This window comes from Salinisphaera orenii subsp. orenii MK-B5 (assembly GCF_003788635.1).
Classification (GTDB): domain Bacteria; phylum Pseudomonadota; class Gammaproteobacteria; order Nevskiales; family Salinisphaeraceae; genus Salinisphaera; species Salinisphaera orenii.
On the sequence record NZ_AYKH01000023.1, the window covers coordinates 1 to 56,775 of the forward strand.

At 68.5% G+C, this 56,775-nt stretch carries 49 protein-coding genes (1 of these 49 only partly in view); 22 read left to right on the forward strand and 27 right to left on the reverse strand.

Features of this window, described 5'->3' with window-relative positions:
* Positions 1-21: 21 nt before the first annotated feature.
* The 9 genes from pstC to SAOR_RS10640 all read left to right on the forward strand — a co-directional run bounded on the left by pstC (position 22) and on the right by SAOR_RS10640 (position 10,232).
* Positions 22-1,251 (forward strand): phosphate ABC transporter permease subunit PstC, encoded by a 1,230-nt coding sequence (gene pstC / locus SAOR_RS10600; protein WP_123631403.1) that lies wholly within the window; start codon positions 22-24, stop codon positions 1,249-1,251.
* A gap of 12 nt (positions 1,252-1,263) precedes the next feature.
* A complete protein-coding gene (gene pstA / locus SAOR_RS10605; protein WP_123631404.1) occupies positions 1,264-2,433 on the forward strand; it encodes a phosphate ABC transporter permease PstA in 1,170 nt (389 codons plus the stop codon).
* An 87-nt stretch (positions 2,434-2,520) separates the two neighbouring features.
* On the forward strand, positions 2,521-3,318 hold the full coding sequence (gene pstB / locus SAOR_RS10610; protein ID WP_123631556.1) for a phosphate ABC transporter ATP-binding protein PstB: 798 nt from the start codon (positions 2,521-2,523) through the stop codon (positions 3,316-3,318).
* Positions 3,319-3,343: 25 nt separating this feature from the next.
* On the forward strand, positions 3,344-4,093 hold the full coding sequence (phoU, locus tag SAOR_RS10615) for a phosphate signaling complex protein PhoU (RefSeq protein WP_123631405.1): 750 nt from the start codon (positions 3,344-3,346) through the stop codon (positions 4,091-4,093).
* A 61-nt stretch (positions 4,094-4,154) separates the two neighbouring features.
* Complete coding sequence (gene mrcB, locus SAOR_RS10620) at positions 4,155-6,536, forward strand: penicillin-binding protein 1B (protein WP_123631406.1); 2,382 nt, start codon at positions 4,155-4,157, stop codon at positions 6,534-6,536.
* Positions 6,533-7,102: a hypothetical protein gene (locus tag SAOR_RS10625; RefSeq protein ID WP_123631407.1), complete on the forward strand. Its 570-nt coding sequence runs from the start codon at positions 6,533-6,535 to the stop codon at positions 7,100-7,102. Before mrcB ends, SAOR_RS10625 begins: the two co-directional genes overlap by 4 nt.
* Complete coding sequence (gene yoaA / locus SAOR_RS10630; RefSeq protein ID WP_123592447.1) at positions 7,099-9,006, forward strand: DNA repair helicase YoaA; 1,908 nt, start codon at positions 7,099-7,101, stop codon at positions 9,004-9,006. The genes SAOR_RS10625 and yoaA overlap by 4 nt, the downstream gene beginning before the upstream one ends.
* The gene (gene tsaB / locus SAOR_RS10635; protein WP_123631408.1) at positions 9,003-9,698 is read left to right on the forward strand and encodes a tRNA (adenosine(37)-N6)-threonylcarbamoyltransferase complex dimerization subunit type 1 TsaB; all 696 of its coding nucleotides are present in this window, start codon (positions 9,003-9,005) and stop codon (positions 9,696-9,698) included. Before yoaA ends, tsaB begins: the two co-directional genes overlap by 4 nt.
* A gap of 9 nt (positions 9,699-9,707) precedes the next feature.
* Positions 9,708-10,232: a gamma carbonic anhydrase family protein gene (locus tag SAOR_RS10640; protein WP_123631409.1), complete on the forward strand. Its 525-nt coding sequence runs from the start codon at positions 9,708-9,710 to the stop codon at positions 10,230-10,232.
* On the opposite strand, the gene SAOR_RS10645 is transcribed toward SAOR_RS10640, so the two are convergent.
* The gene (locus SAOR_RS10645; protein ID WP_123631410.1) at positions 10,205-10,978 is read right to left on the reverse strand and encodes a class I SAM-dependent methyltransferase; all 774 of its coding nucleotides are present in this window, start codon (positions 10,976-10,978) and stop codon (positions 10,205-10,207) included. The two genes, SAOR_RS10640 and SAOR_RS10645, sit on opposite strands and share 28 nt — an antisense overlap.
* Before the next feature lie 358 nt (positions 10,979-11,336).
* Between SAOR_RS10645 and SAOR_RS10650 the strand changes: the two genes are divergently transcribed.
* Entirely contained in the window at positions 11,337-12,293 is a 957-nt protein-coding gene (locus SAOR_RS10650; RefSeq protein ID WP_123631411.1) for a transaldolase family protein, read from the forward strand.
* 21 nt (positions 12,294-12,314) lie between these two features.
* Here SAOR_RS10650 and SAOR_RS10655 read toward each other — a convergent pair whose 3' ends face one another.
* Entirely contained in the window at positions 12,315-12,575 is a 261-nt protein-coding gene (locus SAOR_RS10655; RefSeq protein WP_123631412.1) for a hypothetical protein, read from the reverse strand.
* A gap of 155 nt (positions 12,576-12,730) precedes the next feature.
* Here SAOR_RS10655 and SAOR_RS10660 point away from each other — a divergent pair, with 155 nt between their 5' ends.
* The gene (locus SAOR_RS10660) at positions 12,731-13,069 is read left to right on the forward strand and encodes a type 1 pili tip component (protein WP_123631413.1); all 339 of its coding nucleotides are present in this window, start codon (positions 12,731-12,733) and stop codon (positions 13,067-13,069) included.
* Positions 13,062-13,724: a CoA pyrophosphatase gene (locus SAOR_RS10665; protein ID WP_123631414.1), complete on the forward strand. Its 663-nt coding sequence runs from the start codon at positions 13,062-13,064 to the stop codon at positions 13,722-13,724. Before SAOR_RS10660 ends, SAOR_RS10665 begins: the two co-directional genes overlap by 8 nt.
* Positions 13,725-13,789: 65 nt before the next feature.
* Here the strand turns inward: SAOR_RS10665 and SAOR_RS10670 are convergent, their stop codons facing one another.
* The 6 genes from SAOR_RS10670 to typA form a co-directional block, all read right to left on the reverse strand.
* Positions 13,790-14,629, reverse strand: a complete 840-nt coding sequence (locus SAOR_RS10670; RefSeq protein WP_123631415.1) for a slipin family protein — start codon at positions 14,627-14,629, stop codon at positions 13,790-13,792.
* On the reverse strand, positions 14,626-16,119 hold the full coding sequence (locus SAOR_RS10675) for an NfeD family protein (RefSeq protein ID WP_245965444.1): 1,494 nt from the start codon (positions 16,117-16,119) through the stop codon (positions 14,626-14,628). Before SAOR_RS10675 ends, SAOR_RS10670 begins: the two co-directional genes overlap by 4 nt.
* Before the next feature lie 63 nt (positions 16,120-16,182).
* Complete coding sequence (locus SAOR_RS10680; RefSeq protein ID WP_123631416.1) at positions 16,183-16,947, reverse strand: ParA family protein; 765 nt, start codon at positions 16,945-16,947, stop codon at positions 16,183-16,185.
* Positions 16,948-17,018: 71 nt separating this feature from the next.
* A complete protein-coding gene (locus tag SAOR_RS10685) occupies positions 17,019-17,789 on the reverse strand; it encodes an SIR2 family NAD-dependent protein deacylase (protein ID WP_123631417.1) in 771 nt (256 codons plus the stop codon).
* A 42-nt stretch (positions 17,790-17,831) separates the two neighbouring features.
* Positions 17,832-19,412, reverse strand: a complete 1,581-nt coding sequence (locus tag SAOR_RS10690; RefSeq protein ID WP_123631418.1) for a bifunctional GNAT family N-acetyltransferase/carbon-nitrogen hydrolase family protein — start codon at positions 19,410-19,412, stop codon at positions 17,832-17,834.
* Positions 19,413-19,498: 86 nt separating this feature from the next.
* Positions 19,499-21,334, reverse strand: coding sequence for a translational GTPase TypA (gene typA / locus SAOR_RS10695; RefSeq protein ID WP_123592434.1), 1,836 nt, complete (start codon positions 21,332-21,334; stop codon positions 19,499-19,501).
* A gap of 141 nt (positions 21,335-21,475) precedes the next feature.
* On the opposite strand from typA, the gene SAOR_RS10700 reads away from it, so the two are divergent.
* Positions 21,476-22,687, forward strand: coding sequence for an MFS transporter (locus SAOR_RS10700; protein WP_123631419.1), 1,212 nt, complete (start codon positions 21,476-21,478; stop codon positions 22,685-22,687).
* Positions 22,688-22,698: 11 nt separating this feature from the next.
* On the opposite strand, the gene SAOR_RS10705 is transcribed toward SAOR_RS10700, so the two are convergent.
* A complete protein-coding gene (locus SAOR_RS10705; protein ID WP_221179959.1) occupies positions 22,699-24,009 on the reverse strand; it encodes an Nramp family divalent metal transporter in 1,311 nt (436 codons plus the stop codon).
* Positions 24,010-24,326: 317 nt separating this feature from the next.
* On the opposite strand from SAOR_RS10705, the gene SAOR_RS10710 reads away from it, so the two are divergent.
* Positions 24,327-26,174: a metallophosphoesterase family protein gene (locus SAOR_RS10710; RefSeq protein ID WP_245965445.1), complete on the forward strand. Its 1,848-nt coding sequence runs from the start codon at positions 24,327-24,329 to the stop codon at positions 26,172-26,174.
* Positions 26,175-26,329: 155 nt separating this feature from the next.
* Positions 26,330-26,791 (forward strand): EF-hand domain-containing protein, encoded by a 462-nt coding sequence (locus tag SAOR_RS10715; RefSeq protein ID WP_185015647.1) that lies wholly within the window; start codon positions 26,330-26,332, stop codon positions 26,789-26,791.
* A 168-nt stretch (positions 26,792-26,959) separates the two neighbouring features.
* Here SAOR_RS10715 and SAOR_RS10720 read toward each other — a convergent pair whose 3' ends face one another.
* The 3 genes from SAOR_RS10720 to SAOR_RS10730 form a co-directional block, all read right to left on the reverse strand.
* Complete coding sequence (locus SAOR_RS10720) at positions 26,960-27,427, reverse strand: nuclear transport factor 2 family protein (protein ID WP_123631422.1); 468 nt, start codon at positions 27,425-27,427, stop codon at positions 26,960-26,962.
* Positions 27,428-27,625: 198 nt separating this feature from the next.
* Entirely contained in the window at positions 27,626-28,669 is a 1,044-nt protein-coding gene (locus SAOR_RS10725; RefSeq protein WP_123631423.1) for an alpha/beta hydrolase, read from the reverse strand.
* 306 nt (positions 28,670-28,975) lie between these two features.
* A complete protein-coding gene (locus SAOR_RS10730) occupies positions 28,976-29,344 on the reverse strand; it encodes a putative quinol monooxygenase (protein ID WP_123631424.1) in 369 nt (122 codons plus the stop codon).
* Between the two features lie 181 nt (positions 29,345-29,525).
* On the opposite strand from SAOR_RS10730, the gene SAOR_RS10735 reads away from it, so the two are divergent.
* On the forward strand, positions 29,526-30,467 hold the full coding sequence (locus SAOR_RS10735) for a GGDEF domain-containing protein (protein WP_185015648.1): 942 nt from the start codon (positions 29,526-29,528) through the stop codon (positions 30,465-30,467).
* 146 nt (positions 30,468-30,613) lie between these two features.
* Here SAOR_RS10735 and pip read toward each other — a convergent pair whose 3' ends face one another.
* The 6 genes from pip to SAOR_RS10765 all read right to left on the reverse strand — a co-directional run bounded on the left by pip (position 30,614) and on the right by SAOR_RS10765 (position 37,521).
* Positions 30,614-31,579, reverse strand: coding sequence for a prolyl aminopeptidase (gene pip, locus SAOR_RS10740; protein WP_123631426.1), 966 nt, complete (start codon positions 31,577-31,579; stop codon positions 30,614-30,616).
* 55 nt (positions 31,580-31,634) lie between these two features.
* The gene (locus tag SAOR_RS10745) at positions 31,635-32,882 is read right to left on the reverse strand and encodes a hypothetical protein (RefSeq protein WP_221179960.1); all 1,248 of its coding nucleotides are present in this window, start codon (positions 32,880-32,882) and stop codon (positions 31,635-31,637) included.
* A gap of 71 nt (positions 32,883-32,953) precedes the next feature.
* Positions 32,954-33,598 (reverse strand): 3-oxoacid CoA-transferase subunit B, encoded by a 645-nt coding sequence (locus SAOR_RS10750; RefSeq protein ID WP_123631427.1) that lies wholly within the window; start codon positions 33,596-33,598, stop codon positions 32,954-32,956.
* Entirely contained in the window at positions 33,598-34,269 is a 672-nt protein-coding gene (locus SAOR_RS10755; protein WP_123592424.1) for a 3-oxoacid CoA-transferase subunit A, read from the reverse strand. The genes SAOR_RS10750 and SAOR_RS10755 overlap by 1 nt, the downstream gene beginning before the upstream one ends.
* Complete coding sequence (locus tag SAOR_RS10760) at positions 34,270-36,285, reverse strand: TRAP transporter permease (RefSeq protein WP_123631428.1); 2,016 nt, start codon at positions 36,283-36,285, stop codon at positions 34,270-34,272.
* A gap of 78 nt (positions 36,286-36,363) precedes the next feature.
* Positions 36,364-37,521, reverse strand: coding sequence for a TAXI family TRAP transporter solute-binding subunit (locus SAOR_RS10765; RefSeq protein ID WP_123631429.1), 1,158 nt, complete (start codon positions 37,519-37,521; stop codon positions 36,364-36,366).
* Between SAOR_RS10765 and SAOR_RS16825 the strand changes: the two genes are divergently transcribed.
* On the forward strand, positions 37,520-37,708 hold the full coding sequence (locus tag SAOR_RS16825; protein WP_185015649.1) for a hypothetical protein: 189 nt from the start codon (positions 37,520-37,522) through the stop codon (positions 37,706-37,708). The two genes, SAOR_RS10765 and SAOR_RS16825, sit on opposite strands and share 2 nt — an antisense overlap.
* 551 nt (positions 37,709-38,259) lie before the next feature.
* Here SAOR_RS16825 and SAOR_RS10770 read toward each other — a convergent pair.
* From SAOR_RS10770 to SAOR_RS10785, 4 genes are all read right to left on the reverse strand, one after another.
* Positions 38,260-39,078 (reverse strand): enoyl-CoA hydratase, encoded by an 819-nt coding sequence (locus SAOR_RS10770; protein ID WP_123631430.1) that lies wholly within the window; start codon positions 39,076-39,078, stop codon positions 38,260-38,262.
* A 62-nt stretch (positions 39,079-39,140) separates the two neighbouring features.
* A complete protein-coding gene (locus SAOR_RS10775; RefSeq protein WP_123592420.1) occupies positions 39,141-39,908 on the reverse strand; it encodes a 3-hydroxyacyl-CoA dehydrogenase in 768 nt (255 codons plus the stop codon).
* Between the two features lie 84 nt (positions 39,909-39,992).
* Positions 39,993-40,766, reverse strand: coding sequence for a hypothetical protein (locus tag SAOR_RS10780; protein WP_123631431.1), 774 nt, complete (start codon positions 40,764-40,766; stop codon positions 39,993-39,995).
* Positions 40,767-40,924: 158 nt separating this feature from the next.
* A complete protein-coding gene (locus SAOR_RS10785) occupies positions 40,925-41,245 on the reverse strand; it encodes an MGMT family protein (RefSeq protein WP_245965446.1) in 321 nt (106 codons plus the stop codon).
* Positions 41,246-41,330: 85 nt separating this feature from the next.
* On the opposite strand from SAOR_RS10785, the gene SAOR_RS10790 reads away from it, so the two are divergent.
* Genes SAOR_RS10790 through SAOR_RS10805 form a run of 4 tightly spaced genes read left to right on the forward strand, consistent with a single transcriptional unit; the run spans position 41,331 to position 44,526 of the window.
* Complete coding sequence (locus SAOR_RS10790) at positions 41,331-42,509, forward strand: acetyl-CoA C-acetyltransferase (RefSeq protein WP_123631432.1); 1,179 nt, start codon at positions 41,331-41,333, stop codon at positions 42,507-42,509.
* Positions 42,510-42,525: 16 nt separating this feature from the next.
* Positions 42,526-43,227, forward strand: a complete 702-nt coding sequence (locus SAOR_RS10795; protein WP_123631433.1) for an SDR family NAD(P)-dependent oxidoreductase — start codon at positions 42,526-42,528, stop codon at positions 43,225-43,227.
* 24 nt (positions 43,228-43,251) lie between these two features.
* Positions 43,252-44,085, forward strand: a complete 834-nt coding sequence (locus SAOR_RS10800; RefSeq protein ID WP_123631434.1) for an aldo/keto reductase — start codon at positions 43,252-43,254, stop codon at positions 44,083-44,085.
* Positions 44,086-44,109: 24 nt separating this feature from the next.
* On the forward strand, positions 44,110-44,526 hold the full coding sequence (locus tag SAOR_RS10805; protein ID WP_123631435.1) for a VOC family protein: 417 nt from the start codon (positions 44,110-44,112) through the stop codon (positions 44,524-44,526).
* Between the two features lie 904 nt (positions 44,527-45,430).
* Here SAOR_RS10805 and SAOR_RS10810 read toward each other — a convergent pair.
* The 3 genes from SAOR_RS10810 to imuA are packed head-to-tail and all read right to left on the reverse strand — an operon-like array spanning position 45,431 to position 50,722.
* Positions 45,431-48,544 (reverse strand): error-prone DNA polymerase, encoded by a 3,114-nt coding sequence (locus tag SAOR_RS10810; RefSeq protein ID WP_123631436.1) that lies wholly within the window; start codon positions 48,542-48,544, stop codon positions 45,431-45,433.
* Positions 48,541-49,992 carry a Y-family DNA polymerase gene (locus SAOR_RS10815; protein ID WP_123631437.1) on the reverse strand — a complete coding sequence of 484 codons (1,452 nt, stop codon included), beginning with the start codon at positions 49,990-49,992 and terminating at the stop codon, positions 48,541-48,543. The genes SAOR_RS10810 and SAOR_RS10815 overlap by 4 nt, the downstream gene beginning before the upstream one ends.
* Positions 49,940-50,722, reverse strand: coding sequence for a translesion DNA synthesis-associated protein ImuA (gene imuA / locus SAOR_RS10820; RefSeq protein ID WP_123631438.1), 783 nt, complete (start codon positions 50,720-50,722; stop codon positions 49,940-49,942). Before imuA ends, SAOR_RS10815 begins: the two co-directional genes overlap by 53 nt.
* A 416-nt stretch (positions 50,723-51,138) precedes the next feature.
* On the opposite strand from imuA, the gene SAOR_RS10825 reads away from it, so the two are divergent.
* The gene (locus tag SAOR_RS10825; RefSeq protein WP_123631439.1) at positions 51,139-51,567 is read left to right on the forward strand and encodes a hypothetical protein; all 429 of its coding nucleotides are present in this window, start codon (positions 51,139-51,141) and stop codon (positions 51,565-51,567) included.
* Positions 51,568-52,328: 761 nt separating this feature from the next.
* Here SAOR_RS10825 and cobN read toward each other — a convergent pair.
* Positions 52,329-56,132, reverse strand: coding sequence for a cobaltochelatase subunit CobN (gene cobN / locus SAOR_RS10830; protein ID WP_123631440.1), 3,804 nt, complete (start codon positions 56,130-56,132; stop codon positions 52,329-52,331).
* A 43-nt stretch (positions 56,133-56,175) separates the two neighbouring features.
* A protein-coding gene (gene cobW, locus SAOR_RS10835) for a cobalamin biosynthesis protein CobW (protein ID WP_123631441.1) crosses the window boundary here: on the reverse strand, positions 56,176-56,775 show its 3' portion. The gene runs 483 nt beyond the window's last position; 600 of the gene's 1,083 nt are visible here — the last part of the coding sequence; the start codon falls outside the window, past its right edge; its stop codon occupies positions 56,176-56,178.

Here is a 56,775-nt window from a genome sequence, read left to right on the forward strand (position 1 = left end):
TCCGCAGTCTAGGGACGCGCTTTGGATACCAGCCAGATCATGCTCGTTTTCTTCGGCGGACTGCTGCCACTGGCGGTCGTCGCCTACGCAATGGGTCGCCGCAAGGCGCTCATCGCCGATGCGCACGGCGACCGGCTGCATTCGCTGCCGGGCCAGTACGGGGTCTATGTCGCCACCTGGATGGCGCTGCCCGCGATCGCGATCGGAGCGGTCGCTGCGGGTGCGGCGTTGCTCGGCGTACAGGTCCCCTCCGCTCCGTTCGTGCTCATCTTCGCGTTGGTCGGAGCCGCGGTCGGCGCGGCGATGGCGCTCAAACGGGTGGAGCCCGGCCTGCGGGCGCGCAACGCGATCGAGAAATTCGTCTACTGGACGCTGTTCACCGCCTCGCTGGTCTCGATACTGACCACGCTCGGCATCATCCTGTCGATCGTCTTCGAGGCGCTAAAGTTCTTCAATCAGGTCAGTGTCTGGCATTTCATCACCGGCACCAACTGGAGCCCCATCGCCCAGTTCCGGCCGGGCCAGCAGACCGCCGAATCCCAGTTCGGTTCGGTGCCGCTGTTCGCCGGCACCTTCATGATCAGTGCGATCGCCATGCTCGTGGCGATCCCCATCGGCGTGCTCTCGGCCGTCTACATGTCGGAGTACGCGCCGTACCGTGTGCGCACCATCGCCAAGCCGCTGCTCGAGATCCTCGCCGGCATTCCGACGGTCGTCTACGGTTTCTTCGCCGCCATCACGGTCAGCCCGCTGGTGGTCGACGTGGCCGCCCTGTTCGGGCTGGACGCGTCCTATACCAATGCCCTGGCGCCGGGGCTGGTCATGGGCATCATGATCATCCCCTTCATCTCATCGCTGTCGGACGACGTCATCAACTCGATTCCGAACAGCCTGCGCGAGGGCGCCTATGCGCTCGGTTCGACCCGCTCGGAGACGATCAAGAAAATCGTGCTGCCGGCGGCCTTCCCCGGCATCATGGCCGCGTCGCTGCTCGGCGTCTCGCGGGCGCTGGGCGAGACCATGATCGTGGTCATGGCCGCCGGCCTGCGCCCGAACCTGACCTGGAACCCGCTGGAGGACATGACCACGGTGACCGTGCGCATCGTGGACGGTCTGACCGGCGACCAGGCCTTCGACAGCCCCGAGACCCTGGCGGCGTTCGCGCTCGGCCTGGTGCTGTTCGTGGTCACGCTCACGCTGAATCTGGTTTCGATCATCGTGATCCGCAAGTTCCGTCAGTCCTACGAATAACGCGAGCCGCTCATGACCGACCGCATTTCGCTAACGCCCTCGCGGCACCTGAAGAAGCGCTATCGCGCGGAGAAGCGATTCAAGGCCTATTGCGTGGGCGCGCTGGTGCTCGCGATGGCCTTTTTGGTGCTGTTCTTCACCGACATGATCCGGCAGGGCTATTCGGCGTTCTACGAAACACAGATCCGCGCCGAGGTGACTTACAACGAGGATACGTTGGAGTTCACCATGGACTCGGTCAGCGAGGAGGTCTTCCCGCTGGTCTCCCGGGCGTTCTTCCGCAGCATCCCGCGCCAGGTCGAGAACAACCCGGAGCTGATGGGCACGACGCAGACGCAGTGGCTGACCGCCAAAGCCGACGTCGATCAGTATCGCAAGGGTCACAGCGAGAGCCTCGATCCGGAGATGAAGGCCCCGCTCGAGCAGCTTCAGGCCGATGGCGATGTGGGCTACGGCTTCAACAAGGGGCTGTTCTTTTCGGGTGATTCCAAGATCCCGTCGAACGCCGGGCTATGGTCCGCGTTCGTGGGTACCTTCTATCTGATGCTCGTGGTGCTGGCGATCAGCTTCCCGATCGGCGTGGCCACGGCCATCTATCTGGAGGAGTTCGCCCCCGACAACCGCTTCACCCAGGCGGTCGAGATCAACATCAACAATCTCGCGGCCGTGCCGTCGATTCTGTTCGGTCTGCTCGGCCTGGCGATCTTCATCAACTTCTTCGGCGTGCCGCGATCGTCGGCGCTCGCCGGCGGCCTGACGCTGTCGCTGATGACGCTGCCGGTGATCATCATCAGCACCCGCGCCGCCCTCAAGGCGGTGCCGGATAACATCCGCCAGGGCGCGCAGGCGGTGGGGGCCTCGCGCTGGCAGACGGTGCGCGATCACGTCTTGCCGCTGGCGCTGCCGGGCATTCTCACCGGCACCATCATCGGCATCGCGCAGGCGATCGGCGAGACCGCGCCGCTGCTGCTGATCGGCATGATCGCCTACATCCCCGACGCACCGGGGAGCCTGACCGATGCCGCCACGGTGCTGCCGGCGCAGATCTTCACCTGGGCGGGCATGCCGGAGCGTTCGTACGTGAGCCTGACCGCGGCCGGTATTCTCGTGCTGCTGTCGCTGCTGATCGTGCTCAACGCCACCGCCGTCATTCTGCGCAACCGCTTCGAGCGGCGCTGGTAGGCCGCATGATCGATTCACCCCCGCTTTGTCTTAAGACACCGGAGATTTAGGATGCGCACTCGAGACTTGACTGGCGATACCGCGGAAATGGTGCGGACGCCGACAACGGAGCGGCCCCCGGTGAGACAGGCCACGAAAATGCAGGTGAACGACCTCGCGGTCTGGTACGGCGAGACGCAGGCACTGCACGGTGTCTCCATGGATGTGCTGGAGAACGAGGTCACGGCGCTGATCGGCCCCTCGGGCTGCGGCAAGTCGACGTTCCTGCGCTGTCTCAATCGCATGAACGACCTGATCCAGGGCGTGCGCATCGAGGGCGAGGTCACCTTCGACGGCGACAACATCTACGCCCCGCACGTGGATGTGGTGGAACTTCGTGCGCATATCGGCATGGTCTTCCAGAAACCGAACCCGTTTCCGAAGAGCATCTACGAGAACATCGCCTACGCGCCGAAGATCCTCGGCCAGGTGCGCAAGCGCACCGACATGGATGAGCTGGTGGAGCATTCGCTCAAGCGCGCGGGCCTCTGGGACGAGGTCAAGGACCGGCTGGAGATGCCCGGCCTGTCGTTGTCCGGCGGTCAGCAGCAGCGCCTGTGTATCGCGCGCGCGATCGCCGTCAGCCCGTCGGTCCTGTTGATGGACGAGCCGTGTTCGGCGCTCGACCCGGTGGCCACCGCGACCGTGGAACAGCTGATCGACGAGCTCAAGGACAACTACACGATCGTGATCGTGACCCACAATCTGCAACAGGCCGCGCGCGTGGCCGGCTACACGGCATTCTTCCACCTCGGCGACATCGTCGAGTTCTCCGATACCGACTCGCTGTTCACGCACCCGCGGGAGAAGAAGACCGAGGACTACATCACAGGCCGCTACGGTTGAGAGCGGGCCACAGGAGCGCACGACGATGGAAAAGGTAGGCCTGGAGAAGCACACATCGAAGCAGTTCGATGCGGACCTGGAGGACGTGCGCGAGCTGGTTCTGTCCATGGGTGGCCTGGTGGAGCAGCAGATCGCGGATGCGGTCCGTGCGCTGGTCGACGGCGACGGCGGCCTCGGCGAGGACGTCGTGCGCGGCGACACCGAGGTCAACCGCATGGAGATCGAGATCGACGAGGAATGCACCCGCATCCTCGCGCGGCGCGCGCCCCAGGCCGGCGACCTGCGGCTGGTCATCGCCATCGCCAAGACCATCACCGACCTCGAGCGCATCGGCGACGAGGCCGAGAAGATCGGGCGCATGGCCACGCATCTGGCCAGCTACGAGCGGCCCAAGAGCGCTTTTCGCCAGATCGAGACGCTCGGCCGTCACGTGCGCGAGATGGTGCGCGACGTACTCGATGCCTTCGCGCGCCTGGACTCGGAGAGCGCGGTCCACGTGGCCCGCAACGACGAGGAGGTCGATCGCGAGTACGAGGGCATCGTGCGCCAGTGCATCACCTACATGATGGAGGATCCGCGCACGATCCGGCACATGCTGGACGTGCTCTGGGCGGTCAAGGCGCTCGAGCGCATCGGCGATCATTCGACTAACATCGGCGAATACGTGGTCTATTTCGTCGAAGGCAAGGATGTGCGCCATATCGGCCTGGAGGCCATGGAAAAAGAGATCGCGAAGAGCATGCGGCCGCGCGGTGATGCGTCGGCGTCCGACTGATCGCACCGGCTGACGCAGCCTTTGCTACTATTTGCGCCCTCGTTTGGCGCGGATAGCTGAATTGGCCGCAAGAAAGCGCACCCCCGGCCGTCGGTCCTCCGAAAAGAAGCCTGCCAAGCGGCGCGGTCTTCTGCGCCGTCTGCTGCCTTACGTCTTTCTGCTGTGCTGCGTCGGCGCGGCCGTGCTCGCGCTGTACACCGTCCAGCTCGACACCGCGGTGCGGGCCCAGTTCGAGGGCACGCGCTGGACGTTGCCCGCCAAGGTCTACGCGAGCCCGCTAGAGCTCTACGCGGGGCAGGATCTGTCCCGCGACGCGCTCGTGGCTCGTCTGCAGCGGCAGGGCTATCGCGCCAGCGGCGGTATCCCGGAGCCGGGCACCTACAGCGCCGGTGGCGGGCATCTGGACATCCATACTCGTGCCTTCACCTTCTGGGACGGTGAGCAGGCCGCGCGCGAGATCCGCCTGAATTTCAACGGTTCCGGCGTGGCCGGGCTGTCCGCGCTCGACGATGACGGCAGCCTGGCGCTGCTCCGGCTCGACCCGCTGCTGCTCGGCAGCATCTATCCGACCCAGGGCGAGGATCGCATCCTGGTCGAGCTGGGCGAGGTACCGCCGATGCTGCCGGCCGGCCTGATCACGGTCGAGGACCGCGACTTCATGAACCACTGGGGCGTCTCGCCCAAGTCGATCCTGCGTGCGGCCTGGGCGAACCTGCGCGCGGGTCGGGTCGTGCAGGGTGGCTCGACCATCACCCAGCAGCTGGTCAAGAACTTCTATCTCGACAACCAGCAGACGTTCGTGCGCAAGGCCAAGGAAGCGCTGATGGCGATTTTGCTGGATGCGCATTATTCCAAGCCCGAGATCCTCGAGGCCTATCTCAACGAGGTCTATCTGGGCCAGGACGGGGGCCGTGCCATCCACGGTTTCGGGCTCGCCAGCTATTTCTATTTCCAGAAGCCGATTCAGGAGCTCCAGCCGCAGGAGATCGCGCTGCTGGTGGCCATGGTGAAGGGGCCGAGCTACTACGACCCGCGTCGCCATCCCGAGCGCGCCCGGAGCCGGCGCGATCTGGTACTCGACATGTTCCACGACGCGGGTTTTCTCGAGGATGACGCCTGGCGGGCCGCCAAGGCGGCCGATCTCGGCGTGGCCGCGCGCAGCGTGCGCAGCACCACGCAGTATCCTGCGTTCATCGACCTGGTGCGGCGTCAGCTCCACGGCCAGTATGCCGACGAGGATCTGACCGAGGAGGGCTTGCGCATCTTCACCACGCTCGACCCGGCCATCCAGTCGACGACCGAGGCTCGGGTGGCCGATGGCCTCGATCGGGTCGAGGCCGCGCGGGGTATCGAGAGCGACAGCCTGCAGGCCGCGGCCGTGGTGACCAGCGTGGAAGGTGGCCGCGTGCTCGCGCTGGTGGGCGGTCGCGACGGCGGTATGGCCGGCTTCAACCGGGCGCTGGATGCCAAGCGACAGATCGGCTCGCTGATGAAGCCGGTGGTCTATCTCACCGCGCTGTCGCAGCCGAGCGAGTACAGCCTCGTCACGCCGCTGGACGACAGTCCGCTGGCGGTCGAGCTGCCCAACGGCGATACCTGGCGCCCCGACAACTACTCGCGCCGCAGTCACGGCGACAGCGTCCCGCTGCACTACGCGCTCACCCACAGCTACAACCTGTCCACGTCGCGGCTGGCGCTGGAACTCGGGATCCCGAACGTCATCGATACGCTCGGCAAGCTCGGATACACGGGTGATCCGCTGGCCGTGCCATCCCTGGCGCTTGGGGCCGTGAACATGGCGCCGTTCGAGGTCGCCCAGATTTACAATACGCTCGCCGCCGGCGGCTACTACACGCCCCTGCTGTCCATCCGGGCCGTGACCACCAGCGAGGGCGAGCCGCTGAACCGTTATCCGCTGCGGATCGAGCGGGCGGTCGACGAGGCACCGGTCTATCTCACCGATTGGATTCTCCAGCGCGTGGCGCGTTACGGCACGGGTGCCGGGGCCTACGACGTTCTCCCGAACGACCTGCAGGTGGCCGGCAAGACGGGAACGACGAACAACCTGCGCGACAGCTGGTTCGCCGGCTTCTCGGCCAACCGCCTGGCCGTGGTCTGGGTCGGTCGCGACGACAATCGCTCGGCCGAGCTCACCGGCGCTACGGGGGCGCTGCCGCTGTGGTCGCGGATCATGGCCGACCTCGAGCCGCGCGGCATCATCGAGACGCCGCCGGAAGACGTGGTCACCGTGCCGTTGCGCCTGAATTTCGATCCGAGCGGCAGTCGCGGCGCGCGCGGCTGCGGCGATACCGTGGCGGTGCCGTTCATCCGCGGTTACGTTCCCGACGGGCTTTCCGACTGTGATAGCGATATCATGCAGGACAACGCCGAACGCCGGCGCAACGAAGAAGAAGGCAACTGGCTGCAACGACTGTTCCGATGATCATCTTCAAGCGAATCGCCATACTCCTGGCGCTGCTGGCACTGGCCGGCTGCGCGAATCTGCAACGGACCGATTTTCCGCCGCCGGAGGGGCCGGCCGGGCCGGCACCGCCCGAGCCGCCGAACAAGCCGGACCGCGAACCGGAACCGGATCGCCAGCCGCCGAGTCCGCCCCAGCAGCCGCCGGCCGAGATGCCGCCGCGCAGCGCCCAGGAGGCCAGCAGCCCGGCCGTGCTTTCGCTGCTCGGCCGGGCGGAGACGCTGGCCCGGGGCGGCCACATGGAGATGGCGGCCGCCACGCTCGAGCGGGCGCTGGACCTGGAGCCGCGCAACCCATTCATCTACCAGCGTCTGGCCAGCGTGCGTCTGGCTCAGGATCAGGCCGGCCAGGCCGAGGCGATGGCGCGCAAGTCCAACAGCGTCGCCGGTAACAATCCGTTCGTGCGCGCCGACAACTGGCGCCTGATCGCCGAGGCCCGCCAGAGCACGGGCGATGGCGGCGGCGCGCGCGACGCACGCGCACGCGCCGACGAGTACCGCAGCGCCAGTCAGCAGTTGGGTCGATGACGGCGGCGGCCGGCGCCGCCCTGTTCGAGGACGACGCGAGCCTGCGCGAGAGCCTGCCGGGCTACGCCGCGCGTGCCGGGCAGGCCGAAATGGCCGCCGCGGTCGGCCAGGCGATCGACGAGGGCGGCCGGCTCGTGGTCGAGGCCGGCACCGGCACCGGCAAGACGCTGGCGTATCTGCTGCCGGCGCTGGCCTCGCGTCGCAAGGTGATCGTGTCCACCGCCACGCGCTACCTCCAGAGCCAGCTCGACGAGAAGGACGTGCCGCTGGCCGAGACGGTGCTGGGCCGGCGGGTGCGCTCCACGGTGCTCAAGGGCCGCGCGAACTATCTGTGCCTGCATCGTCTGAACCTGACCGAAGCCAGCGGCGACCTCTATCTGGCCCCCAAATTGCGGGCGGTGCGCGACTGGGCAGCGCGCACGAAGACCGGTGATCTGGGCGAGTTCGGCGACATCGGCGACGGCGACGCGCTCTGGCCGCGCATCACCTCGACCACCGACAACTGCCTGGGCCAAGAGTGCCCGCTCTACGATCAGTGCTGGGTCGTCGCGGCGCGCCGCGAAGCCCAGGCCGCGGATCTGGTCATCGTCAACCACTACCTGCTGTTCGCCGACCTGACGCTGCGTGAAAGCGGTTTCGGGGAAGTGCTGCCCGGCGCGGACGCCGTGGTTCTGGACGAGGCGCACAAGCTGCCCGACATCGCCGGGCGTTTCTTCGGGCAGGCGCTGTCCGGGCGCCAGCTGGCCGATCTGGTGCGCGACGGCGTTGCGGAGCTGGACACGCTCGGCGGCGACATGCCCTCGGCCCGGCAGGCGCTGGGCGACGTCGGCGACGCCGAGAGCGCGTTCGCGGCCGCGTTGGGCACGGACAGCGGCAGCCGCAGCTGGGAGGCGCTCGACACGCCGGCGATCCGCGAGGCCGTGGCCGCGTTGCAGACCGCGCTCGATACGCTGAAGGGGCTGCTCGAGCCGGCCGCCGACCGCAGTGATCGCCTCAAGGCACTGACGCGTCGCTGTGCGGATCTGGCCGCCCGTCTGACCGCCGTGAGCGCGCCCGAGACCGGGCAGGTCAGCTGGCTGGAGAAACGCGGCCGCGGCTGGATCTGGCACAGCACGCCGCTGGACGTGGCCACGCCGTTCGCACGCGCGATCGAGGCGTATCCGGGCGCCTGGGTGTTCACCTCGGCGACGCTGGCCGTCAACAACGACCTCGACTATTTCTGCCACCGGCTGGGTCTCGGCGAGATCGAGCGTCGTGTCCTGCCCAGTCCCTTCGACTACGAGAACAATGCGCTGCTCTACGCGCCGCCGCGGATGCCGGCGCCGGGCACCCCGGACTTCGACGCCGCTGCGATCGAGGAGATCCGCGCACTGGTCGCCGCAGCCGAGGGCGGGGCGTTCGTGCTCTGTACCAGCTACCGGGCGGTGGCCCACTACGGTGAGGCGCTCACGCGGGCCGGGTTCGAGCCGCTGATCCAGGGCAGTGCGCCGCGCGCGGCGCTGCTCGAGGATTTTCGCGCCGATGCCGGTGCCGTGCTGGTCGCGACCAGCAGCTTCTGGGAGGGCGTGGACGTGCGCGGCCACGCCCTGCGCCTGGTGATCATCGACCGCCTGCCGTTCGCCTCGCCCGCCGACCCGGTGCTGGCCGCACGCTTCACGGCGATGAAGGAGGCCGGCGAGAACCCGTTCATGGACTACCAGCTGCCGCAGGCGGTGATCGCGCTCAAGCAGGGCGTGGGCCGGCTGATCCGCGACGCCGACGACCGCGGCGTGCTGGCGATCTGCGATCCGCGCCTGTTCACTGCCCGCTACGGGCCGATCGTGCGCAAGAGCCTGCCGCCGATGCCGGTCACCCGCGATCGCAATGCGGCCTGCGCCTTTCTGGACGCCCTGAGTCCGGCATGAAGCTGCTGGCCCTCGATGCCTCGACCCAGGCGCTCTCGGTCGCGCTGTTCGACAGTAACGCGCCCGCAGACGTGCGCGAGCACTTCGAAGTCGCGCCGCAGGCCCACGCCCGGCGGCTGCTGCCGGCGGCCGAGCGTCTGCTCGCCGAGGCCGGCTGGCCGCTGGCCGCGCTCGACGGCCTGGCCTTCGGTCGCGGGCCCGGCGCCTTCACCGGGCTGCGGATCGCCGCCGGTCTGATCCAGGGCCTGGCGGCCGGACTCGACCGACCGGTGGTGCCGATCTCCACGCTCGCGGCGCTCGCCGCGCAGGCCTTTGCGGGCGATAGCGCCGACGCGGTGCGTGTGGTCCAGGACGCCCGCATGGGCGAGGTCTACGTCGGCGATTTCAGCCGCGGCGAATCCGTGCCGTCGGCCGTCGGTGACGAGCGCGTGATCGAACCCGCGCGTCTCGATGCGGATCCGTCCGCCATCGCGCGCGCCGGCAACGGCTGGCCGCTGGTGGCCGCGGCCCGCGGCCTGGCTGCGGATCACTACGCGGTGGTTGCGGAGGCGCCGCATGCCGCGGATATCGCGCGCCTGGCCGCGGTCGCGCTGGCTGCGGGCGACGGCGTGCCGGCGTTTCGGGCACTGCCGGTGTACGTCCGTGATGACGTCGCCCGAAAGCCGGCACGCGCGACGCATTCACAATCATAGGGAGAGGTCATGCTGTATCGACTCGACGATCGGGTGCCCGTCACGCCCGAAGCCGGCGCCTTCTTCGTCGCCGACAACGCCACCGTGCTCGGCCGTGTCCGGCTGGCGCACGAGGCCAGCGTCTGGTTCAACGCGGTCCTGCGCGGTGACAACGAGGAGATCGTCGTCGGCGAGGGCAGCAACGTGCAGGATGCCAGCGTGCTGCATACCGATCCCGGCTACCCGCTGCATATCGGCGCGGGGGTCACGGTGGGCCACCAGGCGATGCTCCACGGCTGCACGATCGGCGACAACAGCCTCGTCGGCATCAAGGCGGTGGTGCTCAACGGTGCGACCGTCGGTCGCAACTGCCTGATCGGCGCGGGTGCGCTGGTGCCGGAGGGTAAGACGATCCCCGATAACAGCATGGTCATCGGCGTACCCGGGCGCGTCAAACGCGAGCTCGAAGCCGCGGAGATCGACAGACTGCGCCAGGGGGCGGAACGTTACGTGGCAAACTTCAAGCGTTATCTGAAGTCGTTCGAGGCGCTGTAGTGATCTCGATTCGGTATGAGATAGACATCGTAACGCACGGATTTGGAACCGAATGAGAGATCCGCGGGCGCCAGTGGCTCGGCGCGGGCGTGCTGCTTGATCACGCAACGCCGCCCGGCCACGACTCGCGCCGCGGCAAGCAGGTGGGCGGCGTCGGTGTCGGCGCCGAGCAAGCGGTGGAGCCAGTCCAGCGCCTTCTGGGGCCGCGCCTTGCGCCGCGGCGCCTCGAACATGGGATCGATGTAGACGACGTCGAACGCGCCCGGATCGACGCGGGCGAGCCAGGCCGTGGCGTCGGCGTGCACGAGCGTCGGCCAGTGTGCCAGCCAGGCCGGCGGGTCGATCGCGGCACGGCGACGTGCGTCCTCGAGTAGCGCGTAGAGCAGGGGGCTGCGCTCCAGCGCGCTCACGCGACAGCCGATCGCGGCCAGCGTGGCGCTGTCGCGGCCCAGGCCGCAGGTGGCGTCGAGCACCCGCTGTCCGGGGCGGCGCTGGAGGCCGATGGCACGGGCGAGCGGCGAGCGGCGTCCGCCCGCGGCGCGTCTTTCGACCTCGCCGTCGCACAGGTCCAGCCGCAGGCCGCGGTCGCGGCGCGCGGCATCGGCGTTGCAGAGCGTGAGCCCCGCATCGCGCGACTGCAGATAGAAACCGGTGTCCGGCACGGTCTCGACCGTCGGAATGGCCAGTGTCCGTGCGCGCGCGCGATCATCGTCGGATTCGGCGAACCACACGACGGCCGCGTTCATTTGGTTCGCGTGGTGGCTGTGGTGCTGCCGACGCAGGGCCGAGCACGGTCCAGGGGCGCATGACGAGCGCACGAAGCGTGAAATACCGACCTGCCGAGATGGAGCGCGCCGACCCGCGCATCCGACGGCGTGAGCCGACTCGTGCGATCGCCGTCCGGCGCCGAGACGGTGGGCGCGTTCAGGCCCACGACGGTCGGCCGCATCGTCGCGGGCGTCAGGCGAGGCTCGCTCATGTCCGATTCAGGCGTTGACTGGGAGAATCGGCGGCATATTGAGCGACCGTACGCCGTTTGGCCAATGGCCATTGGCGGGCACAATGGCGTTGAATGCACGTTTGAACCGCAGCACAGGGCACCCCATGGCCGATACCGCAGCAACCACCGCCGCCGCCGAGACCGCACTGGATGCATTGCGCGCGCGCACCACGATCGTCGCCGACAGCGGCGACTTCGAGACCATTCACGCGTTCGAACCGACGGATGCGACCACCAATCCCAGCCTGGTGCTGCAGGCTTCGCGCGACCCGCGCTATCGCCATGTGGTGGACGAGGCGCTGGCCGGCCCGCCGGTCGCCGGCGTCACCCGGGCGGAGCGGGTGATGACGCTGTTCGGGCGCGAGCTGACGCGGGTCGTGCCGCGCTATGTCTCGACGGAGGTCGACGCCCGGCTGTCGTTCGACACGGACGCCACCGTGGCCAAGGCGCGGGCGCTAATCGCCGACTACGCGGCGCTCGGCGTGCCGGCGGATCGCATTCTCATCAAGATCGCCAGCACCTGGCCCGGCATCGAGGCCGCGCGGGTGCTCGAGGCGGAGGGCATCGCCTGCAACATGACGCTGATCTTCTCGCTGGCCCAGGCCCAGGTCTGCTTCGACGCGGGGGTGACGCTGATCTCGCCGTTCGTCGGGCGCATCACCGACTGGTACAAGAAGACCGAGGGCGTCGAGAGCTACGCTCCGGCGGACGATCCGGGCGTGGCCAGCGTGCGCGCGATCGACGCCTACGCCAGAAGCTATGGCTATCCCACACAGGTCATGGCAGCGAGCTTTCGCAACCGCGATCAAATCCTGGCGCTGGCGGGAGCCGACCTGATGACCATCTCGCCGGCACTGCTCGAAGAGCTCGCCGGGCTGGAGAGCGCGGCGGCCGACGGCCTGATCCGGCGGCCGACCGACGTGCCGCTGACGCGGCTCAATCGCGCGGGTTTCGAGTGGGCGATGGCCGCGGATGCCATGGCTGGCGAGAAACTCGCCGAGGGAATCCGGCGCTTCGCCGACGACCAGGGCGCGCTCGAGGAGGGCATCGCGGCCGTCTAGCGAAGGCGCCGGTGCGCAGGCTCAGCCGTCCAGATAGTCGAGCACGGAGCTGTAGCCGGCTTCGGTGAGCAGAACAGCGTTGACCGTGGTCTCGTAGATGCGACCGTCGCGGCGCAGCTGCTCGATCTCGCGGGCGTCCTGATCGGAACTCAGATAATAGAAGTCCCGGCCTTCGTCGAAACTGTCCTTGAGCTGCTTGAAGGCGCGGAACGCGGTGCCCTTGGTGTCGCCGCGGGCCGTGTCAATTTCCTTGAGACTCCAGGTCTTTTCGCGCTTGGCCATGGGTCGCTCGGGGTGAACGGTGGCGTCAAGCTAGCAGGCACCCCCGGGCGGGTCAACGCGCGCCGAAAAGGGCGTGAAGATGCTGTTCGTGCGCATGAAGATTGCGTAACGTAATACCGGAAATCACCGTCGATCGACACACAACGGGTGGTGTAATGAAAGTCAATGAACTCGTGGCACAGTGGCAGTCCAATGCCAGTGAGATGCGGACCGACGAGACCTACGAGATTCGTCTGCCTCTCTACGATGCGGCCAAGGTCGCCGCGCTCTGCGACCTGTTCCCCGGCCTCACGCGGGAACGGATTCTCACGGACCTGCTGGCCGCGGCGCTGGACGAGCTGACCAGCTCGTTTTCCTATCAGCCCGGCGACGAGATCGCAGCCTACGACGAGGAGGGCGACCCGATGTATGCCGATGCCGGCCTGACGCCGCGTTTTCAGGCGCTGGCCAAGGCCTATGCCGAGCAGCTCAAGCAGCAGCACGCGGATGGATGACCCCGCCATCCCCGAGCGCGAGCACGACACCGCATGGCGGTCGCGTCTGCGCCGGGCGCTGGTGGGCGTGCCCCCGGCGGTCGTAGGCGGCGACCACCCCGGCCTGACCGGCGAGCGCAGCGCGGCCCACGCGGCGGCCGTGTTGATCCCGGTGGTGGCCGCGCCCGAACCGTTCATCTGGTTCACCCAGCGCAGCGCGGCGCTGCGCCACCACCCCGGCCAGATCAGTTTCCCCGGCGGCCGGGTCGAGGCCTTCGACGCCGACGCCCGGGCCGCCGCGCTGCGCGAAGCGCAGGAAGAGATCGGACTGGCGCCGCACCACGTCGAGATTCTCGGCGAACTGCCGGAGTACCGCACCGTGACCTCGTTCGCGATCCGCCCGTACGTCGGCTGGGTCGACCCGGTGGCGGCGGCCGAAGTGGCGCCCGACGAGATGGAGGTGGCACGCCTGTTCGGCGTTCCGCTCGAATACGCGCTCGATCACCGGCATTTCCGGCGCGAGCCGATCGAGCGCGGCGGTCGGCGCTACCGCGTGTATTCCATCGACTACGACGACAACCATATCTGGGGGGCGACCGCCGGCATGCTCTACGGTCTGCTCGATCGGCTCGCGTCGCTCGAGGCCGACGACGACGGGCGCCGCGCCGGCGGCTAGAGCACGAGCCGCCCCGGTGACCGGCGGCGGCCGGGACGGGCGTGGCCCGACGTCCGGCGTCGGCGCTACCCGCCCGGCTCGCGATCGGCGTCGGTTTCGGTTCCATTCGTCGGGGTCGTGCGGTTCGCTTCGTCCGGGCCGCCGGCCGCGTTGAACGCATCACCCAGATCCATGAGCGGCCGGATCAGGTCCATCGGCAGGGGGAAGACGATGGTGGAGTTGTTCTCGCCGGCGATGTCGACCAGCGTCTGCAGGTAGCGCAGCTGCAGCGCCTGCGGTTCGCGCGCGAGCTGCTCGGCCGCGCCCCGCAGGTTCTCGGCGGCCTGCATCTCGCCCTCGGCGTTGATGACCTTGGCCCGGCGGGCGCGCTCGGCCTCGGCCTGCCGGGCGATCGCGCGGGTCATGCTCTCGTCGAGATCGACCTGTTTGATCTCGACGTTGGCGACCTTCAGGCCCCAGGCGTCGGTGTGCCGGTCGAGAATCTCCTGGATGTCGGCGTTGAGCTTGTCGCGTTCGGCGAGCATCTCGTCGAGCTCGTGCTTGCCGAGCACGCTGCGCAGCGTGGTCTGGGCGAGCTGGCTGACGGCGTCATAGAAATGCTCGACCTCCACGATCGCCTTGTCGGCCTCGATGACGCGGAAATAGACCACGGCGTTGACGCGCACCGAGACGTTGTCGCGCGAGATCACGTCCTGTGGCGGCACGTCGAGCACCACCACGCGCATGTCCACCTTGATCATCTTCTGGATGAACGGGATGACCAGGAAAAGGCCCGGCCCCTTGACGCCCGTCATGCGCCCGAGCGTGAACATCACGCCGCGCTCGTACTCGGGTAGTATCTTGATGGCCGCGAACAGGAAGATGGCGATCAGAACGAGGATCGCTGCACCGAAGTTGAGCATCATGGGTCGACTCCGTGCCGGTTCTCGACCGGCGACTGGTTTGCAAAAGTGCGGTCGGTCGCGGGTTCCACGGTAACCGTTAGTCCGTCGACCGCGGTCACGACGAGTGTCTGCTCGCGGGCGACGGGGGTGGCGCAGACGGCGAGCCAGGATTCGCCCTGGAGCCGAACGCGGCCCTCGCCGTCGAAATCCTCGAGCGCCACGCAGCGGGTGCCGATCAGGCCCTCGCGACCGGTGTGCACCCGCTGCCGGCGCGAGCGCATGAACATGACCACGATCAGCAGCAGGAGCAGCGCGCTCGCGGTGGCCAGGCCCCCGATCAGGCCGAGCGGAATCTCGTAGCCGGGCACGTCCGTGTCCATGAGCATGATTGATCCGAACACGAAAGCGGCCATGCCGCCCAGCCCCAGCATGCCGAAACTCGGCGCGAAGGCTTCCGCCACGATCAGACCGATGCCGAGCACGATCAGCGCCAACCCGGCGTAGTTGACGGGCAGGATTTGAAAGGCGAACAGCGCGCAGAGCAGACTGATGCCGCCGACCACGCCCGGCACCGTCGCACCCGGGTTGAGCGCCTCCAGAATCAGACCGTAAATGCCGATCATGAACAGCAGGTAGGCCACGGTCGGCTGGGTGATGATCGACAGGAAGCGGGTACGCCAGCCGGGCTCCCGGACCTCGATCGCGCGATCGGCGACCGCGAGGCGGCGTGTGCCGCTGCGGGTTTCGACCGATGTGCCGTCGATGGCGGCCAGCAGCGCGCGGCTGTCGGGCACGACGTGCTCCACCACGCCGGCTTCCAGCGCGGCCTGGGCGGACAGGCTCACGCCTTCGCGGACCGCGCGTTCGGCCCAGTCGGCGTTGCGGTCGCGGCGCTCGGCCAGACTGCGGATGTAAGCCACCGCATCGTTGACCACCTTGCGGCGCTTGGCGGTGGCGTTCTCGGCCGTGTCGGGCTCCCGGGTCGCCTCCTCGCCGGCGTCGTTCTGATCGGCCTCGCTGTCGCCATCACCGGTCTCGCCGTCCGGGTCGCCCTCGGGCGCGGCCGGGCTGTCGCCGCCCATGCTGACCGGCGTGGCCGCGCCTAGATTGGTGGCGGGCGCCATGGCCGCCACGTGGCTGGCATAGAGGATGTAGGTGCCGGCGCTGGCGGCCCGCGCGCCGGCGGGGCCGACGTAGGCCGCCACCGGCACCGGCGAGGCGAGAACCGCCTGCACGATCTCGCGCATGGCGCCGTCGAGCCCGCCCGGCGTATCCAGCCGCAGGATGACCAGCGGCGCCTCACTCTCGGCCGCGTCGGCCAGCGCGCCGCGGATATAGTTGCTGGTCGCCGGGCCGATGGCACCGTCGATTGCGATCTCCTGTACGGCGGTGGTCTCGTCCGTGGCCGCGTCGTCGGCGCCGTCGTTCTGTGCGAGCACGCCGCCCGCGGCGAGCAGGCCGAGAGCCAGCAGGCACAGCGCCATTCCGATGTGAGAGGCCCGCAGTCGCATGATCAGACTACGCGCGCCGGACGGCCGGCGATGCCTGCCGGTGGCGGGCGGATCCGCTGCCGGCTAGTCGAGGCGCTCATAGAGGGCGACCAGCTGCTCGGTGACCTTGTGCTTCGGCGCGTAATGGATCAGCGGAACCGAGGCGTCGTGCGACTCGCGCACCTTCACCGAAGCGGTGATACGGGTGTCGATCAGCGGATGGCCCTCGGCGCGCAGCTCCTCGAGCATGCGGGCCGGCAGCCGCGCCCGGGGCTGGAACTGATTGACGACGATGCCGTCGATGACGAGGTCGGGGTTGTGGTCGTCCTGGATCTCGTGGATGTTGTCGAACAGCGAATAGAGCGCCTGACGCGCGAAATCGTCGCAGTCGAAGGGCACGAGGCAGCGATCGGCGGCGATCAGCGCCGACTGGGAATAGAAATTCAGCGCCGGCGGGGTATCGATGAAGATCGCGTCGAAGTCCTCGAGCTGCTCCAGCGATTGCCGCAGCTTGTAGATCTTGTGCTTGGCCTCGAGCTTGACCCGCAGCGCCTCCAGATCGGGATGCGCGGCCATCACCGAGAGATTGTCGAACGGGGTGGGCGTGACGTAGTCGCCGAGACCGCCGCTGCGACGGCCGCGGGTCAGCGTGGCCTCGAAGAAGTCCGCGCTGCCGGCCTCGGCCTGGCGCCCGTCGGAGGACAGCAGGTACTGGCTGGCGTTGCACTGGGCGTCGAGATCGATCACCAGCGTGCGCCGGCCGCGGGCGGCCGCAATGGCCGCGAGATTGCACAGCAGCGTGGTCTTGCCCACGCCGCCTTTCTGATTGAACACGACCCGACGCGTCATTCCCGGCTCCTTTGGCGATCGTCGCCCGTATCCACTATGGCGAAACGACGTGTTTTCCGACTCCGCTCAGACTATCGGCGCGCGGGCGCGGCGTCGAGCGCGGCGACCAGCGCGGGTAGGGCGTGGCTTGCGGAGGCGCGCAGGGCGACATCGACGGCGGTCGACACCGGCGTGGCCTCGGGGTTGACCTCGATCACCGTCGCCGGCCCGGCGATCGCCGTCTCGACCAGCGCGGCGGCCGGATAGACGCGATTGGAGGTGCCCACGACGAGCACGCAGTCGGCCTCGTTGAGCCCCTGCTCGGCCCGGGCCAGGGCATCGGCCGGGAGCATTTCGCCGAACCAGACGATATCCGGCCGTGTCGGCGCGCCGCAGCGCGAGCAGACGGGCAGCGGCGCGTCCTCGTCGGCCGGCGCCACGGCCATGGTGGCGGTCGTGGCACAGGCGCTGCAGCGCTCGCGCCAGATGTTGCCGTGCAGTTCGGCGATGTCGGAACTGCCGGCGGCGGCGTGCAGGCCGTCGACGTTCTGGGTCGCGATCCGGACGGGCCGGTGATGCTCGAGCGCGGCGAGCGCCTCGTGGCCGGCGTTGACGCCGCCGCGGGCGATCAGCGTCCGCCGCCAGCGATACCAGCCCCAGACCCGTTCCGGCTCGCGGGCGAAGGCCTCCGGCGTGGCCAGGTCCTCAGGCGAGAACCGCGCCCACAGGCCCGTCTGCGCCTCGCGGAAGGTCGGAATGCCGGACTCCGCGGAGATGCCGGCGCCGGTGAGCGCGAGTATGCGCCGCGCATCGGCCAGCGCCCGCACGGCGGCGTCACGCGCGTGGGTGTCGAGTTCGGTCATACGGCTGCCTCGTGTGCCGGAAGCGGGTAAGGGCCGCCCGCCTCAGCGGGCCTTGGCGCCCTTGACCGCCCGCCGGCGCGGCTTCCACTGCACGTGGTAGAGGTCGTGCCGGCGATCGAGCATGTTCTGCACCGACCCCGTGGTGCGGGCGTCGGCGAGCACGTCGAGGCGCACGTCGGCGATCGCGACCATCTCCACGTTCGGGGTGGTGTCGGCGGCGATGCCGTCGCGGGCGAAGGCGAAGTCGCAGGGGGTGACGATCGCGGACTGGGCGTAGTGCAGATCCATGGCGTGGACGCGCGGCAGGTTGCCGGTGTTGCCGGCGGTGGCGACGTAGATCTGGTTCTCCACCGCGCGGGCGTGGGCCGAATAGCGCACCCGCAGGTAGCCGTTGCGGTCCTCGGTGGAGAACGGCACGAACAGCATGTTGATGCCCTGATCGACCAGATGCCGCGACAGTTCGGGAAACTCGCTGTCATAGCAGACGAGCACGCCGATGGGGCCGCAGTCGGTCTCGATGGCGTTGAGCGAGTCGCCGCCCACGATGTTCCAGTAGTGGCGTTCGCCGGGCGTGGGGTGGATCTTGGGCTGCTGGTACTCGGAGCCGTCGCGCAGGTAGATGTAGCCGATGTTCTGCAGATCGTCGCCGACCCAGGTCGGGTGCGAGCCGGCGATGATGTTGATGTTGTACTTGACCGCCAGCGAGGCCATCAGCTCACGGAACTCGTCCACGAAATCCGCCAGCCGCTGGATCGCGGCGCGATGGCGCAGCTCCTCGTTCTTGATCGAGAGCAGCTGCACGGTGAACAACTCCGGAAACACCACGAAGTCGGCCCTGGCGTCTGCGGTCTCCTGAACGAAGTAGGTCACGATCTGAGCGAATTCGTCGAAGGAGTCGATCGCCCGCTGCATGTACTGCACGACCGCGATGCGCACGGTGGCCGGACGCTGCAGGTGCACGTGCGAGTCGCCGGCGACGTCCTCGCGATACTTGTATTCGGGATTGCGCCACAGCAGGTGCGCGCCGTAGCCCATGGAGGCCACGTCCGGCGGCAGGTAGTTGGGCATCACGCCGAGCAGCTCGTAGCCCTGGCCGAGCTGGAAGGACAGCACCGAGTCGCGGATCTGCTTGTCCTTGACCGCCTCGACGTAGGCCTCCGCGCTGCCGAACTGCTTGAAGCGCCGCCTGAGACCCGGCAGACGGCCGGAGAACACGATGCCCTTGAGGCCGAGCTTGACGCAGAGCGCCTCGCGCTCCCGATACATCCGCTGGCCGATGCGCAGGCCGCGATAGCCGGGGTCGACGCAGATCTCGTAGCCGTAGAGATAGTCGCCGTCGGTGTCGTGGGTCGAACCGTAGCCGTTGCCGGTGATCTTGGCCCAGGTGTGCGGGCGCATGACCTGCTCCTCGGGCAGGCACAGCGTGGCGCAGTAGCCGACCACCGTGTCCTCGTAGACCGCGACGAGCTGGCCTTCGGGGAAGTTGTTGATCTGGCCGCGCAGTTCGTCGTAGGTGTAATCGTCCAGATTCGGGTAGGTGCGCTGGACGACGCGGTTGATCGCCGGAATGTCGGCGAGCCGAGCAGTACGGACGATCAGACGGGAACGGCTGTTGCGGGACATGGGCAAACCCCTCGATCGATCGGAACGGAAACGGCCGGCGGCCGCCGACTCGTGGAGCCGGCGGCCGCCTCGCACGAGACGGCGAGTCAGCCGTTGGCGCGGCCGGCCTTCTTGCGCTCGTGCTCCTTGAGCCAGCGCTTGCGCACGCGGACGGCGCTGGGCGTAACCTCGACCAGCTCATCGTCGTTGATGAACTCCAGGGCCTGTTCGAGCGTCATTCGCGTGGCCGGCGTGAGCTGGATGTTCTCGTCGGTCCCGGCGGCGCGCACGTTGGTGAGCTGCTTGGCCTTCTGGACGTTGACGGTCAGGTCGTTCTCGCGCGAGTGGATGCCCACGACCATACCTTCGTAGATCTCGTCGTTGGGGGCGATCATCATCTCGCCGCGGCCCTGCAGATTGAAGATCGCGAACGCCACCGCTTTGCCGGGGGCATTGGCGATCAGCACGCCCTTGTTGCGCTGGCCGATCGCGGCGTTGCCGATCTTGCCGTAGTGATCGAACACATGCGTGACGATGCCGGTGCCCGAGGTCAGGCTCATGAACTCAGTCTGGAAACCGATCAGCCCGCGCGAGGGGATGATGAATTCGATGCGCGTGCGGCCCTTGCCGTCCGGGACCAGGTTTTGCATCTGGCCGCGGCGTTGCTGGATATTTTCGATCACCGGGCCCTGATGATCGTCCTCGACGTCACACATCAACAGCTCGTAGGGCTCCTGGAGTTCGCCATCGACTTCCCGGGTGACCACTTCCGGGCGCGACACGGACAGCTCATAGCCCTCGCGCCGCATCGTCTCGATCAGTACCGACAGATGCAACAGGCCGCGCCCGGACACCTTGAAACGGTCCGCGTCGCCGCCTTCCTCCACGCGCAGCGCGACGTTGGACTTGAGCTCCCGCTCCAGACGCTCCCGGATCTGCCGGGAAGTCAGATAGTTGCCTTCCTTGCCGGCCATGGGCGACTTGTTGACCTCAAAGGTCATGCTCATGGTCGGCTCGTCCACCGTCAGGCGCGGCAGCGATTCCGGCTGCCGCGGATCGCAGAGCGTATCCGAGATGTCGAGGTCGTTCATGCCGGTGATGGCGACGATATCGCCGGCCCGGGCCTCGTCTACCTCGACGCGGTTCAGGCCGAGAAAGCCGAAAACGCTGGCCACGCGGGCGTTGCGAGTGCCGCCTTCGCGATCGACGATGGTGATGTTGGTGGCCGGCTTGATCATGCCGCGGGCGATCCGCCCGATGCCGATCTGGCCGACAAAGCTGTTGTAGTCCAGCGTGGTGATCTGCATCTGGAACGGCCCGTCCAGGTTTACCGGCGGTGCCGCCACGTTCTGGGTGATGGTCCGGAACAGCGGCAGCATGTCGCCGTCGCGCACGTCCTCGTCCATGCCGGCGTAGCCGCCGATCGCCGAGGTATAGACGACTGGGAAGTCGAGCTGATCCTCGGTTGCGCCGAGCGAATCGAACAGATCGAAGGTTTCGTTGAGCACCCAGTCGGGGCGTGCACCGTCGCGATCAATCTTGTTGATCACCACGATCGGGTTCAGACCGAGTTCGAAGGCCTTGCCGGTAACGAACCGGGTCTGGGGCATGGGACCGTCCACGGCATCGACCAGCAGCAGCACCGAGTCGACCATCGACAGCACGCGCTCGACTTCGCCGCCGAAGTCGGCGTGGCCGGGGGTGTCGACGATATTGATGTGATAGACATCGTCGGCATCCGGGTCGCGCCACTCGATCGCCGTATTCTTGGAGGTGATCGTGATGCCGCGCTCTTTTTCCAGATCGTTGGAGTCCATGATCCGGTCGGCGACGTCGTCGCGCGCCTCGAAGGTACCGGACTGGCGGAGCAGGCAGTCGACGAGCGTGGTCTTGCCGTGGTCGACGTGGGCGATGATCGCGATATTGCGAAGATTATCGATCATAAAGTGTGGGCCGCGGGGGTCGGAGGAAAACGCGCGCATTATCGGGCATAGATCGGCCCCCGGCCAGCCGTGTGCGGCACGGATTTTCAGAATCGGGTCGCGAACGGCCGCCTGCGAGCGGGTGCATGCGATAATTCGGCGATGAATGAGGCTTCACGCGACGGTACCGGTCTGGCCCGCGGCACACCGGGCGCGCGGCGTGCGCTGGTCGCGCTGTTCGCCGCCGGTTTCGCGACATTCTCGTCGCTGTACAGCGTGCAGGCGCTGATGCCGCTGTTTTCGCAGACTTTCGGCGTCTCGCCGGCCGAGAGCAGCCTGTCGCTGTCGCTGACCACGGGCGTGCTCGCCCTGACGCTGTTCGTGGCCGGGCTGATGTCCGAGGCGATCGATCGCAAACGGATGATGGCCGCCTCGCTGCTGATCTCCGCCGGCCTGTCGATCGCGGCCGCGTTCTCGCCCGGTTGGCATGCTCTGCTGGCCGCGCGCGCCCTCGAGGGGATCGCGCTCGGCGGCGTGCCGGCGCTGGCGATGGCCTATCTGTCGGAGGAAATGCGGGCCGGCGATCTCGGCTTCGCCATGGGCCTGTATATCGGCGGCAGCGCCTTCGGCGGGATGTCCGGGCGCGTGCTCGCCGGCGTGGTCGCCGATATCGGCGGCTGGCGCGCGTCGATGGCGGTGATCGGCGGGCTGGGGTTGTTCTGTGCCGCGGTGTTCATCCTGCTGCTGCCGCCGTCGCGGCATTTCCGGGCCCGGCGCGGGCTCGCGCTGTCGGAGCACTTCGAGCCGATCGCCCGCCATCTGCGCCACCCGGCACTGCCGTGGCTGTTCGCCTGCGGCTTCATTCTCATGGGCGCGTTCGTCACGGTCTACAACTACATCGGCTATCGGCTGGCGGCACCGCCGTTCGGGCTGAGCCAGAGCGCGATCGGCGCGATCTTCGTGGTCTATCTGCTGGGGATCGCGGCTTCGGCGCTGTTCGGGCGCCTGGCCGATCGCTACGGGCGTGCGCCCGTACTGGTGGCCGCGCTGTCGGTCATGAGCCTCGGCCTGCTGCTGATGCTGCCGGCGTCGCTGCCGTTCATCGTGGCGGGGATTGCCCTAGTCACCGTGGGCTTTTTCGCCGGCCACTCGGTGGCCAGCGGCTGGGTCGGTCCGCTCGCGGGAGCCGGCAAGGGCCAGGCCGCCGGACTGTACCTGCTGGCCTATTACCTGGGGTCGAGCATCGTCGGCGCGCTCGGCGGCGTGGTCTGGTCGCGCTACGGCTGGCCCGGCGTGGCGGCCATGGTCGGCACGCTCACGGCGCTGGGCATGCTGGCGACCATCCGCCTCGCGCTGTGGCAGGGACGCGGCTGAGGCTGGACGCTTCAGATGCCGAACAGCGTGCGGTAGAGCAGAAACACGTTCAGACCGATGATGAGGCCGGCCACGCCCCAGGCCGCGATCGAGGTCGCACGGCGATTGACGAGCGTGCCCATGAGTTCCCGGTTGGAGCAGAAGATCAGCAGCGGAATCAGTGCGAACGGGATGCCGAAGGACAGCACGACCTGGCTCATGACCAGTGCCGTGGTCGCATCCACGCCGAGCGCCAGAATCAGCAGGGCCGGGCCCATGGTGATCAGCCGTCGCAGGAATATCGGGATGCGGCGGTTGATGTAGCCCTGCATCACGATCTGCCCGCTCATCGTGCCCACCGACGAGCTCGAGAAACCGCTGGCCAGCAGGCCGATGCCGAACAGCGTGGCCGCCAGCGAGCCGGACACGGCCTCCAGATGCGCGAAGGCGCCCTCGAGCGTGGAGACCGGCTCGACCGCGCCGAAGAACAGGCCCGCGGCCATCACCAGCATGGCGCCGTTGATCAGCCCGGCCAGGCCCATGGCGATGAGGATGTCGATCAGCTCGAAGTGGAAGATGCGCCGGCGTTGCTCGGCGTCGCGGCCCACTACGCGGCGCTGAGTCAGCGCCGAATGCAGGTAGATGACGTGCGGCATGACCGTGGCGCCGAGAATGCCGGCGGCCAGCAGCAGGCTGTCGGTGCCCGCGAGCCGCGGCACGAACAATCCGGTCAGCAGGTCGCCGCCGTCCGGGCGTGCGATCCAGACCTCGTAGGCAAACGCCGCGACGACGACACCGAGCAGGGCGGAGATACCGGCCTCCAGCGGGCGAAAGCCGCGGCGCTGGAGTTCCAGCAGCCCGAAGGAGAACACCCCGGTGATCACCGCCGCCGGAAACAGCGGGATCCCAAACAGCAGATACAGGCCAAGCGCGCCGCCGATGAATTCGGCCAGATCGGTCGCGATCGCGATGATCTCGGCCTGAATCCACAGCCCGATCGTCACCGGCCTCGGAAAGCGTTCGCGCGAGAGTTCCGGCAAATTGCGGCCGGTGGCGATGCCGAGCTTGGCCGACATGGACTGTATGAGCACCGCCATGAGGTTCGACACGGCGACGACCCAGAGCAGCATGTAGCCATAGCTGGAACCGGCCTGGATATTGGTGGCGAAATTGCCGGGGTCGATATAGGCCACGGATGCGATGAAAGCCGGCCCGAGGAAAGGCAGGAATCGCCGCAGGCCGCGCTGTCGCCCGGCCAGGGCGGCTTCCGCGGCGCGCGCGGTGGCGTTCTCGCCGGGTAGGGGATCCACGGCGGCATCGGCGGCGGCACGTGACTGCGTCACGCCGGCACCACTCGCCGGCAAGAGCGATGGCGTGGTCGTTCGTTTTGCATCATGAGGTGTTTGTAGACGCCGGAACGCGGCGGGCTCGAACGGCAGTCTTCGGCTCGCGCATCAAAAATTAGCTAAGGCTTATTTTTGATCCATCGACACTCCGGGTCAAGCCGCATCGACGTCATGGGCATGCCGGCGGCCGGCCGCCGACGTACAATCGCGCGATGATTGCCCCTACCGATGGCCTGCCCGCGGTTCTGGCCGGCCCGATAGTGCGCCGCGCCGAACCGGAGCGCGTCGTGTTGTGGCTCGTCACGAGCCGCGACATGCCGCTTACGCTGATGCTGTATCCCGACGACGACGGTCGCGCCGAGGCGCCCGCCGCGCGCATACCGCTGGCCGCGGCCACCCGGAGCTTGCGCATCGGCAGCCACGCCTGGATTCAGCTCATCGATGTCGATCTGGCGGCACACGCGGTCTCGCCGCTGCCGGTCGATGGCCCGATCGGCTACGACCTCGAACTCGGCGCCGCGGGCACTTCGCTGGCCGCGGCCGAACCGGGGCTGTGCTATCCGGGCGAGCGGCGGCCGCGATTCGCCATCCGCCCCCGGCTGACGAACCTGCTGCACGGCTCCTGTCGGCGACCGCATCACGATTCCGGCGACGGCATGGCGCGCGCCGATCGCTGGCTGGGCGCGCAGCGCGACGACACCGCGGAGTGGCCCTCGGTGCTCCTGCTGACGGGCGACCAGATCTATGCCGACGACGTGGCGGGACCGATGCTCCGGGCGATCCATGCCCTGATCGCACGGCTCGGTCTCTGGTCGGAGACGCTCGCCGGCGCGACCCTGCCGGACAGCGACGCGCTGTACGCCTGCGAATACTGCTACTACCAGCGCGAGGAACTGCTGCCGATGGAAAAGACCACCCGTGACCTGCGGGACCGGTTCTTCGGCGGCACGCGCAAGCCCGTGTTCACCTCGGCCACGGCCGGCAATCACCTGATCACGCTGGCCGAGGTCCTGGCCATGTATCTGCTGTGCTGGTCGGACGCGCCGTGGCGGGGTCTGACCTTCACGCGTCCGGAACTCCAGGGCGACGAGAATGCGGCCTACGATTCGGAACGGCCGATCATCGAGCGCTTCGTGGCCGAGCTGCCGGCCGCGCGCCGGCTGATGGCGAACTTGCCGACCGCGATGATCTTCGACGATCACGACATCACCGACGACTGGAACCTCACCGGCGAGTGGATGGACAGCGCTTATGGCCACCCGTTCTCGCGCCGGATCATCGGCAACGCGCTGATCGCCTATCTGCTCTGCCAGGGCTGGGGCAATCGTCCAGAGGCCTTCGACGACGGGGTGCTCGACCAGGTCGAACACTTCATCGCACGGCGCGACGGCGCCAGCCAGGACGCCCTGATCGATCGGCTGCTGTCCTTTGACCAGTGGCACTTCACCCTCGATACCGAGCCCGCGGTCGTGGTACTCGACACGCGCACGCGGCGGTGGCGGCGCCAGCGCCAGCCCACCCGACCCTCGGGGTTGATGGACTGGGAGGCCCTCAGCGAGATGCAGGGCCGGCTGCTCGGCCGCGATGCGGTGGTTATGGTCTCGCCCGCACCCATTTTCGGCGTGAAGCTGATCGAGAACATCCAGCGCGTGTTCACCTTTTTCGGCAAGCCATTGATGGTGGATGCGGAGAACTGGATGGCCCACCGCGGCGCGGCGCATACGCTGCTCAACATCTTTCGCCATCGCGGCACGCCGCGCACGTTCACGATCCTGTCCGGCGACGTGCATTACTCCTTCGCTTACGACGTCACGCTGCGATTCTCGGCGATACGCCAGCGGATCTGGCAGATCACGAGTTCCGGCGTCAAGAACGAGTTTCCGCGCACGCTGCTGGACTGGTTCGATCGCCTCAACCGCTGGCTGTATGCGCCGTATTCGCCGCTGAACTGGTTCACCAAGCGTCGCCGCATGCGCATCGTGCCGAGACGGCCTTCACCTGCCGAGCGCGGCGAGCGGCTCGTCAACGGCTCGGGCATCGGGCACGTGCGCTTCGACGCCGCCGGCCGGCCGGTCGCGATTACGGAACTTCGCGCGGATTACTCCGATGTGGTCTTCGATTATCCCGAATCGGAGGACGAAAACAGTCACGACCGATTCTGAGGACGCTCCGGTGGGGTCGGATATTCGCCCGCCTGGTCGGCCGGCCCGGGCCGGATCGCGCGTTTTCGGCCACTCCAAGCGAACGCAGACGCATCGACGCTGCCCAAACTTCGAGTGCGGCTCCGGCCGCGATCATGCAGACACGGAATCAAGCAATGAACACGAATGCGTCTCCGACCGGATATGTCATCGGCGCGCTGCTCCTTGCCGGCCTGGCCGGGGTGGCTACAGCGCAGGGGCCGCGCGGCGGCATCGACGCGCTGGATGCCAACGACGACGGCGTCATCAGCCGCCAGGAGGCGATGGATGCCCAGGTGGCCTCGTTTCGCCGACTGGACTCCGACGGCGACGGCACGATCACGCGCGAGGAGCTCGAGCCCGCCCAGGCGGCCATCGAGGGCGACACGTCGAGTCCCGCGGTTCGGCGCGCCCGCGAGGCCGCGCGCGAGCGCTGGATCGACAACCTCGACCGAGACGACAGCGGGGGCATATCGCTGGAGGAGTATCAGGCGGCGATGACGCCGTACTTCGATCAGCTGGATGCCGACGACAACGGCGAGATCGATCCGGAGGAGCTCCGTCAGGGCTACGGGCTCGAGGAACAGGACGCCGGCTGAAGGCGTTCGGTCCGCCCCGATCGACGTAGCCCGGATCCGGTGGTCCCCGTGCGTCGGCGAGCCGCGTGAACACGACTGCGCTCCAGTCGATGCGCGCGGCGTCGAACGCAGGGGCCCGGCGTTCGGAGGCGCGTCGTAGGCAGCGGCCGGACAGCCGATCGTACTCGTTCAGAGCCCGAGCGCGCTCAGCGACGGGTGATCGTCGGGACGACGGCCCTGTGGCCAGAAAAACAGGCGGTCGCTGTCCCTGATGGGCAGGTCGTTGATGCTCGCCAACCGTGTGTGCATCAGACCCTGTGCGTCGAACGCCCAGTTCTCGTTGCCGTAGGCCCGGTACCACTGGCCGCTGTCGTCATGCCATTCGTAGGCGAACCGGACGGCCAGTCGGTCGTCCCGATGGGCCCAGAGCTCCTTGATCAGGCGATAGTCGAGCTCGCGGCGCCACTTGCGCTGCAGAAAGGCGATGACCTCCGCACGGCCCTGCGGGAATTCGATCCGATTGCGCCAGATGGTGTCCGGGGTGTACACGGCGGCGATCGCCTCGGGATCGCGCGTGTTCCAGGCATCCTCGGCCAGCCGCACCTTGCGCAGCGCGCTGGCCTCGTCGAAGGGTGGAATCGGGGGTTTGGTATCCATGATCGCTCCATCGGCATGCCTGCGCGTTCCGGCGCGCGCGATGTGCCGCGTGGCCATCCGAAGATCGTTGGCTCGGGCTTTTCCGGAGGCGGCGATCGGCCTGTCTGCGTGTCGCGCGGTACCCGTCAATATGCCATGCCGGCGCGATGCGGCGCTCGCAGCGAGGGGACGCCGTGGCGTGTCGATCCGCGTCGGCGGTCAGCGCAGAGCCTCGGCTAGGACCTGCGCTGCGCGCGTTATCGCGGCGTCGGCCCCGCGCACCGCGCCGGCGAAGTTGAGAAAACCGTGGATCATGCTCGGCAGCCGGCGATGGGTCGCTTTCGTGCCGGCCGCGGCGAGGGCGGCGGCATAGGCTTCGCCCTCGTCACGCAGCGGATCGAAGCCGCCGGTGATGATGTGGGCCGGGGCCAGACCGGCGAGCCGGCCATGAATCGGCGATACGCGCGGGTCGCGATTGTCCATCGACGCCGGTATGTAGTGTCCGTGGAACCAATCCATGGAGGCCTTCTCGAGCAGGAAGCCGCGCGCGAAGGTCCGCACCGACTCGCGGTCCTCGGCGAAGTCGACCGCCGGGTAGAACAGGAGCTGGAAGGCCGGGGCGATGTCGTCGTCGGCCGTCTGCTGGGCGACCACCGTCGCGAGATTGCCGCCGGCGCTGTCGCCGCCGACGGCCAGCCGTGTCGGATCGAGGCCGAGGCTGTCGGCGCGGTGGGCGATATCGCGGAACGCCGCCACCGCGTCCTCGACGGCGGCCGGTGCCGGATGTTCGGGGGCCAGGCGGTAGGCCGCCGAGACCACCACGCAGCCCGCGCGCGCCGCAAGCGCCCGGCAGATGCCGTCGTGCGAGTCGAGCGAGCCGATCACGAAACCGCCGCCGTGGCAGAAAACGAGCGCCGGCGCCCGGGCGGGGGCACCGTCCGGGCGGTAGAGGCGACCGTCGATCGGGCCCGCGCCGCCCGACAGGCGCACGGCGCGCGTCTGGATCGCCCCGACGGCCCTCGGCTCCAGCAGGCGGCACTGGGCGTCCATGACCCGGCGCTCGTGGGCCGGGTCGCGACCGCCGAGCGCCGCGTTGCCCTGCAGCCGCTGCAGGCGCAGCAGCAGCTGGGTCTGGACGTCGAGGGTCTGACCGTCGCGCACGATGGGCGTGCCGGCGAGCAGACGCAGGATCGGCGCCGGCAGATTGAGCAGGCCGCGGGCGGCGGCGGCCTCGAGGCGCGGCGGCAGGGCGGGTGTCGGCATGGCGGGTGTCTTGACGATGGGTTGTCTGCGCGGTCTCCGATCACGCATCTGACCAGAGGTATTGTCAGAAGTCTACCGCATCATCACGCCGATCGTCCGCGGCGCCCTGGGCCCGTACGGCGCCGGCCGCCGCGCGCCCGACGCCGTGTCACGAAGCCGAGCGCCGTTCCAGCGAGATTCCGCCGCCGATCGGCCCGACGGCCGTCGCCGATAGGCCGGCCGGAGGCGAGCCGGCGGGCCGTTCGATGGCGACAACCGGCTCCTGCCGCGCTGCGCCCCGCCGGGACGACCCACCGGGCGCCCGTGCTAGCTCGGCGGGTTACGAAAGCCTTCGGCCAGCTCGTAGAAGTTCACGTCGAGGCCGGACAAGGGCTCGCGCAGCCGATCCAGTTCGGCCTTGGGGCCGTGGACTTCCATGCGCACAAGGCGGGCGACGGTCTGGGCCTTGGCGAAGAGTTCGCCGACGTTGTCAAGATGCGCGAGCACGCCGTCGGCGCCGTCGTAGCCCTCGCGACAGGTTGCCGTGTTGCCGTCGAACAGAAAGCCGTAGTACAGGCACGCGGGTTCGTTGCGCGTCGCCTCGACGAACTGATCCACCAGGGTCTGGAACTCGTCCATGCGGTCCGCCGGCACTTCGAAATAGGGCGCGATGGAACAGCAGTTATCCTGTGACATGTCTCCTCCGGTCAGAATAGGGTGCGGGGCCGAGCTTATCCTGTCGCAGGCGACGGGTGCGATCCTGGCGCCGTCATCGCCGCAGCGACGGGTGACGCCGCGCGTCTCGGTAGTCGCCGGGATGGCGGCGAGCGGCACGACATGGTTTGATGAACAGCCGACGGGCAAGGAACGACACCGGATGATCAACCTCGAGCTGCTCAAGCAGGCCGTCATGGACTCGCGGGATGGCATCACCATCACCGACGCGCGCCGGAGCGACCTGCCGATCATCTTCGCCAATCCCGCTTTCGAGCGCATGACCGGCTACCCGCTGGACAGGCTGGTCGGCCATCCCTGCGGGATCATGCGGCCCGCCGAAGATGCGGCCGCGGATGCCGCACGCACGGTTCTCGACGACGGGGACGGCTGCGAAGCGACGTTTCACAGCCGCCGGCGCGACGGCAGCCGTTTCTGGAACGAGGTCAGCATCTCGCCGATCTACGAGGCCGACGGGACCCTGACCCATTACATCGGCATCCACAAGGACGTGACCCAGCGCGTGCTGCTGGAACGTGAACTGCGTTCCAAGACGCGCGACCTGGCCACCGCCAACGCCGAGCTGGAGAAGCTGGTGGCTCTCGATGCGCTGACGGGCATCTACAATCGGCGCCACTTCGACGAGCGGCTGGCCGTGCTCTGGGAGTTCGCCGCGCGCAACGCCGATCCGATCGCGCTCTTCTTCATCGACATCGACCACTTCAAGCACTACAACGACGCCTTCGGCCATCCCGCCGGTGATCGGGCGCTGGTGCAGGTGGCACAGCGCCTCGCGGAGATCTTCCAGCGCGGCTCCGACGTCCTGGCCCGCTACGGTGGCGAGGAATTCGTGGTGCTGGCCAGCGGCATGGCCCGCGAGCCGGCGGCGCGCTTCGCGCAGCGCCTGTGCGAGCGGATCGAGGCGCTCGAACTGCCGAATCCGGAAGCGCCCGGAGCGCGCCTGACCATCAGCGTCGGCCACATCGTGGTCACCCCCAAGGCGGGGATGCGGCCGGCGGAAGCCCTCGAACGCGCCGACCGGGCGTTGTTCGAGGCCAAGACCAGCGGTCGCGGGCGGGCGGTCGGCGCGGTCGAGGTGGCCTGAGCGCCCCGGGGCGTTCGCTCCCGGTGTCTATACCGGATCGGACCGCGAATACGCGTCGGCCGGGCCCGGGTCACTCGCGATCCTCGGCTTCCCCTTTCGCGCCGCCGCCCGAATCGGCCCCCTGACGGCGCGCTGGCAAACGAAACTCAGTCGCGGGCGGCGAACCGGTCGGTCGCCTCGAGCAATGCATGCCGATTGGCGGGCTCGAAGGCCGAATGGCCGGCGGCGGGGCTGATCCGCAGCGCCGCCTCCGGCCAGGCGCGGTGCAGATCCCAGGCGTTGGCCAGCGGGCAGACGACGTCGTAGCGGCCGTGCACGATGACGGTCGGGACGTGGCGGATACGCTCGATCTCCCGCAGCAGCTGATCGTCGTGTTCGAAGAAGCCGCCGTGCACGAAGTAGTGGCATTCGATGCGGGCGAAGGCCAGCGCGAAACGGCTGCCGGCGGTGGTCTCGAGATAGTCGCGGCTGGGCTGGAGATGGCTCGTCGCGCCTTCCCAGGTGGACCAGTGCCGGGCGGCTGCCATGCGCACGTCCGGATCGTCGCTGGTCAGGCGCCGATAGTAGGCGCCGATCATGTCGCCGCGCTCGGCCGCGGGGATGTGATCGCGATAGGCTTCGAAGGCATCCGGGAACAGCGCGTTGGCGCCCCGTTGATAGAACCAGAGCATCTCGGCGCGGCGCAGCATGAAGATGCCGCGCAGCACGAGCTCGGTCACCCGCTGCGGGTGCGCTTCGGCGTAGGCCAGGGCGAGCGTCGAGCCCCAGGAACCGCCGAAGACCTGCCAGCGGTCGACGGCCAGATGCTGTCGCAGGCGTTCGATGTCGGCAACCAGGTGCTGGGTCGTGTTGTCGACGAGGTCCGCATGTGGCGTCGAGCGTCCACAGCCGCGCTGGTCGAACAGCACGATGCGATAGCGCTCGGGATCGAAGAAGCGCCGACTTGCCGGGGCGCAACCGCCGCCCGGGCCGCCGTGCAGGAACACCACCGGCTTGCCGTCGGGACGCCCGCACTGCTCGTAGTAGAGGGTGTGGCGGTCGGACACGGCGAGACGGCCGCTGTCGAAGGGCTCGATCTCCGGGTAGAGGGCGCGAAACGTGTGATCGGTCATCAGGACGAGGCCATGGGATATCCGCTCAGGCTATCACCGCGGCCGGTACGGGCCGCTAACCGAACAGCGCGGTCACGGTCACGGCGGCGGCGAGCATCGAGGCGAGCGTCAGGGCGCAGAGCGACAGCCGCCCGCTCCAGGTCACCGACACCCGCCAGTTGTCGTAGCCGGTCAGGCGCTGGACGAGCAGGGCGTTCGCGGAATAGGGCGTGCCGGCGATGGTCAGCCCCCAGCCGGAGACCAGTGCGATGCCGAGACCGAGACCGGCCGCCGGCGGCCACAGTCGGCCGGCGAGTCCACCAAGCAGCGTGACCAGCACCAGAGGATTGAGGCCGCAGAGCCCGCCGCCGAACAGCAGCCAGGGCGTGCCCAGCGCGACCAGCGGGAACGACCACAGGGGCAGCGCAAAGTCGGCGCCGAGCCGGGTGGCGACGAACGCGCTCAGGGTCGCGCCCAGAAATGCCGAACCGCCGATGATCGCCAGCTCGTTGCCGATGCCGCCCATGGCCGGCACGCGCTCGCCTCGGGGGGCGCCGAGCAGCCCGAGCGCGACCACTGCGAGGCAGCTGCAGGTGACCGCGCGGGCGTAGTCGAAGCCGGCGAGCTGGCGCAGCAGGCCCGTGCCCACACAGATCAGTCCGATGCAGCCGGCAAAGAACAGCCAGGATGCGGCCACCCGGCCGGCGGACCGGTCCGGCACCCGGCCCGCGTCGGATTCGGGCTCGCGAAACCAGGCGCCGAGGCACAGATAGGTTGCCGCCAGCGGAAAGGTGAGTGCGATCAGCGACGTGCCATCGATGCCGGGAACCAGGGTCAGGGTGAGCACGACCGCGATCGACAGCGGCGAGCACAGCGACGCCGAACCGAAGCCCCTGAGCACGCCGCGGGCCGCGTTGCGGGTGCCGGCGGAGTCGCCGTGGCGCTCGATCTCGCGGCCGATGAGCGTGCCCACGACGCTGACCGCGCCGAAGTTCAGCGGCACCGCCAGGAACAGGCTGCCGAAGGTCACGCTGAGATAGCGCGTCAGCGCCCGTCCGGAGAACAGATGCTCCGAGATCACGCCCAGATGGCGCGAGCGGCCGAGCGTATGGGCGAGCAGCATGACGGCGATGATCAGCGCGGCCAGCCGGGTCAGCGTGCGACCGCCGTCCACCAGCAGCGCGGGCGCGGCGAGCAGGCAGACGCCAGTGGTCGCGGCGGCGACCGCGAGGATGAACCGGGGGACGCGGTTCAGCGACGGCCAGGCAAGGGCCACATAGGCCAGCACCGCCGGCGCGCCGACGACGGCCGCCCCGTGGCCCACGCCGGCGACACCGGCGGCCAGCGCGATGTAGGCGAGCGCGCTGCGCAGCCGGGCGCTGTCGAGGTTCGCGTTCAGGCCGCCGGCGGCAGCAGCCGGGTGCCGGTCGCCGCCTGGACGTCTTCGAAGCTGTTGCCGTCGTGCAGTTCCACGACCTGCAGCCCCGCGTCGGTGACCTCGATCACGGCGAGATCGGTGTAGATGCGACGGACCACCCCGGCGCCGGTCAGCGGATAGCTGCACTCGTCGAGGATCTTGGGCTGGCCGTCCTTGGTGGTGTGCCGCATGAGCACGTACACCGCCTTCGCGCCCACCGACAGATCCATGGCGCCGCCCACGGCCGGCGGGTATTTCTCGTTGTCGGTCGCCCAGTTGGCCAGATCGCCGGCGGCGGAGACCTGGAAGCCGCCGAGCACGGCGATGTCCAGATGGCCGCCGCGCATCATGGCGAAGGATTCGGCCGTATCGAAGAAGCAGCCGCCCTTGATCAGGGTGACGTACTGCTTGGCCGCATTGATCAGGTCCGGATCCTCGGTGCCCGGCGCCGGCGTCGGGCCGACGCCGAGAATGCCGTTCTCGCTGTGATAGATCACGTCCCGGCCCTCGGGCACGAAATTGGCGACCATCACCGGCATGCCGATGCCGAGATTCACGTAGCTGCCGTCGGGAATATCCTGGGCCAGCCGTTCGGCCATCTGTTCGGGTGTCAGGCGCTGCATCAGTTCATGCCCTCCTGGGCGACGACGCGGTTCACGAACACGCCGGGGGTGGCGACGCTTTCGGGGTTGAGATCGCCGAGCTCGACGAGATGCTCGACTTCGGCCACGGTGACCTCGGCGGCCATCGCCATCACCGGATTGAAGTTGCGGCCGGCGGTGTTGTAGGCGAGGTTGCCCCAGCGGTCGCCCTTGTGGGCGCGGACCAGGGCGAAATCCGCCGACAGCGGATGCTCGAGGACATAACCGCGACCGTCGATCTCGCGGGTCTCCTTGCCTTCGGCCATCTTGGTGCCGTATCCGGTCGGCGTGAAGAAGCCGCCCAGGCCCGCGCCGGCCGCACGCATGCGCTCGGCGAAGGTCCCCTGCGGAATAAGCTCCAGTTCGATCGCGCCTTCCTCGAACAGGCGCTCGAACCAGATCGAACCCTGGGAACGCGGGTAACTGCAGACCACCTTGCGCACCAGGCGATCGCGCAGCAGGGCGGCGATGCCTTCCTCGGCCACGCCCGCGTTGTTGGAGATGATGGTCAGATCGCCGGCCCCGTGCTGACGCAGGGCCTCGATCAGTTCGAACGGAATGCCCGAACTGCCGAAGCCGCCGATCATCACCGCGCTGCCCGGCGCGACGTCGGTCAGGGCCTCGCGCATGGAGGCGATACGCTTGTCTATCATTCAGATTCCCTCGTGGGTCGCGGGCTTGTCTTCGGCGGCCTGCTGTTCGGCCCGCTCGCGGGCATACCGCTGGGCCTCCTTCGAGCCCAGGCGGCCGCCCAGGGCGGCGTCGGCGATGTAGACGCCGACGATGATCGCAAGGCCGGCCAGGTCCGTCTGGCGCTCCGGATAGATGAGGGCCGCGGCCGCGACCAGCACGATCAGGCGCATGGCCGGGTTGATCGTGCCGACGCGGTAGAGATAGCCCTCGAGCGCGGAGGCCACCAGCCAGATCGCGGTGAGCGCGGTGGCCGCCGAGATGACGATATGGAGCAGGTCGCCCTGCAGGATCAGCGACGGATTGGTCACGAACAGGAACGGCAGCACGAACAGAATGCTGCCCAGACGCATGGCGTAGAGTCCCGTCCGCGAGGCCTTGGAGCCGGCCACGCCGGCCGCGGTGATCGCCGCCAGCGCCACCGGCGGGGTGATGTAGGACATCATGCCCCAGTACAGGATGAACAGATGGCTGGCCAGCGGATTCAGCCCGGCCTGCACCAGCGCCGGCGCCAGCAGGATCGACAGGAAGATGTAGCAGGCGCTGACCGTCATGCCCATGCCCAGCACGAAGCTGGTGATCGCGCCGGCGCCGAGCATCAGCGCGATGTTGCCGTCGGCATAGAGCAGCAGCTCGCGCGAGAACGCGCCGGCCACGCCGGTGTACGACAGCCCGCCGACAACCAGGCCGATACCCGCGAGAATGGAGACCAGGCTGCCGACGCTGCTGGTCAGCGTCATGATCAGGTACTGCAGCCGGGACCAGTTCATCCGGTACTGACGCTTGAACACCGAGATAACCAGCAGGACCACCGTGGCGTAGTAGGGCGCGTAGGCGTCCAGGCGCATGACCAGCAGCATGTAGATGAGCATCGCCAGGCTGAACAGATACGGCCAGCCCGTCTTCAGCGTGTCCAGCACCTTCGGAATCTGCGACTCCGGCATGCCGATGAGTCCGCGCCGGGCGGCGTAGGCGTCCACCTGGAACAGCAGCGCCATGTAGAACAGCAGCGCCGGCAGGAAGGCCGCGATCATCACGTCGGCGTAGGGCACGTTCAGAAACGAGGCCATGATGAAGGCCACCGCGCCCATCACCGGCGGCATGAGCGTGCCGCCGGTCGACGCACAAGCCTCGATCGCGCCGGCGTAGTGGGCCGGATATCCGGCCTTTTTCATCGTCGGGATGGTGATCGGGCCGGTGGTCAGGATGTTCGATATCACGCTGCCCGACAGGCTGCCCATGATTCCGCTGGAGACCACGGCCACCTTGGCCGGACCGCCGCGGCTGCGGCCCATGAGCGCAAGCGCGAAATCCATGAAGAAGTCGCCACCGCCGGTCACCGTGAGTGCGGCGCCGAAGACGACGAAGCCGATGATCAGGTTGGCCACCACCTGCATCGGAATGCCGATGACCGACTCCACACCCATGACGTGTGCGCGCAGCGTCTCGCCGAAGCCGTACTGCGTGCCCCACAGAAACCCGGGCATGTAATCCGCGAACAGCGGATAGCTGCCGAACAGAATCGCAACGAGCAGCAGCGGAATCCCGCCGCAGCGTCGCGTGCCCTCCAGGATCAGCGCCAGCAGGACGCCGGAGGCGATGGTGGCTTCGAGCGGCGCGCTGAAGTCCCAGCCCTCGCGGATGATCTCGAGCCCGTGATAGCCGAGATAGAGCGCGGGGATGATCGCCGCGATCGCCAGAACCCAGTCATACAGCGGGACGTGGTGCTTGGCGCCAACCCAGGCCGGATAGTAGAGAAAGGTGACGGCGAGAAAGATGCCGATCAGGTAGTAGAGAAACGAATTGCCCAGCGGCTGAAAGCCGAATGGGCCGATATTGAACGTCTGATTGATGGTCAGCAGCAGGCCGACCGTGCCCAGCAGCAGCACGATCCAGTAGGACACACCGGAAAGTCGACTGCCGGCTTCGCGCTCGGCTTCCATGTTCAGCTCGGTCGCCGAAGGGGTTTGGGTGCTCATGAAACCGGTCTCCGTTGCAAACGGGATAAGCGTCGGGCGCAGGTCTCTGCCTGCGCCCGACGGGCCACGGCGCTCGGTCTAGAGGGAGTCGAGTGCGTCCTGACGATGTTTCTGCCAGATCTCGGCGAAAGCCTCCTCGCTCTTGCCCTCGCCCTCGGCGACGGCTTCCTTCCAGGCCGATTTCAGCGCGTTGAGCCGGGCCAGACGCTGGTCGTTCCAGGCCTGCATCTCATCGGTCCAGATGCCCTTTTCCTCGAGATACTTGATCGCGCCCGGGTGGAACGGGGCGTCGATCGGCGGGGTGCCGGCGCGCTCGAGGTTCCAGCGGTTCATCACCGACGTACCGTCCTTGTACATCGGATAGGTCTGGTCGAACGCCTTGAGGAAGTTGTATACGAAGTCCTCGTCCGTGTCGGCCTGGACCACCAGGACCGGATAGCGATAGGCGAAGATGTCGACCGGGTTGTCCTCGCTCAGGCCCGCGCCGACCGTTTCGCGATAGGGCTGGAGAAAGGGCGCGACCTTCTTGAGGCGCTCCCAGCCTTCGGTGTTGTCCGGGTCGACCTCGAGCCAGCGGATGCCGCGCGGCGACTCGGCAAGCTCATAGACCTGGCTCGGCGTGGTCGTGGTGCACGAGGCGTCGGCCTTGTCCTGGGCCAAAGAGCTCATGGCCGCGTTGTAGGTCGGGAACATGCGCGCATCGACGTCGTCTCGGCTCAGGCCGGCGAAGGCGAGCAGCGCATCGCATTTCTCGTTGATCGAGGGGTTGCCTGCCACATAGGCGAAACGCTCGCCCTCGAGTTCCTCCATGGACGTGATGTTCGCATCGCGCGCCGTGAAGATGCCGAACGAGGACGGCCGACCGGCCATCGTGCGCAGGTCCTGCGGGCCCCACTTGCGCTTGCCGAAATCGGCGACGCCTTCGGTGGCGAAGAAGGTCTCGGTCGCCAGGAACCCGACCTGAGCACGATCGTGCAGCAGCGGCTGGAGCCGGCCGATCGCCGAGCCCGAGGGCTGGATGCGGATCCGGGTGCCGAATTCGCGGCCGAAGGCATCGGCGATTGCGGAGGCCTCGGCGTAGCCGGCGGAACCGACGTCATAGGACGACCACGTCATGGTGCCGGGCAGGTCCGGCTTGCTGTCCTCGTCGGCGAGGGCCTGCGTCATCGGCGCGAGCGCGAGGGCGCCGAGCACGAGCGAGGCGGACAGTGGACGCAGAAAGGAATCGATGAGCATGGGCTGCTTGATCTCCGGTTTTATTGTAAAAGCGTCGTATTTGGCGGCCCGGGACGATTTCGATCCCGCGATGGGGAAACACGCTTTGGCCGGACCACCGGAAAGCGGCGTTCGCAAGCCTAAACGGCCGTCGTTCGAGCGTCAATATATTTATCGAGCACGATGGAATGCGGCTCTTGAAGGGTGAATTGTTTTTAAAAAACGGGAAAAATAACGAAGGACTGAACTTATTTCGTATTTGCCGTCGACGGCGGAATATTGAATCGACATGCGCCGCTGCGAGCGTACCCGAGACCGATGTTCGTATACAGAATACGAAGCCCTTGTCGCCGCGCCGAGTCCGGTGTACAAAAGGCTCGAGACATTGAGTTCGCTGTGAAAGTTGAGTAGCGTCGAGCCGCGAACAAAGAGGTGCTCAACTTCGCACAGATTCCACCGGGAGGTTCGCCGAAGCGGACTTGCCGGCCCGATAATGTCATTCGCACACTCGCCTGTGCCAATGGGCGAAAGATAGTATCGCTAAGCGGAATATATGTCGAGGTGTGCCATCCCTTGCCATGGAGTGGACGCTCCGATACGCGCCGCCGACGGCTCAGTGCGACACGCCTGCCGGCGCCGGCCGGGAATCGGCGCCGCTGCCACCGTGTCCCGTCGGGCTTCGGGCGTCTTAATCATGCGCCTCGAAGTGCGGGCTCATAGGGGGCGGGCAAGACGCTCACACCGAAGCGGACACCGCCCTCAGCGATCGCGCCAGTGCGGCGCGCGTTTCTCGAGGAAGGCGTCGATGCCTTCCCGTGCGTCGTGCGAGGACAGGTCGCAGGTGATGGCCTCGCTCGCATCGGCGTAGGCCTCGGCCAGGGGGCGCTCGATCTGGCGATGGAAGAGCGCCTTGCCGCGCCGAATGGCGTGACGGCTCTTGGCACAGATGCTGTCGGTGTAGCGGGCCACGCCCTCGTCGAGCGCGGCGTCGGTGACGACGGCGTTCACGAGGCCCCAGTCGCGTGCGGTCACGGCGTCGATGAAATCGCCGGTGACGAGCATCTCGAAGGCGCGCTTGGGCGCGATCGCACGGCTGAGCGCCACGGCCGGCGTCGAGCAGAACAGGCCGGCTCGGATACCGGAAACCGCGAACTGCGCCCGTTCGGCGGCGACCGCCAGATCGCAGCTGGCCACGAGCTGACAGCCGGCGGCGGTGGCCAGGCCCTGCACTCGTGCGATCACGGGCACGGGGTGAGCGACGATGCGCTGCATGAGCCCGCTGCAGCGGGCGAAGGTGGCCTCGTGGACGCGCCGGTCCTCGCTGGCGCGCAGTTCCCGGAGATCGTGGCCGGCACAGAACGCGGGCCCGTTCGCGGCGATCACCACGCAGCGGACCTCCGGGTTCTCGCCGCTGGCCAGGAGCGCGGCGTCGAGTTCGTCCAGCACCGCGTCGGACAGGGCGTTGTACTGCCGGGGTCGATTCAGTGTCAGGGTGCAGACACCGCGAGCGCCGACGCTCTGCAGCACCAAAGCGTCGGTGTCGTCGATTCGCGTGGGAGCGGTCTCGGATGGAGTCATCGGATTTAGCACCGAGCGATTTTCAGCCGATCATGCCACATACCGCCACGAGCCACGGCCTACTACTTAGGCTGCATCCGGATGGCGCCGTCGAGCCGGATGGTGCTGCCGTTGAGCATCGGATTCTCGATGATGTCGCGGGCCAGGCGGGCGTACTCGGCCGGCTGCCCCAGGCGCGACGGGAAGGGCACCATCGCCCCGAGCGAATCGCGGACATCCTCGGGCAGTTCGGCCATCATCGGCGTGTCGAACAGCCCCGGCGCGATGGTCATCACGCGAATGCCGTGGCGTGCCATCTCGCGGGCGATGGGCAGCGTCATGCCGACGACGCCGCCCTTGGAGGCGGCATAGGAGGCCTGGCCGATCTGGCCCTCGAAGGCCGCCACCGAAGCCGTGTTGATGATGACGCCGCGTTCGCCGTCGTCGTCGGGCGTCTCCGCGGCGATCGCCTCGCTGGCCAGCCGGATCATGTTGAAGCTGCCGATCAGATTGATCTGGATGACGCGACTGAACTGGGTCAGGTCGTGGGGGCCGTCCCGGCCGAGCACCTTGGCCGGGATGCCGATGCCCGCGCAGTTGATCAGCCCGTGCAGCCCGCCGCCGTGCTCGCGTGCCGCGGCTACGGCCGCGCGGCCGTCCTCCTCGCGCGTGACGTCGCAGTGGACGTAGTGGGCGGAGCTGCCGATGGCGTCGGCGGTCTCGCGTGCCTTGGTGTCGTCGATATCCGCCAGCACGACACGGGCGCCCGCCTCGACCAGCGCGCGAGCGCTGGCGGCGCCGAGCCCGGAGCCGCCCCCGGTGATCAGGAAACAGCGATCCTCGATGCGCATGATCTGTCCTTGTTATCTGCGTGAACGCCGGATCGCAGCCTAGCAGGCCCGGCCCGCAGGGCGCAGGCGCGGGCGTTTTGCGACTCAGCGTCGATGCGATCCGGGCGTGGGCGCGGACGTGGCGCCGGCCGACCAGGCGCCGATCCAGCGTCTGACGAACGGGGCCAGGTCGTGTGGCTGACAGGCGCGCGCGACCTTGAATCGACGCACGGAGCGGCATCGATAGGTGGCCGGCAGTCCAGACTCACGCACGGTGCGTGTCGAGGCGGGCCGGCTGCTGCCGCCGGCCGCGCCCGCCGACATGCGATGGCGGCCGGCCAGCAGCTGCAGCGGCTGTCGCGGGCGGGCGCAGTGAATGGCGTTGAAACGATGGACCAGCCCCGGCTCGTTCATCACCGCGAGTGGCGACAGGAACAGGTGGACGCCGCCGTCGGATTGCGGTTCCGCCCACAGGCTCACATCCTCGGGGCTGCCTGCGGCCCGATGGGCGTTTTCGAACGCTTGTTTCACACGCTCGCGTTCGCCGCGCGTCAGCGCATTGGCATCGAGGGCGATCCGGTACCAGCTCGCCGTCATGCGCATTCGTCGCGTTCGATGGCTCAGAAGCATGGCGATCTCCTCCTGTGTTATGGCGATCCTCATTTCGCCACGCGGCTGCGACGTGCGTCCATCCGGTAATTTACCCCCCTCGGGCCGCTGTTGCGCGCCGGCGCGCCCTGTGCTGGACGATAGCCCGCGGCGTGCGAAGCGCCTGGTCAGAAAATGACCGCCGGCCGCAATCCCTTGGTGCAGCGGAGCTGTCGCCGTTTGTTCACAGGCTTGTGCACGCCTGGTGTTGATTGTTGTTGGGGTGCGCACGGGCGGTTGTCTGCGCGGCAGCCTCGCACCGCGTCCACTTGGCGGGGCGGCCAGCGGCCCAAGCACGACGCGATCGCGGAAACCACGGCGTCCGGTCGCTCCGAGCCCCCTGTGCGCGAGGGCCGGCCGGGGCGCAGCTCGGGCGGCTGACTGCCGTATCAGTCGGGTTGCCAGCCGTGACGTTCGAGGTCGATACGTCCGCCGATGAAGACCACGCCCTCGGTCTCCAGCCGTCGCCGCTGGGTGAGCGCACCGGTGCTGCCCTCCGGCAGCGACAGCCGTCCGCGGGCGTTGATCACGCGATGCCACGGCAGTCCCGGCGGACATTGATGCATCGCATAGCCGACCTGGCGCGCGGCCCGGGGATGCCCGGCCAGCCGGGCGATCTGGCCGTAGGTGGCGACACGGCCCTCGGGGATCCTGCGCACCAGGGTGAAGATCGCGGCGTGGGTGAGCTTTGACTTGCGGCTTGCGGACATGGGCGCGGACATCGCGCTTTACAGGGTTCGGGCAGGCTGGCACAAACGTAGGCTCAGCGTTGCGGGCAGAGCAGGACATTGCGTCATGGGTGAAGCGTACATCGTATCGGCAATGCGCACGGCCGGCGGACGCCGGGGCGGACGCCTGTCGGGCTGGCACCCGGTGGATCTCGCCGGCACGCTGATCGACGGGCTCGTGGACTCCACCGGCGTCGCACCGGATGCGGTCGACGACGTCATTCTCGGCTGCGTCGGCCAGGTCGGCGAGCAGGCGGTCAACGTCGCCCGCAACGCGGTGCTGGCCTCGAGCCTGCCCGAAGCCGTGCCGGGTACCAGCGTCGACCGGCAGTGCGGTTCGTCGCAGCAGGCCCTGCACTTCGCCGCCCAGGCCGTGATGTCGGGCTGTCAGGACGTGGTCGTCGCCGGCGGGGTGGAGAGCATGACCCGCGTGCCCATGGGGGCGCCGCTCACGCTGGCGAAGCAGGCCGACATGGGTCTGTACATGAGCCCCGCGATCCGGACGCGCTATCCCGCGACGGAGCTGTTCAGCCAGTTCGAGGGCGCCGAAATGGTGGCCGAGAAATACGGCCTCGAACGTTACGCGCTGGACGAGTTCGCGCTCGACAGCCATCGCCGGGCCGCACAGGCGGCCGAAGCCGGCGCCTTCGAAGACGAGATCCTGCCGGTCTCCGTGCTCGATCCCGAGACCGGCGGCCAGTGCATGCACGCGGTCGACGAGGGCATTCGCTTCGACGCCACGCGGCAGGCCATCGCCGGCGTCTCGCCGCTGGCCGAGAACGGGCGCATCAGTGCCGCGACCGCGAGCCAGATCTGCGACGGTGCCAGCGGCGTGCTGGTGGTCAACGAGAACGGTCTGCGGCGGTTGGGCGTGACGCCGATGGCTCGGGTCCACCACATGAGCGTCATCGGCCACGACCCGGTGATCATGCTGGAGGCGCCGCTGCCGGCCACGGAGCGGGCACTGGCGCGCACCGATCTGTCGGTCGACGACATCGACCTGTTCGAGGTCAACGAGGCCTTCGCCCCGATCCCGCTGGCCTGGCTGGCGGCCACCGGCGCCGATCCGCAGCGGATGAACGTGCACGGCGGCGCGATCGCGCTCGGCCACCCGCTCGGCGCCACCGGCACCCGGCTCATGACGACGCTGGTGCACGGCCTGCATCGCCACGGCGGGCGTTACGGACTGCAGACGATGTGCGAAGGCGGCGGCATGGCCAACGTCACGATCGTGGAGCGGCTGTGAGACCGGGGTGTCTGGCATGAGTCCTCCGGTCTGTGCGATTCCCGGCGCCGGCCCGGGCAACGGCCGGGCGCTGGCCCGGCGCTTCGCGGCGGCGGGCTATCGCGTGGCCTTGATCGCGCGCCGCGACGAGACGGTCGCCGCGAGCGCCGAGGGGTTGGGCGCGGCGCACGGCTATGTCTGCGACGTGACCGACGGGGCGGCCGTCGAGGCGACGTTCAAGGCCATCGCGGCGGAGCTCGGCCCCGTCGAGACGCTGCTCTACAACGCGGGCAACGCCGTGTTCGGCAGCGTGGACGAGGTCGAAGCCGCGGATCTCGAAGCCGCCTGGCGCACGAATACGCTCGGCCTGTTCCACTGCACGCGCGCGGTCCTGCCCGGGATGCGTGCGGCCGGCGCCGGCCACATCGTGGTTTCCGGCGCCACCGCGAGCCGCAAGGGCGGGGCGCGTTTCGCCGGGTTCGCCCAGGCCAAGGCCGCGCAGTATAGCCTCGCGCAGTCGCTCGCTCGCCAGCTCGGACCCGAGGGCATCCACGTGGCGATCGCGATCATCGACGGCGTCGTCGCCACCCCGCGCACCCGTGAGATGATGCCGGACAGGCCCGATACCTTCTTTCTCGATGCCGATGCGATCGCGGAATCCGTCTATCAGATCACGCGTCAGCCGCCGTCGGCGTGGACGTTCGAGTTCGATCTGCGGCCGTTCGGCGAGCGCTGGTAACACCACCACAGCAGAGTCCAAGACATGAAGACGGTGACACTGCCCTGCGGCGAGTCGGTGCCCGCGCTCGGCCAGGGTACCTGGTTTCTGGGCGACGATCCGGCGACGCGCGACACCGAGGTGGCCGCGCTACGCGCCGGCATCGATCACGGCATGCGCCTGATCGATACCGCCGAGATGTACGGCAGCGGCCGCGCCGAACGGCTGGTCGGCGAGGCGATCGCCGGCCGCCGCGACGAGGTGTTCCTGGTCAGCAAGGTGCTGCCGTCGAACGCGGACACGTCCTCGGCCATCGCCGCCTGCGAAGCCAGCCTCGAACGGCTCGGTACCGATCATCTCGATCTGTATCTGCTGCACTGGCAGGGCGGCGTGCCCTTCGAGGCCACGCTCGAGGCGTTCCGGCGGCTGCAGGCGGACGGCCGCATCCGCCACTTCGGCGTGAGCAATCTCGATCTGGCGGCGAGCCGGCGCTTCGTCGACTGCGAGGGCGGGGCGGCGATCCAGGCCAACCAGCTGCTCTACAACCTGGCCCAGCGCGGCATCGAATGGGAGCTGCTGGGCTGGCTCCGGGAACGCGGGATCGCGACGATGGCGTATTCGCCCTTCGACCACGGCGGGCTGCTGCGGCACGCGGGTCTGGCCGCCTTCGCCCGGGCACGCGACCTGACGCCCGCCCAGGCCGCACTGGCCTGGCTGCTCGATCGGGGCGGGGTGATCCCCATCCCGAAATCCGGCGACCCGGATCGCGTGGCCGAGAACGCCGCAGCACTCGAGGTCACGCTCGGCGTCGACGATCGGGCCGAGCTCGACCGGCTGTTCGCGCCGCCCGCCGGACCTGAGCCGCTGCAGATCTACTGACCCGTCAATCTTCCGGAGACCGACATGCCGCGTTTGAACGGTGTCATCGAGACCATCCTCTACACGGCCGACATGGCGCGTGCGCGAGCTTTTTTCGAGCAGGTGATGGGGCTGACGGCGCACGTGGCCGATCATCGCTTCACCGCCTACCCCGTCGGCACGAGCATGCTGCTCCTGTTCGCCCAGGGCGAGACCCTGGAAACGGTCGAACTGCCCGACGGCATGGGCACGATTCCGCCGCACGACGGCGGCGGGCGCCAGCACATCGCGCTGGCGATCCCCGAGGACGAGCTCGCGGCATGGGAGGTACATCTCGCCGCGCACGAGGTCGCCATCGAAGGCCGCACCCACTGGCCGAAAGGGGCCGAGAGCCTCTATTTTCGGGACCCCGACGGCCATCTGCTGGAGATCGTCACCCCCGGCATCTGGCCGAACCACTAGCCTCCTGTTCCGCCTTGGGGCCGTCGTCGCAGCCCGGTAGGGGCGTCGTCAGGGCTGGGCACATCATCGTGGGTCGGCCGGCCAGCAAAGGCGGCGACGTCGCCTCGGCGCTCGGGTCGGTTAACGCTTCATGCGAGGACCCGCCGAGCGCCCTGGTGCGGCAAGGCGGGGCGTCATGCGCGCCGGGCAGTCATTGTGCCAACGTGCAACAACGCTGGATCGTCGCACCACAGTGATTGGCCTTCCGGGTTGGACCACACATCGCGCGCTGCGGCGTTGCCCGCCTGGATCGTGGCTCGCCACGATCGGCAATTCGCGCCTTGCCACGCGCGGTGTGCGGTCTCCAATGCGGCGTTCGCACGAGATGTTGATAGGCCTTGGCGCCCTCGGGCTACATCGGGAAGCGATCATCGGCGGCGCCGCGCTGCCGCGCTGTCTGGCTGTAGGGCGGCGACGGTGCGCGCGAGCCGCGGCCCTTCGGTCATCGCTCGTCCGGTGACTGCCATGATCATGAGCGAAACAGGAGCTCCGGCGACATGGCGAATTCGCACGGCCGATATGTGAACCGGCGCGGCGCATCCGGCATGCAGGTCCGCCAGCGCCCGCCACCGGACTTGCCGTGTCCACCGTCTCGGGCATCAATCCGATCGATCCCACCTGCGCTGGCGTTGCCGCGTTGTCGATGCGGCGCCGCAGCTTAGCCTGGCGGCGTTGTGGCCCGGAGCGTTGGCTGGCCGTCACGCGTGAACGAGTCGGCCGGCGTGTGCCGCGGCCGATCGGGGTCGGATTGGCCTGCCGGCATCTAACCTGGGCTCGCCAGCGCGAATGCGCACGTCTGCGATGCGATGCCGGCGGTGGTCGCAAGTGCGAATCCAGCCCGCCCCCTGACACGCGGCCGAGGCGGTCAGTGAAAATCCCGTGACCGCACGTCGAGCTGGCCCAGCAGCGGAGTGTCGTCGACGATATGCCGCGCCACGCAGTGGGTGACCGGCCCGTTGCGCTGCATGACGCCGAGCACCCGCAGCAGCCGGGCGCTGACGACCGCCACCCGATAGCGCGCCAGCAGACGGGCATGGATGACCAGATTCACCTGACCGGTCTCGTCCTCCAGCGTGACGAACGTGGTGCCCTTGGCGCTGCCCGGGCGCTGGCGCATGGTCACGATCCCGGCCACATGCACGCTGCAGCCGTCGGCCTGACGGTTGAAGTCGGCCGCGCAGAGCACGCCGGTGGCGCGCAGCCGTTCGCGCAGCAGGGCCATCGGATGGCGGCGCAGGGTCAGGCCGGTGCTGGCGTAGTCGGCGACGATGTCGGCGGCTTCGCGCGGTTCGGCCAGCGTCACCGACGGCTCGGGCGCATCCAGGCCGGCGAACAGATCGTCCTGGACGCCGGCGGCGGCGATCTGCCACTGGGCGCTGTGGCGGTGTCCGGCCAGCCCGCGCAGGGCATCGGCGCGGGCGAGGGCGTTGCGGGCGCGGCGGTCGAGCCGCGCCCGCTGGACCAGGTCGGCGACGCTCTGAAAGGGCGCCTCGGCGCGTGCGGCGGCAATGCGTTCGGCCGCGGCCGGGGCCAGGCCGCGCACCAGCCGCAGTCCGAGGCGCAGCGCCGGCCGATCGCCGGCGGCCGCGGCGACGCCGGGCTCGGCCTCCAGGCTGCAGTCGACGTGCGAATGGCGCACGTCGGTCGGGCGTACCGCGACGCCGTGGCGGCGGGCATCGGCCACGATCTGGGCCGGCGCATAGAAGCCCATCGGCTGGCTGTTGAGCAGGGCGGCCGCGAAGGCGGCCGGCTCGTGGCATTTCAGATACGACGAGACATAGACCAGCAGGGCGAAACTCACCGCGTGGGACTCGGGAAAGCCGTAGCTGCCGAAGCCCTTGATCTGTTCAAAGATGCGGTCGGCGAATTCGTCGGCATAGCCGTTGTCGCGCATGCCGCGCTTCAGGCGTTCGCGCCAGGGCTCCAGGCCCCCTTTCTTCTTCCAGGCCGCCATCGAACGGCGCAGGCCGTCGGCTTCCGCAGCGCTGAAGTCGGCCGCGACCATGGCGATCTTCATCACCTGCTCCTGGAAGATGGGCACGCCGTGGGTGCGTTCGAGCACGCCGCGCAGCGCCTCGCTGGGATATTCGATCTCGGCGGGATCTCGTGCCCGGTTGAGCAGATAGGGGTGGACCATGCCGCCCTGGATCGGGCCCGGCCGCACGATGGCGACCTCCACCACCAGGTCGAAGAAACGCCGGGGCCGGAGCCGCGGCAGCATGCTCATCTGGGCGCGGGACTCGATCTGGAACACCCCCACCGTATCGGCGGCGCTGATCATGTCGTAGGTGGCGGTATCGCCGCCGGGGATCTCCGCCATCGTCCAGCGCACGCCGCGGCTCGCTTCGACGAGGTCCAGACAGCGACGGATGCAGGTGAGCATGCCCAGCGCCAGCACGTCGATCTTGAGCAGGCCGACGGCCTCGAGATCGTCCTTGTCCCACTGGATGATGGTGCGTTCAGCCATCGCCGCGTTCTCCACCGGCACCAGTTCCTCGAGCGGCCGGTCGGAGAGCACGAAACCGCCCACGTGCTGGGACAGATGGCGCGGGAAGCCGATCAGGTCGTCCACCAACCAGAGGATGCGTTCGAGGCTGCGCTGGCCGATGTCGATCCCCCGTTCGGCCAGCTGCGCAGCCAGCGTGCCGTCGGCGCTGCGGCTGGACAGCGCCGAGGCCAGGGTGTCGATGCCGTCCGCGCTCAGACCCATGGCCCGGCCCACGTCGCGCATGGCGCTGCGCGGCCGGTAATGGATGACGGTGGCCGCGAGCGCGGCCCGGCCGCGGCCGTACTTGCGGTAGATGTACTGGATGACCTCCTCGCGGCGCTCGTGCTCGAAGTCCACGTCGATGTCCGGCGGTTCGCCGCGGTCGCGGGAGATGAAGCGCTCGAACAGCAGCTCGTGGCGGGCCGGGTCGACTTCGGTGATGCCCAGGCAGAAGCAGACCACCGAATTGGCCGACGAGCCGCGGCCCTGGCAGAGAATGCTCCGGCTGCGGGCATGGGCGACGATGTCGTGCACGGTGAGGAAATAGTGCGGATAGTTCATTTCGCCGATCAGCGCGAGTTCGTGCTCGATCTGCCGGCGCAGGCGCGGGCTCGGCCCCTGCGGCCAGCGTCGCGCGCTGCCGCGTTCGACCAGACGACGCAGATGCGACAGGGCGGTCTCGCCGGCCGGCACCAGTTCCGCCGGGTAGTCGTAATGGATCTCGCGCAGCGAGAAATCGCAGTCCGCGGCCACCCGGCGCGCGGCCGCCAGCGCTGCGGCCGGATAGAGCCGGTGCAGGGTGGCGACCGGGCGCAGGTAGCGTTCGCCGTTGCCGGCCAGCCGGGTGCCGGCCGCGGCGACCGTGGTGCCGTGGCGCAGGGCGGTGAATACATCCTGCAGGGCACGCCGCGCGCGGCTGTGCATGTGGACATCGCCCGTGGCGATCAGCGGCAGGCCGTACTGGGCGCGCAGGGCGGCCAGCGTATCCCTGTGGGCCGTATCGCGAACCCGTCGATGCAGCGCCAGGGCGATCCGGGCGGTACCCGGATAGCGCGTGGCCAGCCAGGCGAGGGTGGCGTGCAGCGCGGGCCCGGGCGGGGTGTCGTGCTCGGGCAGGACGATCAGCCAGCAGTCGTCGAGATCCATGGCCTCGAAGTCCGCCCGCTCGATGCGATAGACGCCCTTGTCCGCCCGTCGCCGGGCGGTGGTGATCAACTGGCAGAGACGAGTGTAGCCGTGGCGGTTGCGCACCAGGACCACCAGCGTGACGCCGTCGCTGCAGGTGAAGCGCGCCCCGAGAATGAGCTTGATGCCGGTCTTTTCGGCGGTCTGCAGGGCGCGTACGGCACCGGCCAGGCTGGCCTCGTCGGTCAGCGCGATGGCCTCGTAGCCGAGTGCCGCGGCCCGGGCGACGAGCTCCTCCGGGGTCGAGGCGCCGCGCTGGAAGGAAAACGCGGACAGGCAGCACAGCTCGGCGTGCGTTGCGCTCATCCGAACAGGCCGTGCAGATAGTAGGGCGACGGGCCGCCGCGGGCCGCGTCGAGATCGCGATAGATCCAGAGCAGGCGGCCGCGCCGGTCGCGAGCCCGATAATAGTCGCGGCGCACGGCCTGCGCGTCCCACCAGCCGCTTTCGATGCGCTCGGGGCCGGCGATGAAGGTCAGTGTCTCCGGTGCCGCGATCGGCCGGGGGTGCGCGTAGAGCCACAGCGGCCGCATGGCGTTGCCGGTCGGCGTCTCGATCGGCGGCCGATCGCCTGTGGCGCTGGCTTTTTCGGGGCGATGCGCGTCCGGCGCGTGCAGCCACCCGACGGCGTCGTGCCCGAGCCGGGCGCGCAGCCGGTCGAGCACGGCCGGCCATGCGCCCGGCTCGACGCCCGGCCGGGCGGCCTCCGACAAGAGCTGGCTCTGGGCCTGCTCGCGCCGTCGCAGGCGTTCGCTGGCCAGGCCGATCTCGACCACCGGGGCCGTCAGCTCGACCCGGGTCAGCCGATCGTTGACCACCCGTTCGAAGTGCGCGGCGTCGTGGGCCGGGCTGTTCAGGCGCAGATCCAGCCGGGTGCGGCTATCGTCCTCGTGGATGAGGATGAGCCGCAGATGCTGGATGGCGGCGTCGGCGCCGCGCAGGAACGCGGCCAGATCGGCGAGAACACGCCGCAGCACGAAGACCAGCCCCTGGGTCGTGACCACGGCGCCGGTGAGTTCGTGACGGGTGCGATAGCGGGCGGGCAGTCGATACAGGGGCAGGCCGTGCGGCCTGTGGCCCTGGAGCCGGTCCAGATCATCGAGCAGGGCGGCGCCGTAACGCCGCATCAGCGTGGCCGGGGGCAGCGCGAGCAGTTCGCCGAGCGTTCGGAAGCCGCTGGCCTGCAGCGAGGCGAGCGTGTCCGCGTCGAGGGCCAGACAGGACAGCGGCAGTGCCGCCCGCTCGGTCCGCGCCCGGGATCGGGGCGCGCGGGTTCGTGCCAGGGCGGCCTGTGGCGTGCTGTCGATACCGGCCGCATGGCGATGGCCGAAGCGCTTCAGATCCGCCGCGATCCGCCGGCGCAGCGCGCGCCGGCCGCCGAACAGACGCAGACTGGCCCCGATCTCGAACACGAGATGGCTGCCGCCGGCGGTGTCGTATGGCGGCTCGCCGGCGCAGGCGAGGTGCACGTGATCGCTGTATTGCCAGGCCCAGCCGGCCAGACGCGTCAAGGCGGCCCGCTCGCCGGCCGGACGACGCGACAGCACGCCGGCATCCGGCTGTCGCAGTCGTGCATCCGCAAGGTCCATGCCATGGCGCACACCGGCCGCCACCGCATCGGCCGTGGCCGCGACCACGAAGCAGCGGCTGCCGCGGGTCTCGACCACCAGCCACGAGCCGTCGGCCGTCTCCCCGGTGCGGCTATCGAGGGGCCAGTGGGGGAAACGCAGGGCGAGCCACAGTGCCGTCGTCATTGCAGGCCTCGGCATGGGTTTCGAATCCTCGGGTCGCGGGCGACGACTCAGGCATGAAGATCCAGGGCCGGTCACGACCCGGCTGCAGGCCGTCGAGGCGGGCGCCGGCCGGACCGCGACATTTGCGGACCTCGATCCGCTGGCCTCGGTCGCCCCGGGTGATCGCAAGCCGAAGGGCCGCCGGCGAGCGCTGCCCGACACAGGCCAGATCGCGATAGACGAAGATCGGGCAGGCGGCGTTCTCGGCGGCCAGTTGCAGCTTGCGCAGGGCCGTGTTCGTCAGGCCGTCAGACCAGAACACGAAGCCCGCGAAGCCGCCCGAGTGCGCCATCTGCTCGATGGCCCAGACACATTCACCGTCATCCCCGCCGGCGATCAGCGGCAGGCGCCGGATATCCAGCCCCTGGGCCGCCAGCGCCGGGGCATTGAGCGGGCGGGGCGGGGCGACTAGACCGATTCGGCTGTCGGGATGCGCACTCAGCCGTTGCCCAAGACACGTCAGGAGCAGACTGAATTCGCCCGTTCCAGCCGTCTCGACCAGAAACTCCGTCACGGCGTGGGCCGGATAGCCGCCACCCGGCAGCAGGCGATCGAGGGCACTCCAGCCGCTGCCCACGATGGACTGACGCGCCTGCTGACTGGCCCGGCGCAGCCCCAGCCGCTGCCACTGGCTCGCGTCGCCCGGCAGCGAATGGCGGCGCTGTGTCTTGATGGGGCGCGCGGATCGCATGACTGTATTTATATACAGTTATTGTCGCCGTGGCCAGCCTCCGATCATTCGTCCGACTCAAGTCCCTGTATGGGCGACCGTGCGTTGCGACATCGCCTGAAGCCAATGGCTGATCCGCGCGAATCTATCGACCCGGAATCGGAAACCGGGGAGGAGCGTGGTTGCGACCGTACGTTCAAAGCCGGTCGGCCCCTCGTTCTGCCGTCTTGCGGCGGTTCAGCGCCTGGGGGAATGTCGCTGCCCGGCACGATGGGCCGATTAGAGACACGGTGCGAGCGGGTCGTCTCAAGAGGGAACGCTTTCAGTGACGCGGGTGCCCTGAACTACGGCCACTTGGTCTGATCGCCAGCACCTGACGTCAGGTTTCCCGATCGCAGCCGATAACGCCGCTCGTGGGTTAGAGAGCGGGTTCGACTGTGCAACATCCGATCAGCTACTGGCGCATGTTCATCGCCGTGACGGCCGGCGTTGTCGTCGGCAACATTATTCTCACCATCTTATGGGGTGTCGTCGGCACCATGGCCGTCGGCGCATTCGTCAATGCGTTGGACTTCGATTTCGGTGGAACCCCCGGCTCGTCGGTCACGAGCGGCCGCGAGTATCGCCAGCAGCGCCAGGAAGAACGCAATCAATCGCCTGGTATCCCGCAATCAGCCGCGCGGCCGTCGATCGAGCAATCGCTACGCGATCAACGCCAGAACACCCCGACGGGCCGAAAGCTCTACGTTCAGTGCCGCACCTGGCGCATTCAGTACAACAGCTCGCCAAGCGATGCGCGCCGGGCCGGCCGCGATCGAGCGTGCAACGCGTATCGCGCCTATATCGAGTCCGGCCGGGCTCCGTGATGGCTCATGACAGACGCCCGTAGGGCGCTAGGTCAAAAGCAGACGGGTAACCACCGATCGGTAATTCGCGATTCGACAGACCCGGCGAATCGCCGACCAAGTCGCGTGAGCCTTGAGACCCCAGGCGCAGGTCAACTCAGGAGGCTGCCATTTCGTCGTTGTATGGCTGAATCATGTGGCATACAGCGATCGAGAGGATTAAAACCAATAAATACGCATAATGTATATTATGTTAAATATTGTGTCGGGCTGAGCAGATGTGAAGCACATCGCTGGTTCTTCGGCTGCCACTCCATTATTGCGACGCGCATTCATGTGAAGGTCATCACTTCTGGTATCCGCGTAGCAACGGCGCGTTTCGACGCCCACACTCAGGGCATCGGCCACGACCTCTTCGCTCTAGCTCGAACGAGCAAGCCTGTTGTCCAGTCAGGCCTGACGCTCGTTGATGTTATCGATTGCGTCACCGCGTGCGTGTCCGCGAGCGCATCGTGAAGACGCACTCCGATGGTTATCGCGTCGAATCACTGGGTGTTATCGGGCGCGACGAGCCCGCCGTCTGTGATGTCGAGGTTGAACAGCGAACGGGAGTTCGCGAACGGCGGCGAGTCTGCGACCAAGTCAGGCGCTTGCCGCTGACATGGACCGGATGACGTGGTCCGATGCGGTTGCTCAACACCCTGTTGGTCTGAGCTGGCCTGACGATCGGATGCGGACAATGTCTCTCCGCGTGGCCGGCAGCGCCTGTTCTCGTGGCGCACCTATTCGAGCGGTTGTTCGTAGCCTTCCTCGAGTTCCAGAATCGCGTTCTCGATGTGTTCGCGATAGGCGCCGGGTTCGTGCCAGAGGCCGCGCTGCATGGCTTCGAGCATGCGTTCGGACATGTTGCGCAGCGCATCCGGATTGTGGGCTTCCACGAACGCCCGGTTGTCCTCGTCGAGGATCAGCGCGTCCGAAACGGCGGCATACTGGTAGTCGGCGACCACCTGCGTGGTGGCGTCGTAGGCGAACAGGTAGTCGACCGTGGCGGCCATCTCGAAGGCGCCCTTGTAGCCGTGGCGCTGCATGGCGCCGATCCATTTCGGGTTGGTCACCCGGGTCCGGATCACGCGGTTGATCTCCTCGGTGAGCGTGCGGATGCGCGGCGCGCCCGGGTTGCTGTGGTCGCCGTGGTAGACGGTCGGCATACGGCCACTGCGGCGGCTGCGGGCGGCGTTGGCCATGCCGCCCTGGAACTGGTAATAGTCCGCGGAATCGAGGATGTCGTGCTCGCGGTTGTCCTGGTTCTGGATGACCGCCTCGAGCCCTTCGAGGCGGTCGTTGAACGCCTCGAAGGCCGCCTCGCCGTATTCGCGTTCGCCGTAGGCGTAGCCGCCGCGCTCGACGTAGGCGTCGGCCAGATCGTCGCCGTCACTCCAGTCGCCGGCGTCGATCCGCTCGCTCAGGCCTGAGCCGTAGGTGCCGGGCTGCGAGCCGAACACCCGGAAGCTGGCCTGGCGCATGGCGCTGTCGTGGTCGTGGCCCTGCGCCAGAAGTTCGGCCACCCGCTGCTCGACGTTGGCCCGGATGGTGTTGCCCTCGCCCGGGTCCTCGAACGTGGCCAGCCGGCGGACCGCGGCATCGAACAGCCGGATGATGCCGGCGAAGGCATCGCGAAAGAAGCCTGAGACGCGCAGGGTGACGTCCACCCGCGGCCGGCCGAGCTGAAAGGCGGGCACGATCTCGAAGTCCACCAGACGATTGGAGCCCGGGGCCCAGACCGGCTTGATGCCCATCAGCGCGAACGCCTGAGCGATGTCGTCGCCGCCGGTGCGCATCGTGGCCGTGCCCCAGACCGACAGCCCGATCCGGCGCGGATAGTCGCCCTGCTCCTGCAGATGCCGCGTGATCAGCGCCTCCGCTGATGTCCGACCCAACTCCCAGGCCGTCGTTGTCGGAATCGCGCGGCTGTCGACGGTGTAGAAGTTGCGGCCGGTGGGCAGCGTGTCCAGGCGTCCGCGGGTGGGCGCCCCGCTCGGCCCCGGCGGGACGAAACGCCCGTTCAGCCCGCCGAGTGTGTGCGCGATCTCGTCGGCGACGCCGCGCGTGAGCGCCGGCAGCAGCGTGTCGCGGACATAGTCCAGCAGCGCCGCGGTCTGCGTGAGGCCCCGCACGGCCGTCATATCGCCGTCGATCACCGCCCGGGCGACGAGATCGACCGCCAGCTGCTCGAGGCGTTCGCGGGTGTGATGATCCGTGCGCCAGCCCTGCGACGACAGCGAGGCGAGGATCGCCGGCTTCGGCCCGGCCCAGGCCTGGCCGTCCACCCGGAGCGGGTCGAAGTCGCCAAGCTCCAGATCGGCCGCGAGGGCGTGCAGCAGACCGCGGTCAGTCGCGCCCTCCCCGCGCGGCATGCGGGTCAGCGAGACCAGAGTCTCGGCCAGCTGCGCCCGATCCGGCAGCCGGCCGAGGCAATGCAGGCCGCCCCTGATCTGGGCTTCCTTGAGATCGCAGATATAGGTGTCGAGCCGGGCCAGGATCGCCTCGTCGTCGCTCGGGTCCTCGGCGATCTCGTCGGCGACGTGGCTGCGCCGGGCGATCTCCAGAATGCGATCGCGCAGATAGGTCTCGCGCCGGCGATCCAGGCCCGCGGCCTCGAAGTATTCGTCGACCAGGCCTTCCAGCTCGGCCAGCGCGCCGTGGCTTTCCGCGCGCACGATCGGCGGCGTCATGTGGTCGATGATCACGGCCTGGCTGCGGCGCTTGGCCTGGGCGCCCTCGCCCGGATCGTTGACGATGAACGGATAGAGTTGCGGCATCGGGCCGAGGGCGATGTCCGGCCAGCAGTGTCGTGACAGCGCCACGCTCTTGCCCGGCAGCCACTCGAGGTTGCCGTGCTTGCCGACGTGGATCACGGCATCCACCGCATAGACTTCGCGCAGCCAGGCGTAGAAGGCCAGATAGCCGTGGGGCGGCACCAGATCGGGGTCGTGGTAGTTGGCGGCCAGGTCGATCCCGAAGCCGCGCGCCGGCTGCGGCCCGACGAACACGTTGCCGAAGCGCAGCCCGGCGATCTGCAGACGCCCGTCCTGATGTTTCGGATCCGCCCGCGGTTCGCCCCAGCGCTCGAGGACCGCGGCCTGACTGGCGGCCGGCAGGGTCGCGAACCAGTCCTCGTAGACGGCGATGTCCAGACTCTGGTGACTCGGCTTGAACTCGTTGCGCGCGGCATCGTTGGAGACCGCCGCCCGCAGGTGCTCCATCAGCGCGGTCGGATCGTCGGGCAGCGCGCCGGTGTCGTAGCCGTCCGCGCGCAGCGCGGCCAGCAGCTCCAGCGTCGAGGCCGGCGTGTCCAGCCCCACGCCGTTGCCGATGCGCCCGTCGGTGCCGGGGTTGTTGGCGAGGATCAGGGCGATGCGCTTGTCGGCGTTCGGCCGCGTCTGCAGACGGGCCCAACGTCGGGCGAGATCGGCCACGAAAGCGGCACGTTCGGGCATCAGCTCGTGGCGAACGACATCGATCTCGCAGCGTCGGCTACGGTACGCCAGGGTCTTGAAGGCCACCGCGCGGGTGACGATGCGGCCGTCGAGCTCGGGCAGCACCACGTACATTGCCAGATCGCGCGACCGCAGGCCCGCGTTCTGCTCTGTCCAATCCGCTTCGGTGGTGCTGGCCGGGATCAGCTGCAGGACCGGGATGTCGCGGGCGAAGGTGGCGCGACCGGTGCCGGGGTCAGAGGCCGTGGCCGCGTTGGTCGCCGCCCGCAGCGCGAAGCCGGTGGTGTTGAGCACGACCGCGGCGTCGGCCGCCTCGATGAACTCGTCGATCGCGGCCAGACAGGCGGGCTCCTTGAGCGAGGCGACGGCCACCGGCAGCGGGTTCAGCCCCCGGGCCATGAGCACCTCATACAGGGCCTCGAACACCGCGGTGTTGCCGTTCTGCAGATGACTGCGATAGAGCACGACGACGGCTACCGGCCGGTCGTGGCCCGCCGGCCAGCGGGCACGCCAGTCCGCGAGCGTGGCCGGCAGCCGCTGGGGATGATGGATCAGTGCCCGCGCCAGCACTGTCGGCTCGCGCCAGTCGAAGTCCCGGTCGAGACAGGTGGCGGCGACGAAGCGCATCAGCGCCTCGGCGTTGTCCGCCCCGCCCTCGCGGGTGTAGCGCCACACGCGGTGGGCGGTGTCGTAGTCGACCGTCGAAAGCGCGAAGACCTCGTCGTCGTGGTAGTCCTCGCCGGGAACCACGATCAGCTGGCGGTCGGAAGCCGCAGTGGCCCAGTCGGTCAACTGCTCGACCCCGTACGGCCAGTAGGCGCGGCCGCCGATCAGCGATACGACCACCACCCGGGCCCGGTCCAGCGTGCGGTCGCGATACAGATCCAGCGCCGCGGGCTTGGACAGATTGCGCCAGTTCGCCAGACGCAGGCTCGGAAATTCCGCCGGCAGCCGTTCGGCGGCCTGGGCCAGCATCGCCAGCACGCCGTCGGCCGCGCTCAGGATCACCATGTCGGCCGGCGACTGGTCGAGGTCGATGATGCCCTCGCCGTCGGCGAAGCCGCCCGGTTGTGCCGCCAGTAGATGCATGTCGCTCTCGGGCCGGTACGCGCGTCGAACGCGCGGCGCCGTGTCAGTCGGCGTCGGCGGTGGCCACCTCGGCCTCGCCCAGCACCGCGCGGATGCGGTCCCGGTCAAGATCGTGGCCGATGAACACCAGCCGCGTCTCGCGGCGCTCCTCGGCCGCCCACAGGCGATCGAAGTAATGGGCGACGCGCTCGCCCACCGCCTGGACGACCTGGCGCATCGGCTTGTCGCCTACCGCCGCGAAGCCCTTGGCGCGGTAGATCGTCTGTTCCGCGATGAGCTGCTGCATGCCCGCTAGCAGGCGCTCGCTGTCGACCGGCCCGAGTGCGATCACGGTCGAATCGAAGTGGTCATGGGCGTGCTCGTGCGCCTCGCCGGCGGCGTGGTGGGCGTCGTGGTGGGTCTGGAGCGCCTCGATGCGATCCTCGGTCGCCGAGTCCAGCCCCGTCAGCAACTCCGGATCGGCGGCGCCGTTGTCCACGAACAGCGTCTTCACCCGCGCCGGCAGCCGCGACCGCAGCCACTCGTCGACCGCGTCGCGATCGGCCGCGCTCAGCCGGTCGGCCTTGCTCACGATCGCCAGATCCGCGGCGGCGAGCTGATCGTCGAGCAGTTCCTCCAGCGTGGGGTCGTGATCCAGGGCATC

Excerpts from the sequence above, each read along its gene's own strand:
- pstA (WP_123631404.1), top strand. The coding sequence starts at position 1,264 with ATGACCGACCGCATTTCGCTAACGCCCTCGCGGCACCTGAAGAAGCGC.
- pstB (WP_123631556.1), top strand. The coding sequence starts at position 2,521 with ATGGTGCGGACGCCGACAACGGAGCGGCCCCCGGTGAGACAGGCCACG.
- phoU (WP_123631405.1), top strand. The coding sequence starts at position 3,344 with ATGGAAAAGGTAGGCCTGGAGAAGCACACATCGAAGCAGTTCGATGCG.
- SAOR_RS10625 (WP_123631407.1), top strand. The coding sequence starts at position 6,533 with ATGATCATCTTCAAGCGAATCGCCATACTCCTGGCGCTGCTGGCACTG.
- yoaA (WP_123592447.1), top strand. The coding sequence starts at position 7,099 with ATGACGGCGGCGGCCGGCGCCGCCCTGTTCGAGGACGACGCGAGCCTG.
- tsaB (WP_123631408.1), top strand. The coding sequence starts at position 9,003 with ATGAAGCTGCTGGCCCTCGATGCCTCGACCCAGGCGCTCTCGGTCGCG.
- SAOR_RS10640 (WP_123631409.1), top strand. The coding sequence starts at position 9,708 with ATGCTGTATCGACTCGACGATCGGGTGCCCGTCACGCCCGAAGCCGGC.
- SAOR_RS10645 (WP_123631410.1), bottom strand. The coding sequence starts at position 10,978 with ATGAACGCGGCCGTCGTGTGGTTCGCCGAATCCGACGATGATCGCGCG.
- SAOR_RS10650 (WP_123631411.1), top strand. The coding sequence starts at position 11,337 with ATGGCCGATACCGCAGCAACCACCGCCGCCGCCGAGACCGCACTGGAT.
- SAOR_RS10655 (WP_123631412.1), bottom strand. The coding sequence starts at position 12,575 with ATGGCCAAGCGCGAAAAGACCTGGAGTCTCAAGGAAATTGACACGGCC.
- SAOR_RS10660 (WP_123631413.1), top strand. The coding sequence starts at position 12,731 with ATGAAAGTCAATGAACTCGTGGCACAGTGGCAGTCCAATGCCAGTGAG.
- SAOR_RS10665 (WP_123631414.1), top strand. The coding sequence starts at position 13,062 with ATGGATGACCCCGCCATCCCCGAGCGCGAGCACGACACCGCATGGCGG.
- SAOR_RS10670 (WP_123631415.1), bottom strand. The coding sequence starts at position 14,629 with ATGATGCTCAACTTCGGTGCAGCGATCCTCGTTCTGATCGCCATCTTC.
- SAOR_RS10675 (WP_245965444.1), bottom strand. The coding sequence starts at position 16,119 with ATGCGACTGCGGGCCTCTCACATCGGAATGGCGCTGTGCCTGCTGGCT.
- SAOR_RS10680 (WP_123631416.1), bottom strand. The coding sequence starts at position 16,947 with ATGACGCGTCGGGTCGTGTTCAATCAGAAAGGCGGCGTGGGCAAGACC.
- SAOR_RS10685 (WP_123631417.1), bottom strand. The coding sequence starts at position 17,789 with ATGACCGAACTCGACACCCACGCGCGTGACGCCGCCGTGCGGGCGCTG.
- SAOR_RS10690 (WP_123631418.1), bottom strand. The coding sequence starts at position 19,412 with ATGTCCCGCAACAGCCGTTCCCGTCTGATCGTCCGTACTGCTCGGCTC.
- typA (WP_123592434.1), bottom strand. The coding sequence starts at position 21,334 with ATGATCGATAATCTTCGCAATATCGCGATCATCGCCCACGTCGACCAC.
- SAOR_RS10700 (WP_123631419.1), top strand. The coding sequence starts at position 21,476 with ATGAATGAGGCTTCACGCGACGGTACCGGTCTGGCCCGCGGCACACCG.
- SAOR_RS10710 (WP_245965445.1), top strand. The coding sequence starts at position 24,327 with ATGCCGCTTACGCTGATGCTGTATCCCGACGACGACGGTCGCGCCGAG.
- SAOR_RS10715 (WP_185015647.1), top strand. The coding sequence starts at position 26,330 with ATGAACACGAATGCGTCTCCGACCGGATATGTCATCGGCGCGCTGCTC.
- SAOR_RS10720 (WP_123631422.1), bottom strand. The coding sequence starts at position 27,427 with ATGGATACCAAACCCCCGATTCCACCCTTCGACGAGGCCAGCGCGCTG.
- SAOR_RS10725 (WP_123631423.1), bottom strand. The coding sequence starts at position 28,669 with ATGCCGACACCCGCCCTGCCGCCGCGCCTCGAGGCCGCCGCCGCCCGC.
- SAOR_RS10730 (WP_123631424.1), bottom strand. The coding sequence starts at position 29,344 with ATGTCACAGGATAACTGCTGTTCCATCGCGCCCTATTTCGAAGTGCCG.
- SAOR_RS10735 (WP_185015648.1), top strand. The coding sequence starts at position 29,526 with ATGATCAACCTCGAGCTGCTCAAGCAGGCCGTCATGGACTCGCGGGAT.
- pip (WP_123631426.1), bottom strand. The coding sequence starts at position 31,579 with ATGACCGATCACACGTTTCGCGCCCTCTACCCGGAGATCGAGCCCTTC.
- SAOR_RS10750 (WP_123631427.1), bottom strand. The coding sequence starts at position 33,598 with ATGCAGCGCCTGACACCCGAACAGATGGCCGAACGGCTGGCCCAGGAT.
- SAOR_RS10755 (WP_123592424.1), bottom strand. The coding sequence starts at position 34,269 with ATGATAGACAAGCGTATCGCCTCCATGCGCGAGGCCCTGACCGACGTC.
- SAOR_RS10760 (WP_123631428.1), bottom strand. The coding sequence starts at position 36,285 with ATGAGCACCCAAACCCCTTCGGCGACCGAGCTGAACATGGAAGCCGAG.
- SAOR_RS16825 (WP_185015649.1), top strand. The coding sequence starts at position 37,520 with ATGGGCTGCTTGATCTCCGGTTTTATTGTAAAAGCGTCGTATTTGGCG.
- SAOR_RS10765 (WP_123631429.1), bottom strand. The coding sequence starts at position 37,521 with ATGCTCATCGATTCCTTTCTGCGTCCACTGTCCGCCTCGCTCGTGCTC.
- SAOR_RS10770 (WP_123631430.1), bottom strand. The coding sequence starts at position 39,078 with ATGACTCCATCCGAGACCGCTCCCACGCGAATCGACGACACCGACGCT.
- SAOR_RS10775 (WP_123592420.1), bottom strand. The coding sequence starts at position 39,908 with ATGCGCATCGAGGATCGCTGTTTCCTGATCACCGGGGGCGGCTCCGGG.
- SAOR_RS10785 (WP_245965446.1), bottom strand. The coding sequence starts at position 41,245 with ATGTCCGCAAGCCGCAAGTCAAAGCTCACCCACGCCGCGATCTTCACC.
- SAOR_RS10790 (WP_123631432.1), top strand. The coding sequence starts at position 41,331 with ATGGGTGAAGCGTACATCGTATCGGCAATGCGCACGGCCGGCGGACGC.
- SAOR_RS10795 (WP_123631433.1), top strand. The coding sequence starts at position 42,526 with ATGAGTCCTCCGGTCTGTGCGATTCCCGGCGCCGGCCCGGGCAACGGC.
- SAOR_RS10800 (WP_123631434.1), top strand. The coding sequence starts at position 43,252 with ATGAAGACGGTGACACTGCCCTGCGGCGAGTCGGTGCCCGCGCTCGGC.
- SAOR_RS10805 (WP_123631435.1), top strand. The coding sequence starts at position 44,110 with ATGCCGCGTTTGAACGGTGTCATCGAGACCATCCTCTACACGGCCGAC.
- SAOR_RS10810 (WP_123631436.1), bottom strand. The coding sequence starts at position 48,544 with ATGAGCGCAACGCACGCCGAGCTGTGCTGCCTGTCCGCGTTTTCCTTC.
- SAOR_RS10815 (WP_123631437.1), bottom strand. The coding sequence starts at position 49,992 with ATGACGACGGCACTGTGGCTCGCCCTGCGTTTCCCCCACTGGCCCCTC.
- imuA (WP_123631438.1), bottom strand. The coding sequence starts at position 50,722 with ATGCGATCCGCGCGCCCCATCAAGACACAGCGCCGCCATTCGCTGCCG.
- cobN (WP_123631440.1), bottom strand. The coding sequence starts at position 56,132 with ATGCATCTACTGGCGGCACAACCGGGCGGCTTCGCCGACGGCGAGGGC.